General features: G+C 70.6%; 51 protein-coding genes, 1 tRNA gene and 2 pseudogenes (2 of these 54 only partly in view). 35 read left to right on the forward strand and 19 right to left on the reverse strand.

Annotation, left to right across the window (positions count from 1 at the left end; all coding sequences use genetic code 11):
• Both SMA5143A_RS20190 and SMA5143A_RS20195 read left to right on the forward strand, forming a co-directional pair.
• On the forward strand, positions 1-935 hold the 3' portion of the coding sequence (locus SMA5143A_RS20190) for an ABC transporter ATP-binding protein (RefSeq protein ID WP_055711468.1). 58 nt of this gene lie to the left of the window's left edge; the window shows 935 of its 993 coding nt (coding positions 59-993); its start codon lies beyond the left edge, outside the window; its stop codon occupies positions 933-935.
• A 33-nt stretch (positions 936-968) separates the two neighbouring features.
• Positions 969-1,688 carry a DUF1707 SHOCT-like domain-containing protein gene (locus SMA5143A_RS20195; RefSeq protein ID WP_107464297.1) on the forward strand — a complete coding sequence of 240 codons (720 nt, stop codon included), beginning with the start codon at positions 969-971 and terminating at the stop codon, positions 1,686-1,688.
• 40 nt (positions 1,689-1,728) lie between these two features.
• Here SMA5143A_RS20195 and SMA5143A_RS20200 read toward each other — a convergent pair whose 3' ends face one another.
• The gene (locus tag SMA5143A_RS20200) at positions 1,729-3,084 is read right to left on the reverse strand and encodes an SGNH/GDSL hydrolase family protein (RefSeq protein WP_107464298.1); all 1,356 of its coding nucleotides are present in this window, start codon (positions 3,082-3,084) and stop codon (positions 1,729-1,731) included.
• A 219-nt stretch (positions 3,085-3,303) separates the two neighbouring features.
• Here SMA5143A_RS20200 and SMA5143A_RS20205 point away from each other — a divergent pair, with 219 nt between their 5' ends.
• Complete coding sequence (locus SMA5143A_RS20205) at positions 3,304-4,719, forward strand: DUF445 domain-containing protein (protein WP_107464299.1); 1,416 nt, start codon at positions 3,304-3,306, stop codon at positions 4,717-4,719.
• A 57-nt stretch (positions 4,720-4,776) separates the two neighbouring features.
• Positions 4,777-6,240 carry an MFS transporter gene (locus tag SMA5143A_RS20210; RefSeq protein ID WP_107464300.1) on the forward strand — a complete coding sequence of 488 codons (1,464 nt, stop codon included), beginning with the start codon at positions 4,777-4,779 and terminating at the stop codon, positions 6,238-6,240.
• Positions 6,241-6,504: 264 nt separating this feature from the next.
• On the opposite strand, the gene SMA5143A_RS20215 is transcribed toward SMA5143A_RS20210, so the two are convergent.
• Both SMA5143A_RS20215 and SMA5143A_RS20220 read right to left on the reverse strand, forming a co-directional pair.
• Positions 6,505-7,005 (reverse strand): levansucrase, encoded by a 501-nt coding sequence (locus SMA5143A_RS20215; protein ID WP_107464301.1) that lies wholly within the window; start codon positions 7,003-7,005, stop codon positions 6,505-6,507.
• A 59-nt stretch (positions 7,006-7,064) separates the two neighbouring features.
• A complete protein-coding gene (locus SMA5143A_RS20220) occupies positions 7,065-7,574 on the reverse strand; it encodes a protease (RefSeq protein WP_107464302.1) in 510 nt (169 codons plus the stop codon).
• Positions 7,575-7,717: 143 nt separating this feature from the next.
• On the opposite strand from SMA5143A_RS20220, the gene SMA5143A_RS20225 reads away from it, so the two are divergent.
• Positions 7,718-8,674: a GlxA family transcriptional regulator gene (locus SMA5143A_RS20225; RefSeq protein WP_107464303.1), complete on the forward strand. Its 957-nt coding sequence runs from the start codon at positions 7,718-7,720 to the stop codon at positions 8,672-8,674.
• 34 nt (positions 8,675-8,708) lie between these two features.
• Here SMA5143A_RS20225 and SMA5143A_RS20230 read toward each other — a convergent pair whose 3' ends face one another.
• Positions 8,709-9,011 carry a hypothetical protein gene (locus tag SMA5143A_RS20230; protein ID WP_099964775.1) on the reverse strand — a complete coding sequence of 101 codons (303 nt, stop codon included), beginning with the start codon at positions 9,009-9,011 and terminating at the stop codon, positions 8,709-8,711.
• Positions 9,012-9,209: 198 nt separating this feature from the next.
• Here SMA5143A_RS20230 and SMA5143A_RS20235 point away from each other — a divergent pair, with 198 nt between their 5' ends.
• Positions 9,210-9,632 (forward strand): Hsp20/alpha crystallin family protein, encoded by a 423-nt coding sequence (locus tag SMA5143A_RS20235; RefSeq protein WP_107464304.1) that lies wholly within the window; start codon positions 9,210-9,212, stop codon positions 9,630-9,632.
• Positions 9,633-9,759: 127 nt separating this feature from the next.
• On the opposite strand, the gene SMA5143A_RS43070 is transcribed toward SMA5143A_RS20235, so the two are convergent.
• The 3 genes from SMA5143A_RS43070 to SMA5143A_RS20250 all read right to left on the reverse strand — a co-directional run bounded on the left by SMA5143A_RS43070 (position 9,760) and on the right by SMA5143A_RS20250 (position 11,914).
• Positions 9,760-10,830, reverse strand: a complete 1,071-nt coding sequence (locus SMA5143A_RS43070) for a hypothetical protein (RefSeq protein WP_181361942.1) — start codon at positions 10,828-10,830, stop codon at positions 9,760-9,762.
• Positions 10,827-11,201: a peptidase inhibitor family I36 protein gene (locus SMA5143A_RS20245; RefSeq protein ID WP_107464305.1), complete on the reverse strand. Its 375-nt coding sequence runs from the start codon at positions 11,199-11,201 to the stop codon at positions 10,827-10,829. The genes SMA5143A_RS43070 and SMA5143A_RS20245 overlap by 4 nt, the downstream gene beginning before the upstream one ends.
• 206 nt (positions 11,202-11,407) lie before the next feature.
• Complete coding sequence (locus tag SMA5143A_RS20250) at positions 11,408-11,914, reverse strand: helix-turn-helix domain-containing protein (RefSeq protein WP_107464306.1); 507 nt, start codon at positions 11,912-11,914, stop codon at positions 11,408-11,410.
• A gap of 322 nt (positions 11,915-12,236) precedes the next feature.
• On the opposite strand from SMA5143A_RS20250, the gene SMA5143A_RS20255 reads away from it, so the two are divergent.
• The gene (locus tag SMA5143A_RS20255; protein ID WP_107464307.1) at positions 12,237-13,886 is read left to right on the forward strand and encodes a hypothetical protein; all 1,650 of its coding nucleotides are present in this window, start codon (positions 12,237-12,239) and stop codon (positions 13,884-13,886) included.
• Between the two features lie 301 nt (positions 13,887-14,187).
• On the forward strand, positions 14,188-14,832 hold the full coding sequence (locus SMA5143A_RS20260; RefSeq protein WP_107464308.1) for a hypothetical protein: 645 nt from the start codon (positions 14,188-14,190) through the stop codon (positions 14,830-14,832).
• A 3-nt stretch (positions 14,833-14,835) separates the two neighbouring features.
• Here SMA5143A_RS20260 and SMA5143A_RS20265 read toward each other — a convergent pair whose 3' ends face one another.
• Together SMA5143A_RS20265 and SMA5143A_RS20270 are read right to left on the reverse strand one after the other, a co-directional pair.
• Complete coding sequence (locus tag SMA5143A_RS20265; RefSeq protein WP_181361950.1) at positions 14,836-15,363, reverse strand: ASCH domain-containing protein; 528 nt, start codon at positions 15,361-15,363, stop codon at positions 14,836-14,838.
• A 24-nt stretch (positions 15,364-15,387) separates the two neighbouring features.
• Positions 15,388-15,762: pseudogene (locus tag SMA5143A_RS20270) on the reverse strand (VOC family protein); the annotation flags it as partial.
• Positions 15,763-15,969: 207 nt separating this feature from the next.
• On the opposite strand from SMA5143A_RS20270, the gene SMA5143A_RS20275 reads away from it, so the two are divergent.
• The 7 genes and pseudogenes from SMA5143A_RS20275 to SMA5143A_RS20305 form a co-directional block, all read left to right on the forward strand.
• Complete coding sequence (locus SMA5143A_RS20275) at positions 15,970-16,632, forward strand: lysophospholipid acyltransferase family protein (protein ID WP_107464309.1); 663 nt, start codon at positions 15,970-15,972, stop codon at positions 16,630-16,632.
• A 412-nt stretch (positions 16,633-17,044) separates the two neighbouring features.
• Positions 17,045-18,256: a hypothetical protein gene (locus SMA5143A_RS20280; RefSeq protein WP_258193634.1), complete on the forward strand. Its 1,212-nt coding sequence runs from the start codon at positions 17,045-17,047 to the stop codon at positions 18,254-18,256.
• Between the two features lie 167 nt (positions 18,257-18,423).
• Positions 18,424-19,692: a DUF4145 domain-containing protein gene (locus SMA5143A_RS20285; protein ID WP_107464311.1), complete on the forward strand. Its 1,269-nt coding sequence runs from the start codon at positions 18,424-18,426 to the stop codon at positions 19,690-19,692.
• Positions 19,689-20,546 carry a carbohydrate kinase family protein gene (locus tag SMA5143A_RS20290; RefSeq protein ID WP_107464312.1) on the forward strand — a complete coding sequence of 286 codons (858 nt, stop codon included), beginning with the start codon at positions 19,689-19,691 and terminating at the stop codon, positions 20,544-20,546. The genes SMA5143A_RS20285 and SMA5143A_RS20290 overlap by 4 nt, the downstream gene beginning before the upstream one ends.
• Positions 20,543-21,178: a 2'-5' RNA ligase family protein gene (locus SMA5143A_RS20295; protein ID WP_107464313.1), complete on the forward strand. Its 636-nt coding sequence runs from the start codon at positions 20,543-20,545 to the stop codon at positions 21,176-21,178. The genes SMA5143A_RS20290 and SMA5143A_RS20295 overlap by 4 nt, the downstream gene beginning before the upstream one ends.
• A gap of 5 nt (positions 21,179-21,183) precedes the next feature.
• Positions 21,184-21,972, forward strand: coding sequence for an inositol monophosphatase family protein (locus SMA5143A_RS20300; protein ID WP_258193635.1), 789 nt, complete (start codon positions 21,184-21,186; stop codon positions 21,970-21,972).
• An 85-nt stretch (positions 21,973-22,057) separates the two neighbouring features.
• Positions 22,058-22,279 (forward strand): annotated as a pseudogene (locus SMA5143A_RS20305) (hypothetical protein); the annotation flags it as partial.
• Positions 22,280-22,306: 27 nt separating this feature from the next.
• On the opposite strand, the gene SMA5143A_RS20310 reads toward SMA5143A_RS20305, so the two are convergent.
• Both SMA5143A_RS20310 and SMA5143A_RS20315 read right to left on the reverse strand, forming a co-directional pair.
• Positions 22,307-22,501 (reverse strand): DUF397 domain-containing protein, encoded by a 195-nt coding sequence (locus tag SMA5143A_RS20310; RefSeq protein ID WP_107464314.1) that lies wholly within the window; start codon positions 22,499-22,501, stop codon positions 22,307-22,309.
• Positions 22,501-23,346 (reverse strand): helix-turn-helix domain-containing protein, encoded by an 846-nt coding sequence (locus SMA5143A_RS20315; protein ID WP_107464315.1) that lies wholly within the window; start codon positions 23,344-23,346, stop codon positions 22,501-22,503. The genes SMA5143A_RS20310 and SMA5143A_RS20315 overlap by 1 nt, the downstream gene beginning before the upstream one ends.
• A 204-nt stretch (positions 23,347-23,550) precedes the next feature.
• Between SMA5143A_RS20315 and SMA5143A_RS20320 the strand changes: the two genes are divergently transcribed.
• Positions 23,551-24,207 carry an ATP-binding protein gene (locus SMA5143A_RS20320; RefSeq protein ID WP_107464316.1) on the forward strand — a complete coding sequence of 219 codons (657 nt, stop codon included), beginning with the start codon at positions 23,551-23,553 and terminating at the stop codon, positions 24,205-24,207.
• A gap of 86 nt (positions 24,208-24,293) precedes the next feature.
• On the opposite strand, the gene SMA5143A_RS20325 is transcribed toward SMA5143A_RS20320, so the two are convergent.
• Positions 24,294-27,374 (reverse strand): DUF3427 domain-containing protein, encoded by a 3,081-nt coding sequence (locus tag SMA5143A_RS20325; protein WP_181361951.1) that lies wholly within the window; start codon positions 27,372-27,374, stop codon positions 24,294-24,296.
• Positions 27,375-27,750: 376 nt separating this feature from the next.
• Between SMA5143A_RS20325 and SMA5143A_RS20330 the strand changes: the two genes are divergently transcribed.
• Positions 27,751-29,013, forward strand: coding sequence for an HNH endonuclease (locus SMA5143A_RS20330; protein WP_181361943.1), 1,263 nt, complete (start codon positions 27,751-27,753; stop codon positions 29,011-29,013).
• 134 nt (positions 29,014-29,147) lie between these two features.
• Here SMA5143A_RS20330 and SMA5143A_RS20335 read toward each other — a convergent pair whose 3' ends face one another.
• Positions 29,148-30,164, reverse strand: a complete 1,017-nt coding sequence (locus SMA5143A_RS20335; protein WP_107464318.1) for an SEC-C domain-containing protein — start codon at positions 30,162-30,164, stop codon at positions 29,148-29,150.
• A 130-nt stretch (positions 30,165-30,294) separates the two neighbouring features.
• Entirely contained in the window at positions 30,295-31,770 is a 1,476-nt protein-coding gene (locus SMA5143A_RS20340) for a beta-1,6-galactanase (RefSeq protein WP_107464433.1), read from the reverse strand.
• Positions 31,771-32,215: 445 nt separating this feature from the next.
• Between SMA5143A_RS20340 and SMA5143A_RS20345 the strand changes: the two genes are divergently transcribed.
• The 6 genes from SMA5143A_RS20345 (at position 32,216) to SMA5143A_RS20370 (ending at position 37,206) form a co-directional block, all read left to right on the forward strand.
• Positions 32,216-33,028 carry a class E sortase gene (locus tag SMA5143A_RS20345; RefSeq protein WP_107464319.1) on the forward strand — a complete coding sequence of 271 codons (813 nt, stop codon included), beginning with the start codon at positions 32,216-32,218 and terminating at the stop codon, positions 33,026-33,028.
• Between the two features lie 275 nt (positions 33,029-33,303).
• A complete protein-coding gene (locus tag SMA5143A_RS20350) occupies positions 33,304-34,623 on the forward strand; it encodes a S8 family peptidase (protein ID WP_258193636.1) in 1,320 nt (439 codons plus the stop codon).
• Positions 34,620-34,868, forward strand: a complete 249-nt coding sequence (locus SMA5143A_RS20355) for a hypothetical protein (protein WP_107464321.1) — start codon at positions 34,620-34,622, stop codon at positions 34,866-34,868. The genes SMA5143A_RS20350 and SMA5143A_RS20355 overlap by 4 nt, the downstream gene beginning before the upstream one ends.
• A 110-nt stretch (positions 34,869-34,978) precedes the next feature.
• Positions 34,979-35,290 carry a DUF6412 domain-containing protein gene (locus tag SMA5143A_RS20360; protein ID WP_107464322.1) on the forward strand — a complete coding sequence of 104 codons (312 nt, stop codon included), beginning with the start codon at positions 34,979-34,981 and terminating at the stop codon, positions 35,288-35,290.
• 140 nt (positions 35,291-35,430) lie between these two features.
• Positions 35,431-36,195 carry a YidC/Oxa1 family membrane protein insertase gene (locus tag SMA5143A_RS20365; protein ID WP_107464323.1) on the forward strand — a complete coding sequence of 255 codons (765 nt, stop codon included), beginning with the start codon at positions 35,431-35,433 and terminating at the stop codon, positions 36,193-36,195.
• Positions 36,196-36,348: 153 nt separating this feature from the next.
• A complete protein-coding gene (locus SMA5143A_RS20370; RefSeq protein ID WP_107464324.1) occupies positions 36,349-37,206 on the forward strand; it encodes a fumarylacetoacetate hydrolase family protein in 858 nt (285 codons plus the stop codon).
• 105 nt (positions 37,207-37,311) lie between these two features.
• On the opposite strand, the gene SMA5143A_RS20375 is transcribed toward SMA5143A_RS20370, so the two are convergent.
• Together SMA5143A_RS20375 and SMA5143A_RS20380 are read right to left on the reverse strand one after the other, a co-directional pair.
• Positions 37,312-37,854, reverse strand: coding sequence for a heme-degrading domain-containing protein (locus tag SMA5143A_RS20375; RefSeq protein WP_258193637.1), 543 nt, complete (start codon positions 37,852-37,854; stop codon positions 37,312-37,314).
• A complete protein-coding gene (locus SMA5143A_RS20380; RefSeq protein WP_258193638.1) occupies positions 37,851-38,996 on the reverse strand; it encodes a Gfo/Idh/MocA family oxidoreductase in 1,146 nt (381 codons plus the stop codon). Before SMA5143A_RS20380 ends, SMA5143A_RS20375 begins: the two co-directional genes overlap by 4 nt.
• A 55-nt stretch (positions 38,997-39,051) precedes the next feature.
• Here SMA5143A_RS20380 and SMA5143A_RS20385 point away from each other — a divergent pair, with 55 nt between their 5' ends.
• The 6 genes from SMA5143A_RS20385 (at position 39,052) to SMA5143A_RS20410 (ending at position 44,848) form a co-directional block, all read left to right on the forward strand.
• Positions 39,052-40,182, forward strand: coding sequence for an ROK family transcriptional regulator (locus SMA5143A_RS20385; protein ID WP_258193639.1), 1,131 nt, complete (start codon positions 39,052-39,054; stop codon positions 40,180-40,182).
• 206 nt (positions 40,183-40,388) lie between these two features.
• Positions 40,389-41,237 (forward strand): cell wall protein, encoded by an 849-nt coding sequence (locus tag SMA5143A_RS20390; RefSeq protein WP_107464437.1) that lies wholly within the window; start codon positions 40,389-40,391, stop codon positions 41,235-41,237.
• A 99-nt stretch (positions 41,238-41,336) separates the two neighbouring features.
• Complete coding sequence (locus tag SMA5143A_RS20395) at positions 41,337-42,116, forward strand: HAD-IIA family hydrolase (RefSeq protein ID WP_107464325.1); 780 nt, start codon at positions 41,337-41,339, stop codon at positions 42,114-42,116.
• Between the two features lie 135 nt (positions 42,117-42,251).
• Positions 42,252-42,947, forward strand: a complete 696-nt coding sequence (locus tag SMA5143A_RS20400; protein ID WP_107464326.1) for a hypothetical protein — start codon at positions 42,252-42,254, stop codon at positions 42,945-42,947.
• A gap of 9 nt (positions 42,948-42,956) precedes the next feature.
• Entirely contained in the window at positions 42,957-43,646 is a 690-nt protein-coding gene (locus SMA5143A_RS20405; protein WP_107464327.1) for a class F sortase, read from the forward strand.
• Positions 43,647-43,828: 182 nt separating this feature from the next.
• Complete coding sequence (locus SMA5143A_RS20410; protein WP_181361944.1) at positions 43,829-44,848, forward strand: glycoside hydrolase family 6 protein; 1,020 nt, start codon at positions 43,829-43,831, stop codon at positions 44,846-44,848.
• A gap of 241 nt (positions 44,849-45,089) precedes the next feature.
• Here the strand turns inward: SMA5143A_RS20410 and SMA5143A_RS20415 are convergent, their stop codons facing one another.
• The 3 genes from SMA5143A_RS20415 to SMA5143A_RS20425 form a co-directional block, all read right to left on the reverse strand.
• Positions 45,090-47,027, reverse strand: a complete 1,938-nt coding sequence (locus SMA5143A_RS20415; protein WP_107464328.1) for a kelch motif-containing protein — start codon at positions 47,025-47,027, stop codon at positions 45,090-45,092.
• Positions 47,024-49,015: a glycosyltransferase family 2 protein gene (locus SMA5143A_RS20420; protein ID WP_107464329.1), complete on the reverse strand. Its 1,992-nt coding sequence runs from the start codon at positions 49,013-49,015 to the stop codon at positions 47,024-47,026. Before SMA5143A_RS20420 ends, SMA5143A_RS20415 begins: the two co-directional genes overlap by 4 nt.
• A gap of 447 nt (positions 49,016-49,462) precedes the next feature.
• Positions 49,463-49,539, reverse strand: a tRNA-Lys gene (locus SMA5143A_RS20425).
• A 287-nt stretch (positions 49,540-49,826) separates the two neighbouring features.
• Between SMA5143A_RS20425 and SMA5143A_RS20430 the strand changes: the two genes are divergently transcribed.
• The 6 genes from SMA5143A_RS20430 to SMA5143A_RS20455 all read left to right on the forward strand — a co-directional run.
• Complete coding sequence (locus tag SMA5143A_RS20430) at positions 49,827-51,296, forward strand: peptidoglycan-binding protein (RefSeq protein WP_107464330.1); 1,470 nt, start codon at positions 49,827-49,829, stop codon at positions 51,294-51,296.
• Between the two features lie 313 nt (positions 51,297-51,609).
• A complete protein-coding gene (locus SMA5143A_RS20435) occupies positions 51,610-52,752 on the forward strand; it encodes an SPFH domain-containing protein (RefSeq protein WP_107464331.1) in 1,143 nt (380 codons plus the stop codon).
• Between the two features lie 111 nt (positions 52,753-52,863).
• The gene (locus SMA5143A_RS20440) at positions 52,864-53,487 is read left to right on the forward strand and encodes a lytic polysaccharide monooxygenase auxiliary activity family 9 protein (protein WP_107464332.1); all 624 of its coding nucleotides are present in this window, start codon (positions 52,864-52,866) and stop codon (positions 53,485-53,487) included.
• 117 nt (positions 53,488-53,604) lie between these two features.
• Entirely contained in the window at positions 53,605-54,072 is a 468-nt protein-coding gene (locus SMA5143A_RS20445; RefSeq protein ID WP_107464333.1) for a DUF3592 domain-containing protein, read from the forward strand.
• 49 nt (positions 54,073-54,121) lie between these two features.
• The gene (locus SMA5143A_RS20450; protein WP_107464334.1) at positions 54,122-55,768 is read left to right on the forward strand and encodes a long-chain-fatty-acid--CoA ligase; all 1,647 of its coding nucleotides are present in this window, start codon (positions 54,122-54,124) and stop codon (positions 55,766-55,768) included.
• 125 nt (positions 55,769-55,893) lie between these two features.
• Positions 55,894-56,478: the 5' end (the start) of a sensor histidine kinase gene (locus SMA5143A_RS20455; RefSeq protein WP_107464335.1), read on the forward strand. The gene runs 645 nt beyond the window's last position; the window shows 585 of its 1,230 coding nt (coding positions 1-585); it begins with the start codon at positions 55,894-55,896; its stop codon lies beyond the right edge, outside the window.

Genomic DNA, 56,478 nt, shown 5'->3' on the forward strand with positions numbered 1-56,478 from the left:
AGACCGGGTTCCTGCGGCGGGAGCGGCGCGAGGTGCGGGCCGTGGACTCGATCTCCTTCACCGTGCCGCGGGGCGAGATGGTCGGCTACATCGGCCCGAACGGCGCGGGGAAGTCCACCACCATCAAGATGCTGACGGGCATCCTGACGCCGAGCGGCGGCCGGGTGCGGGTCGCGGGCATCGACCCGTCCCGTGAACGGACCCGGCTGGCCCGCCGGATCGGTGTCGTCTTCGGGCAGCGGACCACCCTGTGGTGGGATCTGCCGCTCATCGACTCGTACCGGCTGATGCACCGCATGTACCGCATCCCCGACGCCCGGTACCGCGAGAACCTGGACCGCTGCGTCGAACTCCTCGAACTCGGTGACCTGTTGGACGTGCCCGTGCGGCAGCTCTCCCTCGGGCAGCGCATGCGCGGCGACATCGCGGCCGCGCTGCTGCACGACCCCGAGGTGCTGTACCTGGACGAGCCGACGATCGGGCTGGACGTCATCAGCAAGGCGAAGGTCCGCGCGTTCCTGAAGGACCTCAACACCGAGCGCGGCACGACCGTGCTGCTCACCACGCACGACCTCCAGGACATCGAGCAGCTGTGCCGGCGGGTGATGGTCATCGACCACGGCCGGTTGATGTACGACGGTCCGCTGACGGGGCTGCACGAGGTGGGGGAGAGCGAGCGGACCCTCGTCGTCGACCTGGAGCGCGAGTTGCCCCCGATCGAGGCGGCGCCCGCCCGGGTCGTACGGGTGGAGGGGCCCCGGCAGTGGCTGGCGTTCCCGGCGTCGGAGTCGGCGGCCCCGCTGGTGGCGCGGATCGCGTCGGAGTATCCGCTGGTGGACCTGTCGGTGCGGGAGCCGGACATCGAGGCGGTGATCGCCCAGATGTACGCGCAGCAGGCGGAGCGGGTGGGGGAGTCGGGGCAGTCGGTCTCGTAGCCGGGGGCCGGGGTTCCTCGTAGGCTGAGCCGTATGACGGACGATCTCCCGGACCTGCCGGCCGCCGCGGACCTCCGTGCCTCCGACGCCGACCGTGAACGGGTGGCCGAGCAGTTGCGGGACGCCCTCGCGGAGGGGCGGCTCGACATGGAGGAGTTCGGGGAGCGGCTGGACGCCACCTACCAGGCGCGTACCTATGGTGAGTTGGCGCCGATCACCCGTGATCTGCCGGGTGCCCGGGCGGTGGCGCCGCCGTCCGTCTCCCTGGTGAAGGGGCCTGCGGAGAGGGGGGGTTGGGCGGAGCGGATCGTCGGCGGGCAGGGCTCGTCGACGTGGGGTGTGGCGGTGATGTCCGGCTTCGAGCGCAAGGGCCGCTGGACGGTGCCCGAGCGGTTCGACTGCTTCGCGTTCTGGGGCGGCGGTGAACTGGACCTGAGGGACGCGTACTTCGCGGAGCGCGAGGTCACCATCAACTGTGTGGCCGTCATGGGCGGGATCAATGTGATCGTGCCGCCCGGCGTCGAGGTCGTCGTGCGCGGCATCGGTGTCATGGGCGGCTTCGACCAGCGTGAGGAGGGCGAACCGGGCGAGCCCGGCGCCCCTCGTGTGGTCATCACCGGGTTCGCCTTCTGGGGCGGCGTCGGCGTCGAGCGCAAGCTCCCCAAGGCCGAGCGGCAGCGGCTGAAGGAGGCCCGGCGGCAGGAGCGACTGGAGCGCCGCCGGGCCCGCCGCGAACTGGGCCGGGGCCACTGAGGCGGTCCGTCCGCCCCGTGGCCCTCGCGGTCCGTCCGCCCTACAGGTCCGCCGGGACCGCGCCCTTCAGCGCCTTCAGGTCGAAGACCTGACCCATCCGCTCGTAGCCCTTGTCACTCGGGTGGAGGTGGTCGCCCGAGTCGTAGTCGGAGCGCAGCCGGCCGGGGGCGTAGGGGTCGCGGAGCGCCTTGTCGAAGTCGACGACCGCGTCGAAGACCTTGCCGGAGCGGATGCGGGCGTTGATCGCCTGGCGTACGGACTCGCGCTGGTCGGTGTAGCCGCGGTGGCCGCTGAACGGCATCAGGGTGGCGCCGACGACCCGCAGACCGCGCGCGTGCGCCTGGTCGACGAGTCCGCGCAGGCCGGCGACGATCGTCTCGGGGTCGGCCTGGCCGGGGTTCTTCAGGATGTCGTTGACGCCGAGGTCGATGACGACGGCCTTGACGCCGGTCCGGCCGAGCACGTCGCGCGGGAAGCGGGACAGGCCGCTGGGGTTGTCGGCGGGTCGGCCCCGGCCGCCTGCGAGGACCTGGTTGCCGCTGATGCCCTGGTTGACGACGGTGTAGCGGGGCACGTCGGAGGAGCCTGCGGCGGCCCGCAGCCGGTCGGAGAGGACGTCCGTCCAGCGGCGGTTCTCACCGACGGTCGAGGTGATGCCGTCGGTGAGCGAGTCGCCGAGGACCACGACGGTGCCCGCGGACTCCCTGCTCAGCACGTCCAGCGCGGTGACGTACCGCCAGTGCATGCTCTGCGTGGTGTACGGCGTCCCGGTGACGTCCGCCGCCTGGTCGCCCTCGGCGGTGTACGAGATCTGCCGGGCGTGCGCGTGGAAGGTCGTGGGCCCGGACGGGGTGGGTGAGTAGGTGGTGATCAGTACGTCGCTGTCGTGCGGGATCGCGATCCGTACGACGTCGCTGACCACCTGCTGACCTGCGGCGATGACCACGGTCGTGCGTCCGCCGAAGGTGAGCCGGCGCATGGTGTCGGCCGCTGCCGCCGGGCTGTTCACCGTGGCGGCGACCGCGAGCGAGGTGTGGGTGACGGTCAGCGGCTGCTGGCCGTAGAGATTGGACAGCGTGACGCGGGCACTCGTACCCGCGGCGGAGCTGTGGACGACGTTGCGCACGGAGCGGCCGGCGAGGCCGTTGGTCTCGGTGCCCGGCTCGGCTCCGCTCGGCGACGCCGACCAGGCGCCCACCCAGTTCCCGGTGGAGGCGGGGGCGGCGGGATTGCGCGGCGCGCTGGCGAAGGTCTCCTGACGCCGGCTGCCGTCGTCGATGCCGACTCCGACGTATATGGCCGCCGAGACGGCGACGATCAGGGCAATCATGGCCGCCAGCAGTGCGCCGTGCCTTGTGGGGGAATCCCCCACACCCCCGGCGTGACGCTTGGTCATGCGGTGTGTGGCTCCTCGAACAATGGAGCCCCGAGGCTCCGTAGTGATCACCCCATGATGCGGCATGGGATGGGGGCGGTCGGTGAGAACCCCCATCGGTTCCCCCGTCCGGACAGACGCGGGGAACTCCTGTCGCGTTCCAGGAGTACGTCATGCAGTAGGTCACCAAGGGACCGAGAAGGGGACAATGTGTACGGGGGACAGGAACGGGTGGAGTGAATGAACCGTACGAAACCGGAAGAGAACGGCGCCCCGGGACAGCGTTCCCTTCCCGGTGGCCCCGACAGCGAGGTGACGGACACCACGCCGGGAGCGCGGGCCACGGCGGACGCGCCCGGCGGATCCGGTGAGCCACGTGTGTCGCATCGCACGATGACCGCGTTCAGCGCGGCCGACGAGGAGAAGCAGCGGGGCGTCCGGCAGATGAAGCTGACCGCCGCGGGGCTGCTGCTGTTCGTGGCGGTGGTGTACGTCCTGGCGACGTGGGCCTCCCACGAGGGCGCCGGAGCCTGGGCGGGCTATGTCGCGGCGGCCGCGGAGGCGGGCATGGTGGGTGCGCTGGCGGACTGGTTCGCCGTGACCGCCCTGTTCCGGCACCCTCTCGGCCTGCCCATTCCGCACACCGCGATCATCCCCCGCAAGAAGGACCAACTGGGCGTCACGCTGGGTGAGTTCGTCGGGGAGAACTTCCTCTCCGAGGATGTGGTCCGGCAGCGGCTGCGCGCCGTCGGCATCGGCAGCCGGCTCGGCGCGTGGCTCGCCGAGCCGCAGAACGCCGACCGGGTGACCGAGGAGTTGGCGACCGCGATGCGCGGCGCCCTCACCGTGCTGCGCGACGCCGATGTGCAGGCCGTGGTCGGGGAGGCCGTCACCCGGCGGGCGGGCAGCCAGGAGATCGGGCCCGGCATAGGGAAGATGCTGGAGCGGATCGTCAACGACGGCGGCCACCGGCGGGCCGTGGACCTGATCTGCGCCCGCGCCCAGAACTGGTTGATCCTCCACGACGACCAGGTCATGGACGCGGTCGAGGGCGGCGCCCCCGGCTGGACCCCGCGCTTCGTCGACAAGCGGATCGGCGAGCGCGTCTACAAGGAACTGCTCCGGTTCGTCTCCGAGATGCGGGACTCGCCCACGCACCCGGCGCGCGGCGCCCTGGACCGCTTCCTCACGGACTTCGCCCGGGACCTCCAGTCCGACACCGACACCCGTGCGCGGGTGGAGCGACTGAAGGGCGAGGTGCTCGACCGGGGCGAGGTCCAGGACCTCATCGCCTCCGCCTGGACCGCCGTACGCTCCATGGTCGTGTCCGCGGCCGAGGACGAGCGCAGCGAACTGCGGCTGCGGGTGCGGGCGTCACTGCTGTCCCTGGGCACGCGGATGGCCACCGAGCCGTCGGCGCAGGCCAAGGTCGACAAGTGGGTCGAGGGCGCCGCCGTCCACGTCGTCACCACCTACCGCAAGGAGATCACCTCTCTCATCACCGACACGGTCGCGGCGTGGGACCCCGAGCACACGACGAGGAAGATCGAGGCCAACATCGGCCGTGACCTCCAGTTCATCCGCATCAACGGCACGGTGGTGGGTTCACTGGCCGGGCTGCTGATCTACACGGTGTCGAGGGCGTTGGGGGCGTAGTCCTCCCTCCTCCGGGCACTCGGACGCGGTTCGCTCGAGGAGGAGGGAGCCGCACAGATGGCCGTAACCGAACGGAAGTCGTCGCAGGGGGGCGGTACGGTCACCACCGCCGTACCCGCGCGCCTGGACCGTCTGCCCTGGTCGCGCTGGCACTGGATGGTGGTGATCGGACTCGGCACGGTGTGGATCCTCGACGGCCTGGAGGTCACCGTCGTCGGGAACATCGCCGGGCGGCTCTCCGAGCAGGGCAGCGGTCTGCCGATCAGCTCCGCGCAGGTCACGGGCACCGCGGCGGCCCTGTACGTGGCGGGCGCCTGCGCGGGCGCCCTCTTCTTCGGCCGTCTCACCGACCGCTTCGGACGCAAGAAGCTGTTCATGGTGACGCTGGCGGTCTATCTCGGCGCCACCGCGCTGACGGCCGTCTCCTTCTCCTCCTGGTGGTTCTTCCTCTTCCGCTTCCTCACCGGCTTCGGCATCGGCGGTGAGTACGCGGCCATCAACTCCGCGATCGACGAGCTGATCCCGTCCAAGTACCGGGGCCGCGTCGACATCGTCATCAACGGCAGCTTCTGGCTCGGCGCGATCGGGGGCTCCCTGCTGTCGATCGTCGCCCTGAACACGGACCTCTTCGCGGCGAACGTCGGCTGGCGGCTGACGTTCGCGCTCGGTGTGGTGCTCGGCCTGGTGATCCTGCTGGTCCGCCGCAACGTCCCGGAGAGCCCCCGCTGGCTGCTGATCCACGGCAGGGAGCAGGAGGCGGAACAGCTGGTGGCGGACATCGAGGGGCAGGTCGAGGCCGAGAAGGGCCGCCGACTGCCCCCGGCGACCGAGGAGATGACGATCCACCAGCGCAAGAGCATCGGCTTCGGCACCATCGCCCGTACCGTCTTCTCCCGCTACCGCCGCCGCGCCGTCCTCGGCTTCTCCCTCTTCATCGGGCAGGCGTTCCTCTACAACGCCATCACCTTCGGCTTCGGCGCGATCCTCACCACGTTCTACGACGTCCCCACCTCCGACACCGGCTACTACTTCGCGTTCATCGCCGCCGGCAACTTCCTCGGCCCGCTGCTCCTCGGCAAGCTGTTCGACACGGTCGGCCGCCGGGTGATGATCTCGTCGACGTATCTGCTGTCGGGTGTGCTTCTCTTCGGCACGGCCTGGCTGTTCGACCGGGGCGCGCTGGACGCGGTCACGCTCACGGTGTGCTGGTGCGTGGTGCTGTTCTTCGCGTCGGCCGGGGCGAGCAGCGCGTACCTCACGGTCTCCGAGGTCTTCCCCATGGAGACCCGGGCCATGGCCATCGCGTTCTTCTACGCGATCGGCACGGCGGCGGGCGGCATCAGCGGACCGCTGGTCTTCGCGGACCTGACGGAGTCCGGCGCCGTCGGCGACACGGTACTGGCGTTCCAGATCGGCGCGGGGCTGATGTGCGCGGCGGGGCTGGTCGCGGCGTTCCTCGCGGTGCGGGCGGAGCGGAGGTCGTTGGAGGAGGTCGCGAGGCCGCTGTCCGCGGCGGGGTGAGGGGGCCGGGGGCGCCTAAGAGCTCGGGGGTGCGGGTGCGTTGGTGGCTGCGGGCAGGTGGGGGTTGTTCGCGCCCACGCGGCGGAGCCGCATGTGTTCACCGCCCCGCGCCCCTGAAAAGCGACCGGGGCTGCGCCCCGTGCTTCTTGAAGGGCGGGCCGCAGGCCCGTTCCCTTCAGGGGCGCGGGGAACTGCGCGAACAACCCCCACTCATCCGCGCCCGCCAACGAACCGCGCACCCCCGAGCTACAAGGCGCCCCCCGCTCACCCGTAGAAGTACCGCGCGGCCTTGCGCTCGAAGTACGACGAGTACACCAGTCCGATCGCCGGCGTCCCCCGATACGTACCGACGTACTGCTGCGCACTGTCCACCACGACCGGCCGCGCCATGCACGCCCACTTGTTGCGCTGCTCGGCCTCCGCCCACCGCACGGCCGCCGGATCGACCCGGTCGCTGACCAGCAGGGGAAAGGCCGCGACCCCGTTCTGCAGCCCGGCCGGCAACCCACCCTTCGTCTTCTTCGCGTACGCCAGGACCTGATCCGTGAAGGTCGCGATGGTCGGGATGGTTATCTCCGGGACGGCCGCCGCCACCGTGAACAGGTGGAGCTTCGTCCCCATCCAGCGCCACTTGAAGTCGGCCCGCCGCCCGACGAGTACGGGCACTCCGGCCCAGTCCTCCCACCAGGTACGGCATTCGTCGGCGGCGAGACGGGCTCCCAGGGAGGCGAGGTAGGACTGCGAGGCGGACTGCTGTGGATGCATGGCCGGATCATGCCCCGCCCTGGCCGGATCGCGAAAGGCGGGGTGAGGCCAAGGCTTTGCTAAGCCCCGGTCGTGGACCCGGGCCGCACGATCATCAGCACCGTCACGGTCGCCCACAGCAGGTTGAACACACCGGTGAACATGGCGAGTCGCGCCGTGGTCCTCACACTCACCGCCGACCCGACGGTGACGGCACCCTCGCCCTTGTCGCCGGTCGCGGGCCCGGCCGCAGCCACCCCCTCCAGGATCTCCTCCTGCCGCGGCAGCACCAGCGCCAGCAGCACCATCGCCGCGAGTGCCGTCAGCAGCATCGACGCGATGAGCCAGGCGTCGCCGAGCACCCCCATGCTCATCGCCGTGACGAAACCGAGCGCGGGCACCGCGATACCGACACCGCCGTACACCCGGCAGATCCGGTGCAGCAGCCGCAGCGACGACACGGCCCGCTCGCTGCCGGGCTCGGCCAGCGCCTTGCGGGCGCTCGGCGGGAACATACTGGCCGCGACGGTGATCGGCCCCACGGCGACGATCGCGGCGAGGACGTGGAGGGAGAGCAGCAACTTGGTCACGCCGGGACGCTAAGGCGCGCGACGGGCCGGTGGGAGTGGCGGGATTGCCAGTCCCCAACGGATTCTCGCCAGCAGGGGTCCGTGATGAACGGGGCAGTGAGCCTCTGCTTGGCGAGAATCCGGCGGAGCCCTACCCTCCCGCCATGCACACCGTGGCCGTACTGGCGCTCGACCAGGTCATCCCGTTCGATCTCTCCGCCCCGATCGACACCTTCGGCTGGGCCCGGCTGCCGGACGGCCGGGAGGCGTACCGGGTGCGGGTGTGCTCGCCGACGGGGGACGCGGAGGTGCCTGCGGGGCCGTTCACCGTGCGGGCGCCGTATGGGCTGGAAGCGCTGGCGGAGGCCGACACGATCATCCTGCCGGGGACGGCGGACCCGACCGGCCCGCTCCCGCCGGGCGTGGCGGAGGCGCTGCGCGCGGCGGCGGCCGACGGGACGCGTATCGCCTCGGTGTGCGTCGGCGCGTTCCTCTTCGCGGCGACGGGCCTGCTGGACGGGCTGCGCGCCACGACCCACTGGATCGCGGCCCCGGACCTGGCCGCCCGGCACCCGAGGGTGACCGTCGACCCGAACGTCCTCTACGTCGACAACGGCCAGTTCCTGACCTCGGCGGGCGCCGCCGCGGCGCTGGACATGTGTCTGCACATGATCAGGAAGGACTACGGTTCGGCGGTCGCCGCGTTCACCGCGCGGATGTGCGTCATGCCGTTGGAACGCGAGGGCGGCCAGGCCCAGTTCATCGTCCAGGACCAGCCCGCGGCCCCGGCCGGCGCGACCCTGGAGCCCCTGCTGCGCTGGCTGGAGGCGAACGTGGAGCGGGACCTCACGCTGGACGACATCGCCGCCCACGCCGGCACCAGCGCCCGTACGCTGAACCGCCGCTTCCGGGAGCAGACGGGCACGACACCGTCGCAGTGGCTGCACCGGGCGCGGGTCCGCCGGGCCCAGTACCTCCTGGAGTCCACCGACCACACGGTCGACCGCATCGCCGGCCAGGCGGGCTTCGGCTCCCCGACGGCCTTCCGCGAGCGGTTCAAGAAGGTGGTCGGTACCAGCCCGTACGCGTACCGGCGCGCGTTCCGGGGGGAGCGGCCGTAGCGGGTGGGCGCGTCAGGGGCCCGGACGCTCCGCGTCACGCCCGGCGGTCGGCCACCACCCAGGACGCCAGGGCCACCGCTCCCGCCACGCCGAACACCGCCGGCCAGGCGCCCACCTTCTTCGCCAGGGGATGCGACCCGGCGAACGCGGCGACGTACCCGGCGGTCAGGGCGCCCGCGGCCCTGCCTCCGGCCGCGCGCTGCCACTGCTGGGCCGCGGCGGCGCCCGCGACGGCCAGCACGGCCCCGCCCAGCTGCCGCTTCTTCGTCCAGCGGGCCACCCCGTACCCGCCGATGAGCCCGCTCGCGGCCACCGCCGCCGCAGGAACCTTCGCCATCGTCCGCCTCCTGGTCGTCGCAGCGCCGACCGTGTGCTGTCGCTTGTCGCGCGCTGTCGCCCCGAGGCTAACCCTTCTAGCACCCCACTCGCCGAAGCTGAGTCGGGGCTTGTCAACTTTCCTCCTCGGAGTTATATAAGAAGGCGTAGGAAATCACCGGGCATCGCATCCAGTGCCTGATGAGAGGAGTGACCCGTGATGCTCATGCGTACCGACCCGTTCCGTGAGTTCGACCGGCTCGCGCAGCAGGTGTTCGGCACCGAGAACCGGCCGGCCGTCATGCCGCTGGACGCCTACCGGGCCGGCGACGACTTCATCGTCCACTTCGACCTGCCGGGCGTGGACCCGGAGACCATCGACCTGGACATCGAGCGCAACGTCCTGAACGTCCGCGCCGAGCGCCGCTCCCCGGCCCCCGAGGGGACCGAACTGGTCGCCGCCGAGCGCCCGACGGGTACGTTCACCCGTCAGCTCTTCCTCGGCGACACCCTGGACGCCGAGCGCGTCGACGCCTCCTACGAGGCGGGCGTCCTCACGCTGCGCATCCCGGTCGCCGAGAAGGCCAAGCCGCGCAAGATCCAGATCAGCGGCGGCAGCGAACGGCGCCAGATCGACCGCTGACCGGCCCGGACGACCGCGAGGGGGCACCGGTTCGCGCCGTCGGACGGCGGCGTGATCGTCCGGTGCCCCAGGCTTCCCATCGGCGAGCCGGCGTCGTCCCCTACGGGCCGCCGTCCGGCTCGCCGGCTCATGATCGCCCGCGGGACACGCCGATGGCCGCCTTCCCGTCGGCCGTACCGGTGCCCGCCTTTCCGTCGGCCGTACCGGCGCCCGCCTTCCCCAGCGCCGCGCGCTTCGCCGCGAGATGGCGCTCGATCACCTCGCGGTCGTCGGCCCCCAGGACCCGTTCCTCCACCGTGCGCTGCACGTCGCCGACGGTCTTCGCGAGCTTCGTCTCCGCCTGGCACCGCGCGTCCGCCTCCGCCGTACGGATCTCCTCGCGGGCGAGCGCCCTCAGGGCGGAGGGGTCGCCGGAGACCTTCGGCAGCCGGTCGTTCAAGCGCTTGCGAACCGCCTGGAGACCGGCCACGCGATACCCGGCCTCAGCCATGCAGGAGGACCAACGCCGCATGGCCGCACGGTAGCCGGGATCCTTCTCCACAGCGGTCAGTACGCGTGCCGACAGCGCGGCGACCACCGGCTCCGTCCGGTTCCAGTCGGCGCCGTAGACCTCGACGCGGGCCGCGTTGACGCAGCCGTCCGTCGAGTACTCCAGCCGGGAGCCGTCCGGGAGCGCCACCGCCACCTTGTGCTCGGCGGTCCCGAGAAGGGCCCGTTGCCAGGCGGGGTCACGCGGCTCGTCGTCCCGCGGTGGCGGCGAGGACCGCAGATGCAGGAACTCCCCGACGATGCCGTACCCGTCGGTGCTCGCCCGCCGGGCGCCCAGCAGCCCGTACGGGTTGGTCTCCTCGCCGCGGGAGGACGCCGTCCGGGGCCGCGACGAGTACCGCAGGCCGCGCTCCGCCATGCACCGCACGATCGCCTTCTCCTGGAGGTCGTGCAGGCGTACGGCCTCGCTGTGAGGGAAGGACGCGGCTCCCGCCAGCGGCCGCACATCGGGCGGCTCCGGCGCACGCGCCGGCGCATGGCCGGCCGCCCCCGGGAGGGAGCAGCCGGCCACGGTCAGCGCCGCGCACACCGCCGCGCACACCGCAGCGAACACAGGGGCGTGCGCGAATCCCGTGGCCCGTACGGTGCTCGTGCCGCGGAGTCCGCGGAGTCCGCGGCGCTCGCGGGGCGCGTCGGCGTCGTGGTTCACACGCACCAGTCGTTGGAGGCGACGTTGTGCCACCAGACGGTGTTGGCGAGGGTCGGGTTCGTCCAGCCGCGGTCGAGGACGTAGCTGGAGCCCGTCTTGTTGAGGCCGGAGAAGATGCGGACGTTGCAGTTGTTGCCGTGGTTGTAGAGCGACTCGGCGTTGTTGAACTTGTTGTACTGGAGCAGGTTGTTGTTGTCCCCGTACACGGTGCCGGGATCCCCCGCGCCGTTGGTGCCGAGGTAGGCGCACAGCGCCCCGGCGGGACAGTCCGACCACGCCGCGTTCGCGGGGCCGGCCGTGGCCAGCGTGCCGACGGCGGCCATCGCCAGACCACCGAGGGCGATGCCGCCCCGGACGAGCATCCGATGCATTCCGAGTTCCTCCACTCTGCGAAGCACTGCTGCGACTCGTTGCGCGCCGCCGCGCCGAACTCGTCGCGGCGGCTCCACGCCAGCACCGCCCGGTGACCACCGGGCCCGTGGCGCTCATGCGGCAGCAGCCTCACGCAGGGACCAGGCGTCCCGTCAGGGGAGAGGAAGGGGACAGGACGTCGTGGGACACGGCGACCCCGCCCGCCTCACCCGTCGTACGCGCCGTCCCACCAGTTCGGGACGCCGGGGACGGCACGCGGGACACCGTGGGACACGACGGGGGGAACGCCCGCCGCGTCGGCGGCACATGGGCAACGCCCGAACGACCCGCGGGCCCCGCCCGTACGCTCCGCCCACCACCCGGCCGCCGCCACGGCCAACGCCCCCACGGCCATCCCCGCGGCGAACCACTCCGCCGGTGACAGCCGGCGGGAGGACGGCCACCGCTCCCACCGCGCGTCGGCCTGCGCCCCGGCCGGTCTCGCCTCGGCGGCGACGGACTCCTCGGATCCCTCCAACAACAGCAGGGCCCCCGCCCCGTCCCCCATCACGGAGGCGAACTGCTCGACGGCGTCCCTGGGTACCGGCTTCTTGCCGTTGAGGAACCGCTCCCAGGACGACCGGCTGTAGTGCGTCCGAGCCGCCAGCTTGGCGAAGCTCAGTCCCGACTGTTTCTTCAGCCTGCGCATCTCCCCGGCTATCAGCTCGCTCATGCGTCCCCCTGCGTCCCCTTGGTCGTGTGGGCTCACCGTTCAGGAAACAGGGCGGTGAGGAGCGGAGGACAGACGTTTCACGGCCGATTTCGAGGCATCCGGCAGGGTGCGGGCCACCCTGTACGGCGAGTGTGACTCACGTCACGGTATGGAGCCGCCGGAAGTGGATCGCGGCGTCGGTCAGTGCTGGCATGCTCATGCTTAGCTACTGGACGGTAACCGTCGGTCATCTGCCGCCGCCGTGTCGTGCGCGCGGCCCTGCCGTCATGCCGCCCCCCCGTGTAAGCGAAACCCCCCACCACACCGATCCCGAGGATCACGCGTGCACAAGCTCAGACGACATGCCCTGCTCTCGGCCCTCTCGGCGATCACCGTCGCCACCCTGGTGGCCACCGGCTGCTCCCACGACTCGTCCTCCACCGCCGACAAGGCGCGCGCGGCGGCGGCCGAGACCCCCAAGGCCGCGGCGGCGGAGGAGCAACTCGCCGTCGTCTCCGCCCCGACCGACGAGGCCACCCCCGCGGCCGTGGCCGACGGGAACGCCGTCGACCAGGGCAAGGCGAAGAAGTCCACGCTCAAGGTCGCGTCGTACGACAGGAAGACCGGCCGCGCGGTCATCGCGGCACCGCCCGCGCGGGACACGGAGCCGACGCCGGACCCGTCGGCGTCGAAGCCGGCCGCCACGGGGCCGGGGGCGGGATCTGACGCCGAGTCGGGCGAGGAGTCGGACGCCGAGTCGGGCGCGGCGGCGGAGCAGGGCCCGGATGCGGAGCGGGACTCGGGGTCCGGGAGTGGCTCGGGGTCCCGGAGTGACTCGGGGTCTGCGGATGAGGGCTCCGGGGCGGAGCGGGGCTCCGCGCCGGGTTCGGCCCCCGCGTCCACCCCGGCGGCCGGCTCGCGCCCCGTCGCCGTCGGCGATGTCATCGCCAGCGCCCCCGCCCCCGGCGCCCCCGACGGCCTGCTCGCCAAGGTGACGGACATCGTCGGCACGACGCAGGACGGCAGCGGTACGACCGTCCAGACCGAGCCGGCCGAACTCAACTCCGTCCTCGGTGAGAGCAAGGCGGACGGCACGGTCCCCGTCGACCCCTCCACCATGGACGTCGACCCGCTCGTCCAGGGAGTGAAGGTCTCCTGGGCGAAGACCGGTGACCTCACCTTCGGCCCGCAGGGCGCGAAACTCCCGCTCGGCAGCCTCCGGATCGACGTGGGTGCCGCCGTGGAGACCGCGCCCGGCGCCCCCGCCTCGGCCGCCGCGTCCGTCCACGGCTTCGTCCAGCTCGCCCCCGAGGTCGCCTTCTCGTACGACGGCTCCGGAGCCGGTACGGGGGCCGCGCCCGGCGGAGCGTTCCTGGGACTGACCGGTGACTGGGCGTCGAAGTGGTCGCTCAAGGGCCGCGCGGCCGGCACGACCGACGGCAAGCCGGTCCGCGTCCCGTTCGCCGAACTCCACGCCGACCCCGTCATTCAGGTCGGCCCGGTCCCGATCGTCGTCAACCTGGACCTCGTCTGCTACTTCCAGGTGGACGCCGACGGCCGCGTCACCGTCGACGTCGAACAGGACCTGAAGGGCGACTTCCGCGTCGGCGGCAACTTCACCTGGGCCAAGGGCTGGACGGGTGTGAGCGAGTCCGACATGACCGGCGAGCCCCTGAAGGCGACCGTCACCGCCACCGGCAAGGTCAAGGCCGCCCTGGGCGCCGAGGCCACCATCGGCCTCTACGGCACGGTGGGCGTCACCGCCGACCTCGCCCCGTACCTGCGCGCCGAGGCAGACGCCACGGCCGAGGGCTCCGCGAACGGCACCGGCTCGGCGAAGGGTGCCTGGGCCCTCTACGGCGGTGTGGACCTCACCGGCACGCTGAACATCCAGCTCTCCATATTCGGCACCCCGATCTTCCAGAAGAAGATCCCGCTGGGAGCCCTCCAGAAGGAGTGGCTGCTGACGAAGGGCGAGGCGGCGACGGCGTGACCCGTCGCCCCACCGTCTGAGAAGGGGGCTCTCGGCCGAGGCGATGCCGCCCCCGTGCGCCGACCGGATGGTGGGGGACATTCGGACGGGCGCCGGCCAAGAGCCCCCGCGCGCTGCCGACTTCGGGCCGGCGGTGGAGTGGGGCTCGTCCACGCGCACACCGACTCTCGCGGCCCACGGGCCCGGCCCGCCTCCCCCCTAAGACCGACCCGGCCCGGAGGGACCGCCCCAAAGCGGGCGAACCGATGGGCCTTTCGGCCTACTGTGAGGCCATGCGCCAGCACGCCAGCCGGACGAAACGGTGACCCGACCCACCCCCGAGACGGTGGAGGACCAGGCCTCCACGGTCCGCACCCTCCTTCACCACCTTCACCTCCCCCTCGGTCCCCAGCACTACGTACGAGGAATCCTCCCCGCCCCCGAAGGCCGCCCCGCGCTCCGCTTCGCGACGGGCCGCCGCAAGGCCGCGCCCCCCGACTTCCGCCTCTACGAGATCCCGCTGACGCGGGCCGGGGAGTCCATCACCCCGCACCACCTGCTCGCGCTCCTCCGGGCCGCCCACCGAGGCACCCGCCTCTACTCGTCGAGCCGCGTCGAGGAGACGATGGGCATGACGGTGATCCACCTGGACCCGTCGGAAGACCCGACGGCGAAGGAACCCGCCGCCCACCGCCGGCTCTCGCTCCTCACGGCCCTGACCTGCCCCGCGACGGACGACCTCCCCTCCCTGCCCCTGGTCGGCTTTCTCCCCACAACCCCCGGCACGGTCCGCCTCTACCTGGCCCCGCCCTCGGCGCCGGGCATCGTGGCAGCGGACGTACGCCTCTCCGGCCCCCTGACGGCGATCGAGGCGGTGCTCCCTTCCGTGCTCCGTGAGAAGGAACGCCGGCGGAAGGACAAGGGGGACCCGCACTGTTGGCGTCGGGTGGACCTGAGGGACTGGTAGGGGTCAAAGACGGTCGGCACGAAGGCGGTCGGGACGAAGGTCGGCGACGAGCCGGAACCGTTCCAGGACGGCCGACGTCGTGTCGTCCACGGTGAAGCCGGGATCCCCCAACGCGGCACGCATCTCCTCGCTGTGCCAGAACCGCTCGTGCCCCTCCCGCCACTCGGCCACACTGGTGTGCCCCTCCCCTTCGTCCACCACATGGGCGAGGTCCACGTCCGCCAGCGGGGCGACACGCACACCGGTCACCTCGATGACGGCGACGGGCCGCTCGTCGGAGTCCACGACGACGGAACGGTCCCCGACGGCCGGCAGAGCCTCCCCCTCGTGCTCGTAGTCGACGACGAGCCCGGTGGTGGAGGTCTTGGCCCCGTCGAGAATGGCGGCGACGAGCCGATCCCGCAACGGACCGGGAAAGGCGAACTCGGCGGTGGGCAACGAACCGAACTCCGCGAGCGCCTCGTGTCCCGGACGAGCGACCGACGCCTCTCCCGTGACCGACGCCCCTTCCTCTTCCTCCACGGAACCCATTGCAGTCCCCGAACCGGCCCCGCTCATCGCGGCGCGCTCGGCCGCACTACGAAGGACACAGAACTCATTGCCTTCGGGATCGGCGAGGACGGCCCAGCCGGCCCCGTCCGGCTGCCGTCGATCGGCGACGAACGTGGCGCCGAGCCCCAACAGCCGCTCGACCTCCGCTTCCCGCGAGGTCGTGGGCCGCAGGCACAGATGGAGCCGGTTCTTGACGGTCTTGGGCTCCGGCACCTGGTTGAAGTAGAGGACCGGCCCGTCGGACAGCATCACTTGAGTCTCGTGGTCGCCGGGCCGTGCGTCGGGATGCACGGGGCTACCGGTCACCGCGCTCCAGAACCGAGCCAACCCGTAGGCGTCCGCACAGTCGATCGCCACGTTCTCCAGTACCGAGGTCATGCGGGTGAGCCTGGCGGAGCGGAGACGCGCCCCGCCACCGAATTCAGGTGGGCCGTCCCGCAGTCGACCGGATGGGTACCGCACGCCCGACAACTGAGTAGGAGCACTCAGGCCCGCGGAGGCGGACCGCACCGACGATGGGGATCACCCTTCACATCACTCATCTCACTCATCTCACTCATCGAAGTGCAAGTCCGGGAGACCCGCATGCTCAGCCGCCTCGCCGACGTCCTGGTACCGACCGTTGGACGCCTCACGGTGACCGCCGACGCGGACGCCGTGCTGGCACCGGGCAGCATCATCGCCGCGAACCACACGTCGCTCGCGGACCCGGCCATAGTCCTGGCCGCGCTGCACCGCCTGGACGTCCACCCGGTGGTGATGGCGGCGGCGGGCCTGTGGCGCATCCCGCTGCTGGGCCGCGCCCTCACCCGCGAGGGGCACATACCGGTCCACCGCAACGACCCCCGCGCCGCGCGGGCCCTGGACCATGCCGCAGCCGCGCTGCGGGAGGGCCGCCTGATCCTCATCTACGCCGAGGGCGGCATCCCCACCCGCAAGGACGCGTCCGAAGCGCCCCCGGCCCCCTTCCGCACGGGCCTCTCCCGCCTGGCCCAACGCACCGGCGCCCCGGTCATCCCGGTAGGCCAGGCAGGAGCCCGCCGCGTCACCTCGGGCAACCCGGCCAAACAACTGGCGGGCCTGGCGACGGCCCCCCTCCGCCGCCCCGACCTCCACGTCCACGTGGGTGCCCCGCTGAACCTGACCGCCGACCCCGCGGTGAGCACGAAGCAGGCGCACGGCGCGGTGACGGCGGCTTGGCGGACGGCGGCGGGGCGGTTGGGGGAGGCGGCGGCGCTTGCGGCGTAGGGCGTTTCGGGGGCGTATCCGTGGTGGAGCCGACGCGGGAATGAGGCCCGCGTTCAACTTCGGACCGATAGGGACGCCCGGCCACGCCCGCCCGCCCGGCGGAGCACGGTCGCCATCGACCCGAAGCACCCCGTGCCCTTGACCTGAGGGGGAACTGCCGTCCGGGCGTCAGCCACTTCTCCGGCAAGTGCCCCCCCTGCCTTCCGGAGGCCACCCTGCCGCTCGCCCACGTGCTCGTCATGGGTGCTTCGACTCCGTCGGACCGCAATTGCTTCGCCCCGGGGCACGCGAGATTCGTATCCTGAAGCGCGTCCGCAGAGAGCAGACCGGTCCGTATCGGAGGCGTCCCCCGTTGACCACGGATCTCAGTTCCGTCACCGGCGTCCGTCAGAGCCTCGCAGTCATCCTGCCCGTGCGACTCACTGTCCCACCCACGTGGCCGACCGGGCCGATCCCCTTCGATCTGGGCAGCCGTCGTACCGATGTCTCCACACGGCAGACGTACTTCAACGCGGCTGCCGCCCGCGCCCTCTACGGCACCACCGAACGGCCGTGCCGCTGGCACCGGTTCATGGACATACGGCACGAGGCGCTGTGGCTGCGTGGGATCGAGCTACTGCTCACCGCCACCGCGCGACACCCGCACCAGGCACTCGCCGTGCTGCACTTCGACGTCGAGGGGCCCGCACTCCTGGAGGCGCTGCGCGCCATCACCAACCGTCGGCCCGCAGACCCGAACCCTCTCGAAGGCCCGCTGTCCCCGGCAGTGCTACTCGACGGCGTTGCGGAGACGCGCGTCGTCACGGCGCCGTTCGCCCTCGCCCACCCCTACACGGTCGCCTTCCTCACCCCGGACGCGCACCATACGCCCGCGCTTCGCAGTGCCGACCGCCTCCCCGAGACCGCCGACCGGTGGCTGTGGTCCCTCGCATCCCGCTCCACAGAGACCGATTTCCCGGTACCGCTGGAGGCATGGCCGGACCGGACGGCTCAGACGCTTCGACTCTCCGCCGACTGGAGCGCCCTGGTACTGCGCCACGGAGCCGCCTTCCTCGGCCATCGCGCCGATTCCGGGGACGGCGACTTCTATGCCTTCGCGGAACTGCACTGCCGTACGGTGTACCTCGACGCCCTGCTGCTCGGCACCATCCAGCGTGACCACATCGACGAGCTGACGGACAGTCTGTCCGGCATCTTCGACGGCCCGAAACTCGCTCACCGGGTCTCCGCTCTGGAACGGCACATCGCGGGCTTCCGCAGTACGTACTGGCGTCAGCACCTCACGGCTCACGGCCCGGCCAACGACCTGTTGCTGTCGTTTCAGGCGCAGTACCGTCTGTCGGCCCGATTCGGCGAGATCCTCGCGGAGGCGGCCGAGTACGCCCGTCTGGTGCAGACGCAGGAGAGCCAGCAGATCGCGGCAGCTCTGGGCGTTCTGACCATCCTGGGTCTTCCCTTGGGCACTGCGCTGAGCATTCTCCAAGTACTCGACATGAAGGGCTTCACCGCCCTAGTCGTGGCGCTCGTCGCCGCCCTGGCGACCACAGCCCTGGCTCTCACCACCCGCTACGGCCGCCTGGTCGTGTCCTCGCTGCGGGGCAGAAGCCCCGGCGACGTCCGCTGACAGTACGACGGACGCTACGGCCGGTCCGTCAGGTGCCTCCACACTTCGAGTACCCCGGGAGCGCTGTTCGCGTACAAGATCGACTGGATACCGTCTGTACCCTCCGCTCAGCAGCCTGTTACTTTCCGACCTGCGGACCAGGGAGAGAAGAGGATGCGGGCAACGGGGTGACGGACAACGAGGGTGAGCCGCTCCGGCTGTACAGAAAAGCTCTGAGGTACGCGGAATCGGACCCCGAGGTCTTCCTCGGCACTGCGAGGAGAGCAGCGGAGTCGATCCTCTTGGACATTGCCCTTCGCGAGGCCGTCGGATCCAAGCCGACGCTCGAGGCCCTTCTGACGGTGCTCACGGCCAAGGGGCTGGTACCTCCCAAGGTGGTTCCGGCCGTTCGTACGATCCAGAACTACGGCAACTACGGCAGTCACGCCCAGGATTCCCCGGCCGAGGAGATCTCCGCCGAAGACGTCCGACCGTGCCTCGACGCCCTGACACAGCTGGCCGTGTGGTACGGGCAGACCAGCAGCTCCCTGGCGGAGGAAGCGGCCAGGCACAGGCTCGCGGATCGCCGACGCGGTACCGGAACGACTCGTCTCGCTGACTCGACCCTGATCGTGATCAAGGCAGTGCTGTTGGGCTGCGGTCTTGAGAAGGCGGTGGCCCGGCGCAACCATCGAGTGCTGCCGGTCCAACTCCCTTGGTCGGACAACCTTGTACGGGACGTGTCCACTCGCCTGCTCGACGTCGCGGTCTACAACGAGCAGCGGTCGCTCCGTCTGCTCGAATCGGACCAGGAGATCAGCGACCGGGTGGTGACAGTGGGGCGGGTCGGCTACTCGATGGGTGGCCGCAACTTCTATCTCCTCGCGGCCCGCGACGGGCGCTGGGGCGGAGTGACGGCCGAGGAGTTCCTGGAGCATCCCGCCGGTGCTCAGATCGCGGTGCCCAAGCACAGCGACATGTTCGACAACCTGCTGTCGGCGCTGTCGACGGACGAGGCGGGCCTGGCTGACATGGGAGTGAGCATTCTCGATGTTCCTCATCACCTCGGCCTCGAACTGTTCCACCTGAACCGCGACGTTCTCGCGGTGGGCGGGCAGAATCTGCGGATGCACGCGCACGACGACGACGCGTATTTCGAGCTGCTCAACTCCGAGATGCTTCCGGCCTCTACACAGGTGCGTTTGCGTTCCGCGGCTGCCAATGTGCTCGTCGCGAACCGGACGTGGCTGGAAGAGCTGAATCTGCGCCCCGTGGAGCTGCACAGGCAACTGATGCGGTCCTTTCACGACATCGGATCGGACGACGAGAGCTACGAGCGCCTGGTCCGCGACCTGGTCACGCACGCTTCGTTCCCACCGGAGAGCCCGCTCGACAACCGCGAACGGCTGGTACGCCATGTGCTGTTCGAGAGTTATCGCTGGGGTCGGCCGTCATGACCGCCGTGAGGCGTGTACTGGTCGTCGGAGGAACGAACTTCGACATCATCGCCCAGTCGGACCGGGTCCCCGCCGAGCACGAGAAGCTGCGCGGCAACGCGTGCACCACACTGCCGGGGGGTGCCGCGGCGAACACCGCTGTGGGGCTGGTGCATCAGGGATGCTCGGTCCGGCTGGTGTCCGCCGTAGGCGACGACACCGCAGGCGCGATGTGTCTGGAGGTGTTGCGGGCGCGTGGCGTCGACACCTCGCTGGTGCGGGTGCAGGCCGGAGCCCGGACGAGCATGGCGATCGTGATCGCGTCGCCCGACAGCAAGAGGATGCTGACCTTCCAGGGCGCGGACCGGGACCTTGCCTTCAGCGCCGTCACGGAAGAGGACGTCCGCGGCTCGGATCACGTCCATGTGGTCGGTGACCCCACTCCGGCCCTCCAGCGCGTCGTCGGTCTCGCACAGCAGGCCGGGTGCGGCGTCTCCGTCGAGTGGAACGGCAGAGACATGAGCACGCTGGCGCCGAAACGATCACTGAACTTCATGAACGCCGACGAAGCCGCCCGCCTTCCACTGGCTCACGGCCCCGACGTCACCTCCACCGCACGGCGCTACGCCGAGCTCGTTTCGGGAGACGTGATAGTGACCTTGGGCGCCGAGGGCGCCCTGTGGGCCACGGCAGACGGAAAACTGTTCCACCAACCAACCGTTCCGGTGGAACCGGTCGACAGGACGGGGGGCGGTGACGCGTTCGACGCCGGAGTCATCGCGGCCCGACTCAAAGGGGAGCCGGTCGCGGCCTGTTTGCGACGAGGTCTCGACGCGGCACTTCAAGTGATCACGAAAGTAGGAGCTCACCCGTGACGAGATGGCTTGGTGTTGCACTGCTTCCGCGTGCGGACCATCTGCGTGCGGCCGTACGACTGCAGAAGGACGTCGGCGGTGACGTGGCCCTTGAGCCCCCACTGCATCCGGACGGCAACCTGCCCCATGTCACGGTCTTCCAAGGACCCTTCACCGACTCACTCGACGCGGCTGAGGCCCTGGAGAGCATCGGTACGTCGGCGGCGGGCGCCGGCCTGCGGGGCGAGGTCGCCCTGTGCAGCGAAGGAGTGGTGTACCAGCCCACAGGCTGGCTGTTCCTCGCCCTCGAACGCCCGCCGCTGATCGAAGACCTGCAGAAGACCGCACTCACCACGCTGGCACCTCATCTCGACCGCGCGGCCTTCGACGGAACCAAGGACCTCTCCCGCTTCACGGCCGACGAGCGTGCCAGTTTCAAGAAATACGGTTACCGCTACACGGGAGACGCCTACGCGCCGCACATGACGTTGGGCCGGGCCTCGGAGGACGTCGCCCTGGACCTGGTCCGCACCGCGTCACAGCGGGTCGCCCTGCCCAAGGACTGGGTCTTCGACCGGCTCAGCCTCTACGTCATGGGCCAGCACGGCGCCCATGCCGAGACGTTGTTCGACAGGCCACTGGACGCGAGGTGACCAAGGTGCCTGAGCCTCACCGGCGGCGGGGACTGCCCGCACTACACGAGTTGCTCGCGGTCGCCGAAGAGGCCGTCGACGAGGCCGTCCGGTGGTTGTCGTCCGCCGGGGAGGAATGGTCCGCGACGCGGCTCAAAGCCTCCGGCGAGGAGGTGACGGACGCCGACGTCGAGGTGGAGGCACGGGTGACGCGGGTACTTCAGGCGCGTACACCGGAGATCCCGGTCGTCGGCGAGGAGTCGGCGACGGTGCCCGATGCCCCGCTGCCGCCGTGCTGCTGGTTGCTGGACCCGATCGACGGCACGATGAACTACACGCGCGGCGCACCGATGTACGCGATCTCCCTGGCCTACGTGGAGGAAGGTGTCCCTCTGCTGGGGCTGGTGCACGCCCCGTCCCTGGGCCGACGCTGGTCGACCGGGCCGACTGCCCCCGGCTCGGTGACCAAGGGCGCTGCGGACGGCCAGTTGCGGCGCGCAGTCGTCGCTGTCTCGGGCACCGGCTCGGGCAGCGCGCACACCCGACGGTTCCTCAGCCGCGTCCAGGACGAGGCATACCGACTCCGCATGCAGGGCTCCATGGCCCTGGACCTGGTCGGCGTCGCAGAGGGCTGGCTCGACGCCTGCGTATGCATCGCACCCAAACCCTGGGACGTCGCGGCCGGGGTGGCCCTCTGCCTCGAACGGGGATACGCGGTTCTCGGGGCGGAGGGGCGGGCGTTCTCCTTCGACTCACCGGTACTCGTGGCGGGGGACCCCGCGCTCGCGCTGGCCGATCTGTGGGGAGGGCGCTGACGAGCCGCGGCGCCACGCGCCGCGCAGCGGCGCGCATGGGGGACGGCGCGGGAGACGAGCAGCAGTGCCACGCGTGCTCGGCGCACTGGACTCCGCCTCCCTGTGGGCGAGCTCCCTTGCCATCCCGGTTCTCGCAGATCGCGTACGACACGAGCGCCGGTCCGACTTCGATAGCCGGGACGGCAAGCTGATGACGCTGTTCGCCTGCTCGAAGATGCTCAGGCCGTACGCGCACCTGGAGGACCCACGGCAGGAACCGGCACGGCGCATGGCCGAGCAGGTCGTCAAGGAGCTTCAGGCAGGCTGAGGCGAGAGTGGTCTCGAAGGAGCACCTTCAGAGCCCGGCATCCCGTACGGCCCCCACGAAGTCGGCCCAGGCCTCGGAGCTGAAGGACAGCCGCGGGCCGGAAGGGTCCTTGCTGTCTCGTACGACGCACCCGTTCCGCACGAAGGCGGCCTCCACACACTCGGTCCCGCTGCCCCCGCTGTATGAGGACTTGAACCACTGGTGCTCGGACCGTATCGGCATTACGACTCCTTGCTCATGCGGTGGATCAGTTGGGCTGAGGACTCGAGGTCGAGGGCCTGAGCTTTGAGGTACTGGAACGCCAACCTATATCGCTCCAGTTCCTGGGGCTTCTCCATGAAGAGGCCACCGCCGATGAGGTCTACGTACACGACATCGAGGTCGGGTTTCTGGCCGGCCAGAACGAGGAAGCTGCCAACGGCGGCCGCGTGAGCACCTGTTGTAAACGGGAGCACCTGGATGGTGATGTGGGGGAGCTCCGCCATGGTCAGCAGGTGGCGAAGTTGAGAGGCCATGACCTCGGGGCCACCGACGGTTCGTCGGATGGCGGCCTCGTCGATGACGCACCAGACGTGCGGCGGGTCTTTCCGCTGGAGGAGTTCCTGCCGCTTCATGCGGATGTCGACCATGTGCTGCACTTCCCGCTCAGGGCACTGTCTTTCGGAAGACCGGTGGACGGCCTCGGCGTAGTCGCGGGTCTGGAGGAGGCCCGGGATGAACATGCAGGCGTAGTGGTCCTCCCGTACCACCTCGTCCTCCAACGTGAGCATGAGGTTCATGGAGTCGGGGATGGGGTCGGCGAGCGATCGCCACCAGCCTTGGATCTTGGCGGCTTTGGCGAGTTCGACAAGGGCCAGCCGTTCCTCTTCCGGCGCGTCGTACTCGCGGCACAGCGCATCCACGGTGGGCCACTTGACCGAGCCCTCTTTGGTCTCGTAGCGGCTCAAGGTCGCTTTGGAGACGCCGACCCGGGCGCCGGCCTCTTCGAGAGTGAGCCCCTTGAGCTCTCGGAGACGGCGTAGATCGGCGCCCAACTGGCGCCTGCGGGTGGTGGGGCCTACTGCCATGCTTCGGGCCTTTCAAGTCGAACCGTCAGATCCTGGGGCTTCCTCGACTGCGTTCGCAACGTGGTGCGCGCCGGGGGCGTGCGGGCCAGGAGCGTGCTCCTACCGGCTCTAGATGAGAGTTCCATTTTGAGAGTTCCAATGCAACTCTCTGTGTGCAATCAAGCGCGGATCGCAACAGTAGTTGCGGGGCAGAGGAGTTGGACGATGGACTGCATCGCGGGCGTGCCGAGGAAACCCTGGAACCTTCCCTTCGTGGCCGAGCCGGAGGGGGTGGCGTCCCTCCGGCGGATCGTGCGCCTTCATCTGGGTCTGTGGGGCCTCCACGAGGTCATCGACGCTGCCCAGCTCTGTGTCAGCGAGCTCGTCTCCAACGTCATCAACCACGTAGGAGTCGGAACCCCCACCACACTGGCCGTCTCCATGAACGGCACCTGTCTACGCCTCGAGGTGCACGATCCCGACCCTCGATCCATGCCGACCCTCGTCGAGGCCTCGGACCTCGACATCGAGGGTGAGTCCGGCAGAGGGATGGCGCTGATCGGCGCCGTCGCTGACCGTTGGGGCGTCCAGCCCCACGCCGATCACAAAGTGACGTGGTGTGAACTCGCGACAGGGCTGACCTCAGACAGCGGTCACGCCGGTGGTGTGCCCGTTGCCCGAGCTGAGGCGATCCTCGCGTTGTACGGGACGGCGAGGCTTCCGCAGGCAGCCAGGCCCAGTGCGCTCACCGGGGCTGTTGCCGAAGAAGCGGTGAGCGCTCTGATCGCCGACCTGTTGCACTGGGTGAGAGCCCATGGACGGGACGCCGGCGACATCCTCGATCGGGCCCAGAGCCGCTTCGAGGCGGAGGCGTCCGCATAGGACGCTCCGCCTTCGGCGGTAAGTCTGCTGAGCAGGCTCACCGTTTGCCCGGGGCTTGTAGGCGATCACCGGTGGGCAGCGGGCCGCTATCCGCTGGTGATCGCCGAGTACGTCCAGACATCGGCCGGAAGCCTGTGCGTCAGGCGCCAGGTGATCGCCATCGGCTTGCTGCCGGTGTGCTCCACGTACGTCGCGGGACCGAGGAGCATCCAAGGGTGCGCCTTGCCGATGTCGGTGTCCTTGTATCGACGCATGAACAGTAGAACGTGACTACCTTCCTGTGCGTGGCGCTGATACCGCAGTCCTGTGGGGGAGTTCTCGGCGGTGGCGTTCTGGGATTCCCAGTGGAAGAGCGTGGGACTCAAGGCATAGTCCTTGTAGCGGACCGTGGGGGAGAAGTCCTTTTCGTTCTTATCCAGAGTGATCAGCAAGGTGTCGGTCTTGTTTTCCTCCACCCACTGCACGCCTTGCGCGAAGGACCTGGGCATCTGGCCGCCGAAGCGAGCCACCCCAAGCGCAGCCAGTATCTCGGAACGGTTGTAGGCGCTGTGGACCTTCAGCGGGAGGTTGCTGTGAGGGCCTGAGAGGGGGATCGGGAAATGGTCGTATTGTTCCATGACGTAGGACAGCACTTGCCGTAGCTCGTCGCGGAACACCGGCTGGGAACGCAGGGATTCAAGCCCCTGCTCGAAGCTGGTAAAGCCGCCTGCGTTGTCCCAAAGATTGAAGAACAGCATGCGGGCATACGCCTGATCATTCGGCGGCAGTTCCTCGTACGACGGGGCGTCATCGGAAAGGAGGCGGAGATAGGCCCGCGCGCGGTCGTGATCGTCTACGTGTAGGAACGCGTGGACGCGCTTGAGGAGTGCCGGTTCTCCAGGCGGCGCCGGTTCGGTGATGTCGCCGCTCTTCCGGAGAACGGTGGTCCAGGAGTTGTCACTCTTGTAGAGCTCCTTGATTTCACGGCGACTCTCGCGGAGATAGTCCGCGAGGCGGGGAGTGCGGTAATCCTTGACCTCCTTCACCAACGTTTTGACGGTTGCGCCGATCTGGGTGCGGATGTTGTCGAGCACCAGATCCTTGGACTTACCTTCCAAAATGATCTGACAGCCCGAGGGAAGCTGTGGGAAGTCGTGCTCGATGTGGTCGACCAGCCGGTTCCGGGACAGGTTCGTCAAGGCTCGGAACTGCTCTTCAAAGCGGAACTCCGCCCGGTGCTGACCGATGAAGTCGAGAACGGTGAGGACGGGTTTCGTCTCCGTGCGCCGCAGGCCTCGCCCCAACTGCTGGAGGAAGACCGTCGCGCTGCTGGTGGGGCGGAGGAGCAGCAAGGTGTCGACATCGGGGATGTCGAGGCCCTCGTTGAACAAGTCGACCGAGAAGATCACCTGAAGATTGCCGTCCCGTAGGTCGGCCAGAGCCTGCGCCCGATCCACGGCGCTTGAATCGCTGTCGAGCGCTACGGCTCGGAAGCCGGCCTGTCGGAAGAAGTCCGCCATGAAGTGCGCATGCAGCTTGGTCACACAGAAGCCAAGAGCCCGCATGGCTCCCGGATTGGAAACTTTGTCGCGGATCTGCTTGATGACGATGCGGGCGCGGGCATGGTTGCCCGTATAGATGTTCTCGAGGTCGCGATCAGTGTACGAGCCCTTCTGCCAACTGAGGTTGGTCAGGTCGGTCCCATCAGGAATCCCGAAGTAGTGGAAGGGGCACAGGAGATCGTTTTCCAAGGCCTCCCACAGCCGCATCTCAGCTGCGATACGACCGCCGAAGAACTCGTCTTGCACATTGCGCCCGTCCATCCGCTCAGGCGTCGCGGTGAGGCCCAGGAGCTCCTTCGGCTTGAAGTACTCAATGACTCGACGGTACGTGCTTGCCGTAGCGTGATGGAACTCGTCGATCACGATGACATCGAAATGATCGGCAGCGAGTTGCTCAAGCCGCTGGAGGTTGAGCGACTGGACGCTGGCGAAGACGTGATTCCACTCGCGCGGATCCTGGCCGCTATAGAGGAGCTCGCCGAACGATGCGTCGTCGAGCACCTCGCGGTACGTACGCAAGGACTGCTTGAGGATCTCCTTGCGGTGCGCTACGAACAGCAACCTCGGATTCCCGTTTCCTAGAGTCGTTTTCAGGTTTCGGTAGTCCAGGGCTGCCATGACCGTCTTGCCGGTCCCGGTTGCTGCCACCAGGAGATTGCGGTTCCGGCCACGGATTTCCCGCTCAACACGTAGGCGTTCCAGCATGTCCTGCTGATGCGGGAAGGGGCGGACCTCAAGCCCTGACAGGCTGATCTTGAGATCGGTCGTGGAGCCTGACCCGCTGGCCTGAGACAGTGCCCGGTCGAGGCGCTCACCGTCGACGTCCGGGTCATACAGTTCGAAGGCGCTGTCGTTCCAGTACGCGTCGAAGGTCGCCTCGAACTTGTTGAGCACTGCGGGAGTGGCAACCGATGACAGGCGTACGTTCCACTCCAGCCCGTCGAGCAGGGCCGCCTTTGAAAGGTTGGAGCTCCCGACGTACGCCGTGTCGAAACCGCTGTTGCGTCGGAACAGCCATGCCTTCGCATGCAACCGCGTGGAACGAATCTCGTAGTTGACCTTCACCTCCGCGCCGAAGTCACGGACTAGACGGTCGAGTGCGTGGCGGTCTGTGGCGCCGATGTAGGTGGTCGTGATGACACGGATCGGGACGCCACGTTCCTTTGCCGCGCGGAGCGGATCTTCGAGTACGCGCAGGCCGTACCACTTCACGAAGGCGCAGAGCAGATCGATCCGGTCTGCTGTGGCCAGTTCGGCGCGCAACTCACTGCCGAGGCTGGGGTCCTCAGGGGAGTTGGTGATGAGTGCGGTCTCGGAGAGTGGGGTGAGGGGGCGGATTGCGTAGACGCCGGGGGCCTCTTGCTCGGCCAGCGCCAAGAGCTGGCGAGGGCCGTCGGCGATGAGCTCGACAGCGTCACCGGCGTCTTGCTCAGGTGCCTCGGATGCGAGTGCCCCAATGATCTGGTTGGCCAACGCGACGCGCTTGTTGTGTGGCAGCTGGCTGAGCTTGCGCCCTATGGCCTGGCCGATGTGCCGGGCAAGCACATGCGGGGACGATTCCTCACTGACGTCTGCGTCGATCGCCTTCCAACCAGCCGTGCCCCACTGCTCCATCTGCGCCTGCATGCCCCGCGTGACGAGCTCCTCGTACACACCCGCGACGGGCTGTGACAGATCCCCCGGCTCCAACACACTGGCTCCCTTGATCGCTCAGTTGGCTGGGTCCAGTTGTAACAGGAGGTCGTGCAAGGCGGAGGTGCGTTGCCGCCGGCCCGTGGCAGTGTCAGTGCCCTCTGGTCAGATAGTCCTACTAATTGGACTGAGGGGCTGGAGTGGCGCAGTGGTCGACGAACGAGACGTGATCAAGCGAATAGGCGGGTTACGGCCGGCCCACCGTCCCACGGGGCAGCACCTTCACCGGCCCCTACTGCTGTTATGGGCCGTAGCTCAAGCCGTGCACGGCCGCCCGCGCGAGCAGCCCTGGTCGGTAGTCCGGGAGGCTGTGGCACCGCTGCTCAAGGCGTTTGCTGGCGCGTCAGGCAGCGGCCAGGACGTGCTGCATCCCTTCTGGGTGCTACAGAAGGACAATTTATGGGAAGTCGCGAGCGCTGCCGAGCTCGCCGCGACGAGTCAAGGGCGCCTCCCGGAGCTGTCTGCCGTACAAAAAGCGAACCCTCTTGCTGGGCTGCCGAAGCAGGACTACGACCGCCTGTCTGAGGACATGGAGTTGGCGGCTTGGGTAGTCAGTACCTTGCTCATACGCTTCTTCACTCCTATGCCTCCCTTGCTACTGGAAGGATTGGGGCTCAAGGAACTCGTGGCAGGGCAAGCCGCCACCGGATTACGCCCAGTCCCTGGAGAGCCCTACCGTTATCGCGTCGCAATCGCCGAGGTCTATGGCGGCAACCGCGTGCTGGGCATCACTCCGCTCGCGGACGGAATTCTCTCCGTTTACTCGGACGATAAGGGGCCGTATGCGGACCAGCGCCTCCCGGAGATGGACTGGATCGCGTACACCGGCGACGGGCTGAGCGGCGACCAGACCTTGAAGGCTGGCAATCGCAACATGGCGGAGTACCAGGAGCAGGAGAAGGCTCTGCGCTATTGGCACAAGCCCTACAAAGGTCACTGGACCTTCGAGACTTGGGTCGTCATCGTACAGCGCCGCAAACGCTGGGGGCGCGGACAGGACGGTCTACTGCGCCGAGAGTTCGTTTGGGTCCTTGCGCCTGTGCCCTCGCCCATCCGCGAGACCTGGCCCTCGGAGGTCATCGAAGCCCTCAGCGAGGATGACAAGCAACTGCATGACGACACGGTCGACGTCATCCCCGTTGAAGTGCACTCAGCGGCGCAGCCGAAGCCGATCAGTCCCCGAGAAAAGTACAAGCAGCTGACGGCAGCCGCGCGCCGCACGGCGGCTGGCCGAACCCACCAGTCCAAGCTCACTCGAGTGGAGCGCTACCTGCGCTCACCTGCCGCTCGTGAAGCCGTGATACTTCGCAGCGAAGGCCGTTGCGAAAATCCGTCCTGTTTGGGGCATCCCCTCGAACGCACGGATGCGGGCGCGCCCATTCTCGACGTCGATCACGTCAAAGATCTGGCACGGGGAGGCCCGGACGTTCCTGAGGCGATGATCGCTCTGTGCCCGAACTGCCATGCCCTCAAGACCCGTGGCAAAGACCGAGGCGAACTACAGAAGAAGCTGCTGGCCGTGGCCCGCACTCGACACAGGGGGTTCATGCAAGAAGCCATGAGGTCCGAGTAGGCCTCCCACCTTGCAGCATCAGGCCGTCTTTGGTCTCGCTCTCTATGGAGCTGCCGTAGGGCCGCCCGGAAGGTGGGTGGCCCATCGCGGCTGAGGGGAGGTCGGCTGGGTGGTGGGCCGGGGAGCCCGTTAGGTCAGTTCGAAGCCCCGTGGCACTCCTCATACGCCCGCCCCGACCCGCACCAGCACGCGCCGCCCCTCTGCGGTGGCCACTCCACCGCCAGCCCCCGCGCCGCCAGTGTCGTCGCGTACTGGGGGAGGAGAGTCGGGTCGTCCGGGGTCGTGCCCTCCGAGGCTGCGAAGGCCTCGTAGGAGGGGACCGTGCCGGTCACGATGCCCAGGTTCGGGGTGCCCGACGAGGCCAGTTCGCGCAGGGAGGACTCTATGGTCGCCAGGTGGTCCTCGTGCGACGGGTACTCCGCGAGGAGGCCCGGGTACGCCGTCACCAGTTCCGAGAGTTCCGTGGTCGGCCAGTGGAGCACCGCCACCGGGAACGGGCGGGACAGGGCCTCCCTGTACGTGCCCAACTCCGCGCGCAGGCGGGAGATCTCCGCCTGGAGTTCCGCCGGGTTGTCCGAGCCGAGGGACCAGACCCGTTTCGGGTCGTGCAGCTCGTCCAGGGAGACCGACGACGAGTGGAGGGTGTCCGCCAGCGCGTCCCAGTCGTCGTGCGGCGCGCCCAGCATGCGGCGCACCCGGTGGCGGCCGAAGAGGAGGGGGCGGGTCGCGTACGGGGGCTCCGCCACGTCCGTCAGCAGGAGCAGCGCGGCCGCCGTGAACGTGTCCTGGGCCGCCTCCAGCTCGTCGTGGGCCTCCAGCGCCTCCGCCACGATCACCCAGGGCGCCGGGTCCCGGGGAGCGGCCGCCCGGATGCCGTCGATGATCGCCCTCGCCTCGGCCTCGTGGCCGTACTCCCAGAGGTTCGACGCCTTCAGGGCCCGTACGAGGTGGGGGTTCTCCAAGGGGGTGGTGGAGGCGAGCAGGCGGTCGTAGAGGGCGGTCGCCGTGGGGCGGTCGCCGGCGAGTTCGCGGTGGGCGGCGGCCTGGATGAGGAGGTGTTCCGCGTCCTCCGGGTAGAGGTCCGCGGTCCGCTCCAGGCGGGCCGCCTCGGCGGGGTGGTCGACGTTCTCGGCAGGCGTGTCGGGGCGCATGGACGACACCGTACTGCCCAGGGAAGGCCCACGGGGTGGTGGTGCGCGGTGCTTCCGGCCGTTGTGGGTGGGGTGCGGGCCGGGGCGCGACGTTCACGGGTCGCGCTCCGGCTCGCACCACCCCGCTCCGCTAGATCGTCACCCCGTCGATCTGCAGCGTCTGTACCGCGCCCGCCGCGAACGGGACCGCCACCGACTTGCCGTTCAGGCGGGTGTCGGAGTAGGCGCGGTAGCGGTCCGTGCCGCCCGAGGTGTGGGTGTTCCAGCGGGGGACCAGGCCGTTCGTGCCGCCCGTGACCGTCGTGAAGCGGGAGAGGTCGAACGTCAGGGTCTGGGCGGACGAGGCGGTGTTGATCGCCACGATCACCAGGCGGCGGGCCGCCGCGTCGTACGCCGCCGCCGTGTAGCTGGAGCCCGCGTCCAGGATCGTCATCCCCGGGCGGATGTGGCGGCTGAACTGCGCCATCACGTAGTACTTCGTCTCGATCGCGCCCGGCTGGAGCGTGTTCGCGTCGTACTTGATCAGGCCCCAGCCCGCCGTCGGGTCCATCACCTGCCAGTAGACCCAGGCCGTCGGGTGCAGCCAGCGGAAGTCGTAACAGAGGTTGCGGGCGAGGGTCCAGCCCGTGCCGTCGCTGTCGCCCGTCTCCGAGTTCCACAGCTTCTTGCCCGCGGTCGTCACGACGTCCGTGTAGAGGAGGTCGCGGCGGCCGTTCGCGCCCTGGTAGCCGTGCACGTTCACCTGGCTGACCAGGCCCTTCGTCGTGGCGTTGAAGGAGTTCCAGGTCGAGCGGGCCGTGTCGTAGTTCGTCTCGTCGGACGCGGAGATACGGATCGACTGAAGGCCCCGCTTGTCCAACTCGCTGCGCATGTAGGGGAGTACGGCGGCCTGGACGGCCGGGTCCATGTGGCAGCCCTCCTGGGTGCCGGTGGCTGTCCACCAGGTCGACGCCGGCTCGTTGAAGGGGTCGACCGTCGCGAAGTTCACGCCCCAGTTGTTCTTCGCGCGCAGGGCCACCGCCGCCAGATGGGAGGCGTGCTGGCGGTAGTTCCAGGTCTGGAGGTTGTTGCCGCCGCCCGACGCGCCCGACGGGTTGTGGTTGCTACACATCCACCACATCGGCGAGTTCGCGAACAGCTCGGTCGTCGCGCCGCGGGCCACGGCCTTGGTGAGCGCCGCCCGCTGGTTGGGGTCGGCCGTCCAGTCCCAGGCCGAGGACGCCGGGTCCTCGTTGTTCCAGTCCTGCCAGTAGCCCTCGATCTGTTTGAACGCGGGGATGTTCGGCGAGACGACCATCGACTCGCCGTTCACCGAGTTCGTGCTGCACGCGCCCAGGTTGTAGCGGGCGATGTTCATGCCGAGGCCCGGCAGCGCCGTGCCGTTGTACGTCGTCGTCTTCGTCGTGAACCACAGGTCGGCGAAGTCGTCCCGCGCGCCGAACACGTTCGCCCACCAGGCGAGCGAGGTGCCCCAGCCCTCCCAGGTGCCGTACTTCGTCGCCGGGGTGATCGCGATGGTCGCGTCCGCGTGGGCGGTGCCGGTGGCGAGGGCGGTGCCCACGACCGCGCCGCCGGCCGCGGCCAGCAGGGCTCTGCGGCCCAGCACCGGGGAGGCGGAGGCGCGTGGTTCGGGGCGGTGGGCGTTCCTGGGGTTCTGCGGTGCGGGTGAGGAAGCGGTCATGTCAACTCCGGGTTGCGGGTGCCGGGGTGGGGAGACCCCGGGGGAGGTGGAGAGACGCAGAAGGGAGGCGGAGATACGCAGGAGGGAGATGGGGAGACGCAGGAGGGGGATAGCGAGACGCAGGAGGGAGATAGGGAGACGCAGGAGGGCCATCGGAAGAGTCAGGGGTGAACCCTGAGGTTGTCGAGAGGTCTGACAGCGCTTTCTTCGATTTCTTTCAACGGTTGTGAGAAGGGCAGATAAAAGCCTCGCCGTCAGTGATCATCCGGTTGCGGGGAGGGAGTCCACCTGCTGGGAGAAGGTGCGCGCAGGATCTGGGTGGGTGGCGGCGCCCTGGTCACTTCGCGGGAGCCGCCCTATCGTTCCGGCCGTGAGGACACCCAGGGTCGTCCACCACCGCGGCCGGCGCCGACGGGCCGCGTACGCCCGCGCGCTCTGGACCGCCGCCGAACTCGCCGTCACCCTCGGCCTGGTCCTCCTCCTCTTCGTCGTCCACCAGCTGTGGTGGACCAACCGGCAGGCCCAGGACGGCGCGCGGCGCCAGGTCGAGGCGTTGGAGCGGGAGTGGGCCACCGGGCACGGTGACGGGTCGGCGCCGCTCGCCGGCACCACGGCACCGGGGCCCGACGCGGCACCCGCACGCCCCTCCGCCCCCTCCGCCCCCTCCGCCCCCTCCGCCCCCTCCGCGTCCTCTGCTCCCACGGGCGCCCCGGACTCCGCCCGGCCCCGTCCCGCCCAGGTCTACGCCGTGCTCGCCATCCCCCGCCTCGGGCTGCGCGTCCCCGTCGCCGAGGGGATCGGGCGGGCCGACGTCCTCGACCGCGGGTACGTCGGTCACTACCCGCGGACCGCGCAGCCCGGGCGGCCCGGGAACGTCGCGCTCGCCGGGCACCGCAACACCCATGGCGAGCCCTTCCGGCACCTCGACCGCCTGGACCGCGGCGACGAGATACGGATCGAGACCCGCGACGCCGTCCACACGTACGTCGTCGACCGGACGCTCCCCCGCACCACGCCCGGCGACGGCGGCGTCCTGCGTCCCGTGCCGCGCAGCGGGGTGCTGCCGTCGTACGGGTACGACAGGCCCGGGCACTACCTCACGCTCACCACCTGCACCCCCGCGTACACCTCCACATACCGGCTCGTGGTCTGGGGCAAGCTCCGGTCCGTGCGGCTCAGGTGAGAGCCGGAGTGGCCGCGGTCGCTGCCCCGCCCGGCCGCGCTGTGTTGCCGACCTCCGCACCCGGTGCGACGGTGTTCGAGGCGCCACGCGCAGGCACCGGCCCGTCACGGGACCGCTCTGCCGCAGGCGGGGGCGCCGCGCGTCGACGTGCGGCTCGGCCGCACCCACACGACTCTGCGCCCTCTCGGCATGCCGGCGCTCCGTGAACCGACGCGCGTCCACGATCCCTCGGGGGCAGTGCACAGAAAGCGGGAAATTCAATGGCGAACGGCCCCATGGACAGGCGTGGTCACAACGGGCAGCCCCAGCGCATGAACGGCTCCGGCGAGCCCCAGGGCGCGGAGTACACCGGCAGGTACGTCGTCCTGCTCGACCCGGGCAACCAGGAGAGCGGACTGAACGCACTGCGTTCCTCCGCCGAGATCGCCTCCGTCGAACGCGTCCGCGGAAGCGACGTGGGCAACGTCTCCGAACTGCTGGAGCGCCCCGACGTCTCCGTCCACTTCGAGGAGCTCGCGGCCGCCGTCGTCGAGGTGCGGCCCGAACAGCGCCACGCGCTGGTCACCGCGGCCGAGGCCGACCCGGCGATCATCGCCGCCGAGCCCGAGCGCATGGTGTACGCCATGCCGATCACCGCCCCGACGCAGGCGCCGACCGAGTTCTTCCCGGCCTACCGCAGCGACGAGGAGGTCGTCGACCGTCACACGCGGGCCGAGATCGCCGCCGCCCAGGGCCCGGCCGTGGACGAGCAGACCTTCACCTGGGGCCTCCAGGCCATCCGGGCCAACCTGTCCCACCTGACCGGTCGCGGGGTGAAGGTCGCCGTCCTCGACACCGGTGTGGACACCGACCACCCGGACCTGGCCGGCTGCATCGAGGAGACGATGTCGTTCGTGCTCGGCGAGTCGGTCGAGGACGGCAACGGTCACGGCACCCACTGCATCGGCACCGTCGCCGGCCCGGCCAAGCCCCAGCAGGGTCCCCGCTACGGCGTCGCGTGCGACGCCCGGATCCTCGCCGGCAAGGTCCTCAGCAACCGGGGCAGCGGCTCGGACGGCCAGATCCTCGCGGGCATCGCCTGGGCCATCTCCCGCGGTGCCCGGGTGATCTCCATGTCGCTCGGCGCCCCGGTCCGGCCGGGCGAGCTGTTCCCGCAGACGTACGAGATCCTCGCCCGGCGCGCCCTGGAGCGCGGGACGGTGATCGTCGCCGCGGCCGGCAACGAGAGCGAACGGCCCCCGGTCATCCGTCCCGTCGGCCGGCCCGCCAACTGCCCCTCCATCCTCGCCGTCGCCGCCCTCGACCGGGCGCTCACCCCGTCGTTCTTCTCCAACGGCGGTATCAACGGCCAGGGCGGCGAGATCAACATCGCCGCGCCCGGCAGGGACGTACGGTCGGCGGCCCCCGGCGGCGGCTACCAGCCCCTGAGCGGTACGAGCATGGCCACGCCGCATGTCGCGGGCGTCCTCGCCCTGCTGAGCGAGGCGCACCCGAATGTGTCCGCGGCCGACCTCGTGGCCCGCCTCAAGGCCGGCGCGTTCCCGCTGGCGCAGCCCGTCCGGGACGTCGGCCACGGTCTGCTCCAGGCCCCGTGAGCGAGTCCTCCGCTTCCGCGCCGGTCGGGGTCGTCCTCGCGGTCGACCCCGACCGGTTCGCGGAGATCGTCGACGCCCTGCGGCGGGCCGGGCTGACCGTCACGGGAGAACAGCCCGTCGTCGGCACGCTCTCCGGAACCGCCCCGGAGAACCGGATCGCGGCCCTCCAGGCCGTCGACGGCGTCGAGGCCCTCGACCGCGAACGCACTGTCCAGCTGCCCCCGCCCGACTCCCCGGCCCAGTGAGCCCGTGGGACCGGTGCAACGAACCCCACGTCCCGGACCCGGCCTCGGTGTCCGGGACGTCCTGTATAAACGGGAGGGTGTCCGTGTCGCGCCGAAAGGGGGAGTCAGCCGTGTTCCGAGCCTTTGCCTCGCTGCGTCCCCTCGCCGTCGTGCTCCTCGTCCTCTTCGAGCTGTCCGTGCTGGACGCCGGCACCCTCTCCGCCGCCGTGGCCTTCGCGGCCACCGCCGCGGCCGGGTCGGCCTTCGCCGCCTGCGCGGTCATCGCCTCACGCTGCGCCCCGGTCGTCCCGCGTACGCGCGTACGGACGGCGATCAGGGACCGGGAGCGCCGTACGGCGTTCCTCGCCCAACGCGATCCCGACGCCCGCGGCCGTAGGCGGCCCCGGGCGCCCGGACGTGCCCTCCTGACGGTCACCGCGTAGGGCACACCACCACCTCCTCGCACCACCCCGTGCCCCCGCACGCGGGCCGTCGCGCCGAGTTCCCCGTCATCGGACGCCCCGGTCACCGGGCTGTTCCGGACCACTCCTGGCACGACGAGACCCCTGGAGGGCTCCCACCCATGTCCGTTTTCGCCGACCTTGTCGCGCGGCTCGCCGATCTGCTCGACCCGCTGTTCCACGCCTCCGCCACGGCCGCCGCGATCGTCCTGTTCACCGCGTTCGTACGGCTGCTCGTGCACCCCCTGTCCCGGGCGGCGGCACGCGGGCAGCGGGCCCGGGTCGCGTTGCAGCCGAAGATCGCGGAGCTGCGGAAGAAGCACGCGAAGAACCCGGAGAAGCTCCAGAAGGCGGTACTGGAACTGCACGCCGCGGAGAAGGTGTCACCGCTGTCCGGCTGCCTGCCCAGCCTCTGCCAGCTCCCCGCGTTCTTCCTGCTCTACCACCTGTTCTCCAACAAGCAGATCGGCGGCGAGGCCAACGAACTCCTCACCCACCGGCTGTTCGCGGCACCGCTCGGCGACCGCTTCGCCGACGCCCTGGGCGCGGGCGGCCTCCTCGGGCCGCAGGGCCTCGTCTACGTCGGGCTGTTCCTGATCGTCACCGGGGTCGCGGTGTTCAACTTCCGCCGCACGAAGCGGATGATGGCGGCGGGGACGGCCGGGATGCCGGCCGCCGGGGACGACCAGGTGCCCGGGCTGGCGACGAGCATGGGCGCCGTCAGCAAGATCATGCCGTTCATGTCGTTCTTCACCCTCCTCACCGTGGCGGTGGTCCCGCTGGCGGCCGCGCTGTACGTGGTGACCAGCACGACGTGGAGCGCGATCGAGCGGGCGGCCCTCTACCCCGTGACCCCCGCGGCCACCCCGGCGCCCGCCGCCGCGTAGCGGGACCGACCCGGGACCGGGGGCTACCCGCACGTAGGGGTCCAGTCCGTGAACCGGGTCTTGCGGAGTGAATGGTGACCTTGGACGATCGACCAGTCCTCCGATGGCTGCACCCATCGGTCGGGCGGCCGGCGTTCCAGGGAGAGGGTGACCATGAAGCTGCTGCGAGTCGGTACGGCGGGCGCGGAACGGCCCGCGCTGCTCGATGCCGAGGGTGTCCTGCGGGACCTCTCGGCGATCGTGCCGGACATCGACGGCGAGCTGCTCGCGGACGAGGCGGCGCTCGGCCGGATCCGGGAGGCCGCCGAGGCGGGAGACCTGCCGGAGCTGGACGCGACCGGACTACGGGTCGGGCCGCCGCTCGCCCGGATCGGCAAGATCGTCTGCATCGGGCTCAACTACCACGACCACGCCCGCGAGACGGGGGCCGAGCCGCCCGCCGAGCCGGTGATCTTCTTCAAGGCCGCGGACACCGTCGTCGGTCCGTACGACACGGTGCTCGTCCCGCGCGGGTCGAACAAGACGGACTGGGAGGTCGAGCTCGCGGTCGTCATCGGCCGTACGGCGCGCTATGTCGAGTCCCGCGAGGACGCGCTCACCCATGTCGCCGGGTACGCCGTCTCCCACGACGTGTCCGAGCGGGAGTTCCAGCTGGAACGCGGCGGGACCTGGGACAAGGGCAAGAACTGCGAGACGTTCAATCCGCTCGGGCCGTGGCTGGTCACGGCGGACGAGGTGCCCGATCCGCAGAAGCTGGGGCTGCGGCTGTGGGTCAACGGGGAGCTGAAGCAGGACGGCACGACCGCCGAGCAGATCTTCGCGGTCGGTGAGGTCGTGCGGTACGTCAGCCAGTTCATGACGCTCCACCCCGGGGACGTCATCAACACGGGGACGCCCGCGGGGGTGGCCCTGGGGGAGCCCGCTCCCCAGCCATTCCTGAAGGCCGGGGACGTGGTGGAGCTGGAGATCGAGGGGCTCGGGCGGCAGCGGCAGGAGTTCGGGCAGGCGTAGGCGCGACGGGAAGGATGCCGGGCGCCTGAGGGGCGGGGGGCTGCGGTTCGTCGGCGGCCGCGGGTTCGTCGTGGCCGGTCGCGCAGTTCCCCGCGCCCCTTTGGGTCAGCTGCCGCCGGACTCGCGCTTCACGTGCTGTTCCAGCGCTTCCACCACCATTCGGTGATCCTCCAGTTGGGGCAGGCCCGACACCGTCACCGTGCCGATGACGCCCGTGCCCTCGACCGCCAGGGGGAAGGAGCCGCCGTGGGCCGCGTAGCGGTCGGGGTCCAGGCGGGACGACTCCTCGAACGTCGTGCCCTTGGCGCGGAAGCGGGCGCCGACGAGGTAGGAGGAGGCGCCGTAGCGTTCCACCACGCGGCGTTTGCGGTCGATCCAGGCGTCGTTGTCCGGGGTCGAGCCGGGGAGCGCGGCGTGGAACAGTTGCTGCGGGCCGCGGCGGATGTCGATGGCGACGGGAGCCTCGCGCTCCCGGGCCATCTCCACCAGCAGGGAGCCCAGCGCCCACGCGTCGTCGAAGTCGAAGCGGGGCAGGACCAGGCGGCGTTCCTGCGCCTCCAGTTCCTCGATGCCCGGCGTCTCGGTGCTCGTGGTCCCGGCGCCCGGCGACCCGGGGCCCTGGGGCCCGCTGCTCGGGGTGTTCGTCATGCGAGCCTCACCGCCACTCCCTCGGCCGCCGACTTCCGCGCCGCCTCCAGTACGTCCAGCGCGGCGGCCGCCTCGTACGCCGTGACCGGGTTCTCGCCGGTGCCGCGCAGGGCGGCGGCCACGGCCGCGTAGTAGGCGGGGTAGTCGCCGGGGACGGTCGGGACGGGGCTGCCGCCGCCCGTGGCGGGGGACTCGCCGGCGCCGATACGGCCCCACAGCTCCTCGGGCTCCACACCCCAGGCGGCGCCCGGCGTGGGACGCGCGCCGTCGCGGAGGTCGGCCTCCTGCGGGTCGAGGCCGTACTTCACATAACCGGCCTCGGAGCCCAGCACCCGGAAGCGGGGGCCGAGCTGGGGGGTGACGGCCGAGGCGTAGAAGTGGGAGCGGACGCCGCTCGCGTGGGTGACCGCGATGAACGTGTCGTCGTCCGCCTCGGCGCCGGGGCGACGCAGATCGGACTCGGCGTAGACGAGGGTGGCGGGGCCGAAGAGGGTGAGGGCCTGGTCGACGACATGGCTGCCCAGGTCGTAGAGGAGACCTCCGATCTCTGCGGGGTCGCCGGACTCGCGCCAGCCGCCCTTGAGTTGGGGTCGCCAGCGTTCGAAGCGGGACTCGAAGCGCCGGACCTCACCCAGTTCGCCGTCGGCGAGGAGCTTGCGGAGGGTCAGGAAGTCGTTGTCCCAGCGGCGGTTCTGGAAGACCGACAGCAGCACGCCGCGGGCGTCGGCCAGGGCGGCCAGTCCACGCGCCTCGGCCGCCGTGCCCGCGATCGGCTTGTCGACGACGACCGCGAGGCCCGCCTCCAGCGCGGCGGTCGCCAGTGGGACGTGCGTCCTGTTGGGGGAGGCGACGACGACCAGGTCCAGTTCGTCCGCCCGTGCCCACAACTCGTCCGCGGTCGCCGCGAGTCGTACGCCGGGGAACTCGGCGCGGGCCTGCGCCTGCCGCTCCGGGTTCGAGGTGACGACCGTGTCGAGGGTGAGTCCCTGCGTCGCGGCGATCAGCGGGGCGTGGAAGACGGAGCCGGCGAGGCCGTAGCCGACCAGGGCCACGCGCAGGGGAGCGGCCGGGGCCGCACCGGGCGCGTCCGGTGCGGAGGGGGCCGTACCGGTGGAGTCCGTGCCGTTCGTGGTGCCAGTCATACACCCACTTAAGCAACGCTGTTGCCAAAGTGCAAGCACGGGGGACAATGGAGGGGTGAACGGCAATGGGAACGGCACCGGCAACGGCAACGGGCGCGCCGCGGGGGCGTCGGGAGTGAACCTCCTGGCGCTGCGCAGCCACAACGGCGCGCTGGTGCTGGACCTGCTGCGGACCGCGGGGGCGGCCGGGATAAGCCGCCTCGAACTGGCCGACCGGACGGGGCTCACCCCGCAGGCCGTCAGCAAGATCATCGCCCGGCTCCGCACCGACGGGCTCGTGACGGAGGCGGGCTACCGCGCCTCCACCGGCGGCAAGCCGCGCACCGTCCTGCGGCTCGTCCCCGACGCCGGCCACGCGGTCGGGCTCCATCTGGACCGCGACGCGCTGACCGCCGTGGTCTGCGACCTCACCGGCACCGTGGTCGGCGAGCGGCGCGCCCCGCTGTACCTGGGCGCCGGGGCGGACGCCGTCGTCGAGAGCGCGGCACGCGAGGTGGAGGGGCTGCTCGCCGAGGAGGACGCCCCCCTCCTCGGCGTCGGTGTCGCCCTGCCCGGGCCCCTCGACCATCTGCACGGCGTGCTCCACCGGGTCACCGGGTTCCCGGAGTGGGAGGGGTTCCCGCTGCGGGCCGCGCTCGCCCGGCGGCTGCGGACCCCCGTGGTCGTCGACAAGGACACCAACGCGGCGGCGCTGCGGCTGGCCGTGGCCCTCGGGACGCACGGCTCCTTCGCGTACATCCACCTCGGCACGGGCCTCGGCGCCGGGCTCGTGTTCCAAGGGGCCGTCCACCGGGGCGCGCGGACCCGCGCCGGGGAGTTCGGGCACCAGATCGTCCAGCTGGACGGACCCCCGTGCAGCTGCGGGAACCGCGGGTGCATCGAGGCGCTGTGCCTCGCGGCCGTCGCCCGGGGGGACGTGGACGAGGCCGCGCGCGTCCTGGGGGCCGGGGCCGCGAACCTCGTCGGGCTGCTCGACATCGAGCTGGTGCTGCTCGGGGGACGCACGGTCGAGGAGCGACCCGACGTGTTCGTCAGGGGGGTGGGGGCCATGCTCGACGAGTGGGCCAGGATCCAGGGAGAGGAGCCGTACGTGCCGGTACGGGTCGCCTCCGGCGGGTCGCTCGGGGTCGCGGAAGGGGCGGCCCAGCTGCTGCTGGCACCGCTGTTCGGCCGGGCCGACGGGTAGATCCGCCCGCCGTCGCTCGGAGCGCCCACGCGGCGGAGCCGCATGGGGCGCCGCCCCGCGCGCCCCCGAGCTGTCCGCGAGGAGGCACCTTTCCGCCGCCCTCCGGTGCCCTCCCTCCGCTGATCGAGGGGACTTGCGCCGTCTCCCCGGTGGTCCCGGGCGTGGCTCCCCGCTCGTCCCGGCGGCGCTGGCATGGTCATGTGTTCATGCGACTGTGTACTTGTCTGACCCTGGTGTTCGCCGTCGGAGCCGGCCTCGGCGGTGGTCCGGGAGTGGCGGTCGCGGCGGTGGGCGAGGCCGTCGACTGCGCGGGGGCCGACAGCGAGGAGTTCCCGATCCTGACCCGTATCGACGGGGGACCGGCCACCTATGTCGCCGGCGGTGGCTTCCGGACCTGGGCGGTGGAGCTCACCAACACCACCGACCGGACCTGCGCGGACGTCCACCCGGTGATCGTGCTGGTCGACGACGGGCGGGCCCTGAAGCGGTCGCAGCCGCAGCTGGAGTACTTCGAGGACGCGAAGGGCACCACCTCCCGGCCGGTCGCCTTCGAGGAGACCGACTCGGACGAACTGGTCGGCGTGCTCGACGAGGACGGCGACGGTTTCACCGTGCCCGCCGGCGGCACCCTCACCGTGAAGGTCCGTCTCTCCGTGACCTCCGACGCGGCCGTGCCCAACGACGTGGTGGCCAACGCGGCCGTCGTCCAGCGGCGCGGCGACGACAGCGAATGGGTGGGGGAGTCCGACGACTACCGCTTCCGGATCACCGACGAGGACGAGGACGAGCACGAGCACGAAAGGGAGAGCGAGAAGCGGGACCAGGACGCGGACGGGCGGCGCGACGCGGGCCCGTCACCGTCGGCGGGGAAGAGCGAGCGGCCCGCCGGAGACCGGGTCAGCGCGGAACCCGTCCCGGCGCCGGACGCGGGACCGTACCCCGGGGAACTGGCCGCGAGCGGCACCGGACACGTCCTGCTGCCGTACGCCGTCGGGGTGTTGGCCCTCGCCGTCGGAGGGGTACTGGCGGCAGGGGTGCGCAGACGTCGGGGGTGAACGGGCGGGACGGTCTCAGCGGCCAAGATCGCCCTCCTCATTTCAGCCACGCCACCCTAGGGTTGGGAGCCGATCCGCACGTACGGCAGGAGATCGCACATGGCAGAGCGCAAGCCCATCGAGTCGTGGCTCACCGACATGGACGGGGTGCTCATCCACGAGGGTGTGCCGATCCCCGGCGCCGACGCCTTCATCAAGAAGCTGCGGGACTCCGGCCGGCCCTTCCTCGTGCTCACCAACAACTCGATCTACACCCCGCGCGATCTGCACGCCCGGCTCGCCCGCATGGGCCTGGACGTCCCCGTCGACCACATCTGGACCTCGGCCCTCGCCACCGCCCAGTTCCTGGACGACCAGCGGCCCGGCGGCACGGCGTACGTCATCGGTGAGGCCGGGCTGACCACCGCCCTGCACGACATCGGGTACGTCCTCACCGACCACGACCCCGACTACGTGGTCCTCGGCGAGACCCGCACCTACTCCTTCGAGGCCATGACCAAGGCGGTACGGCTGATCAACGCCGGTGCACGCTTCATCGCCACCAACCCGGACGAGACCGGCCCCTCCACCGAGGGCCCGCTGCCCGCGACCGGCGCCGTGGCCGCGCTGATCACCAAGGCGACCGGGCAGCGGCCGTACTTCGCCGGCAAGCCGAACCCGCTGATGATGCGCACCGGCCTCAACGCGATCGGCGCCCACTCCGAGACCAGCGCCATGATCGGCGACCGTATGGACACCGACGTCCTCGCCGGTATGGAGGCCGGGATGCAGACCTTCCTGGTGCTCACCGGTCTGACCACCCCCGACCAGGTGGAGAAGTTCCCCTACCGGCCCTCGAAGATCGTGGACTCCATCGCGGACCTCGTCGACCGCGTCTGACCCTTCCCTCCATGCCCCCAAGCGGGCGGCGCCCCGGGCGGTAAACCCACGGGCACCCGTACGGAGCAGTCGAGGGCCCTCCCCGGATGCGGCCCCGGTCCCGGCGGGGGAGTCTCAGGAGTCTGGAGGTTCACCATGGGCTCACTGCGACTCACTCTCTGTTCGGGGGCGGTGGCCGCCGCCGCGCTGACCGCGCCGGCACCCACGGTCCACGCGGCCGACGCGGGGAACGTCTCGGTGGTGCCGGCCGCGCCGGCGCCCGGCACCGACATCCAGGTGCGGGTCAAGGGTTGCGGGGGCAAGTCGGGCACCGCCGCCTCGACGGCGTTCGTCGCGGACGCGCAGCTGACCGTGGTCGGCGGCAAGCGGGCCGGCATCCTGTCCGGCGAGACCCGTGTCCGGTCCTCGCTGAAACCCGGCACCTACGGCGTGCGGGTCTCCTGCGACGGCACGGAGGACAAGCTCAAGGGCACGATCGAGGTGGGCGACGGCAAGCAGCCCCCCGCCCGGCCCTCAGCCTCGACCCGGCCCTCAGCCTCGACTCGGCCCTCCGCCCGGCCGTCCGCCTCCGCCCGGCCCACCGGGCGGCGCTCGGCGCCCGCCTCCCCGGTCGCCCCCGTCCGCGCGGGCGGCGGCGGAGCGGCCGCGCTGCTCGCGGCGCACCCGGTGGCCTCCGCGGACGCCGCCGCCTCGGCGGACGGCGTCAACTCCATGGACACCCGCAACACCGGGCCCGGCGCCCGGCACGCGGTGATCGGTCTGGTCCTCGCCGGTGTCGCGGCCGCGGTCGTCGTGGTGCGCGGCGCCCGCCGGGGCCGGAGCACCAAGTAAGGGGTCGCCGTGTCAGGTCAGGACTACTCCGACATCGGCGAGAGCGGCGGCGGTACGAGCGTCGGCCGGTTCACCACCGGTGTCCTCTGGGCCGTACTGCTGCTCGGCCTGTGGCTCTGGGGCCGCGAGGCCACCGACGTACGGCAGGGCACAGCGGCGCCGACCACCGGTGACGTGGCCGCCGTCGGCAGGCCGGCGCAGCCCGAACTCCCGCCCGCCGCCCACCCGTTGAAGGGGGCGCGCCCGCAGCGGCTCGACATCCCCGCCATGGGGGTGCAGGCCCCGGTCGTGGCACGCGGCCTCGACGCCGACGGGGCGATCGACCCGCCCTCCTACGACCAGCCGGGCGTCGTCGGCTGGTACGCCGCCGGAACCCGGCCCGGCGCCACCGGGACCGCGCTGTTCGTCGGGCACGTCGACACCGAGACCCGCCCCGCCGTCTTCTACAAGCTCAGTGCCCTCCGGCTCGGCGAGCTGATCCGCGTGGCCCGCGACGACGGCACCGTCGCCGAGTTCACCGTGGACGACGTGCGGGTCCTTCGCCGTGACGACTTCGACGCCGGACAGGCCTACGGCGTACGGCAGTCGGGCCGCGCCGAACTCCGCCTGGTCACCTGCGGCGGCACCTTCGACAAGAAGAGCCGCACCTACACGGCGAACGTGGTGGTCTCCGCGTACCTCAGCGGCACCCGCCCCTGAACCACCGGCACACGGTCCCGCGCATGGTCGTCCGAGCAGCCCGTGCCCCTCTTCGCAGGCGGTTTCCGTCCGACGTGATCAGGAGACAACAGCTCTCGGTCAGGCGACGGCATCCGCGTGGGCGAGGCAGGAAATATGCCAGGATTGGCCCTTACGACACGGTGCACCCAAGGGGGAGTTGGATGTACGCCAGCAGGGGGGCCGGAGTCCGGGCGTCCGTGGCGGTGGTGGGGGCCACGCTGCTGCTCGCAGGCTGTTTCGGGGGAGACGGCGAAGGCGAGGACGACAAGACCACGGGCTCCGGGATCACCCAACAGCCGAACGGGACGGACCCGTTCTGGGTCAACCCGGACGGGAACGCGGCGGCCCAAGTCGCCGCCTACGAAAAGGCGGGCAAGGACAAGAACGCCGAGCTGATCCGCAGGATCGCCGAACAGCCCACGGGCGAGTGGATCGGCCCCGAGAACCCGGAGCGGGAGGCCAAGGGCTTCACCGAGGCGGCGAAGAAGGCCGACCGGGACGCCCTCCTCGTCCTCTACAACATCCCGCACCGCGACTGCGGCCAGTACTCGGGCGGCGGCGCGGCCGACGGCGACGCGTACCGGGCATGGATCGACGGCGTCGCCCGGGGCATCGGGGACCGCCCGGCCACGGTCGTCCTCGAACCCGACGCGGTCCTCCACGTGGTGGACGGCTGCACGCCGGGCGAGTTCCACGGGGAGCGGTACGACCTGCTCAAGGGCGCGATCGAGAGGCTCGGCGCGCTGAAGAACACGAAGGTGTATCTGGACGCCGGGAACGCGGGGTGGAGCGAGGCCGACAAGATCGCCGAGCCGCTGAAGTGGGCCGGCGTCGACAAGGCCGACGGGTTCGCCGTCAACGTCTCGAACTTCTACACGACGGAGGACTCCGTCCGGTACGGCAAGCAGCTGTCCGCGAAGGTCGGCGGCAAGCCGTTCGTCATCGACACCAGCCGCAACGGCAACGGGCCCTACACCGGGGGCGACAAGGACGAACAGTGGTGCAACCCGCCGGGGCGGGCGCTGGGGGAGACGCCGACGACGAAGACGGGGGATCCGCTGGTGGACGCGTATCTGTGGGTCAAGCGGCCGGGGGAGTCGGACGGGGAGTGCAAGGGGGGGCCGAAGGCGGGGGAGTGGTGGCCGGAGTACGCGCTGGCGTTGGCCAAGGCGTCTGACTGAACGCCGGGCGCCTTATAGCTCGGGGGTGCGGGTTCGTCGGCGGATGCGGGTGGTGTGTGGTTCCTCGCGCAGTTCCCCGCGCCCCTGAAGGGAACGGGCCTGCGGCCCGCCCCTTCATGAAAGCACGGGGCGCAGCCCCGGTCGCTTTTCAGGGGCGCGGGGCGTTGACATATGCGGCTCCGCCGCGTGGGCGCGACCAGCCCCCCACGCACCCGCACCCGAACTACAACCCGGCGGAGCCCTACGGAACCTTCACCCACCGCGCCTTGCTCGGTGTTCCCGCCGTGTCCGTCACGAACAGCATGTACCAGCCGGACTGCACGAGATTCCGGTTCTTCGGCACTGTCACCGTGACGCTGTCGCCGGACGTCGTGAAGTCCACCGCGATGGACTTCTGGTCGACGTCGGTGACATGCGTCGACGCACTCGGCCGGATCAGCCGGGCCGACTTGATGGACGAGGCGTGCCGCGTCCCGAACGTCGCCTTCCCGCCGCGCGCGACCGTCTTCGGTCCGCCCGACAGCGTCGGCCGCCCGTCGCGGTACAGATACGGCGGTGTGTAGATCTCGACGCGCTGCTCGAACTCCCCCGGCTTGGTGTTGGCCTTGTCGGCGTACAGGGAGTCCGATCCGAAGAAGACGACCCGTCCGTCGGGCAGCAGGATCGACCCGGAGTGGTAGTTGCGGCCGACCAGCGGATCGGCGACCCGGCGCATCCTCCCGGTGCGCGCGTCGTAGATGCGTGACTGGAGGATGTTGGAGTCGCCGCGACCCCGGTAGTCCTGCGAGCCGCCGGAGATGAGGACCGTGTCGTCGGGCAGGATCGAGGACTGCGGATACCGGGTGCCCTTGTCGAGGCGCGGTCCGTCCACGAAGCGGGGGCGGTCGTCCAGCAGGTCGACGATCCGGGTCCGCCGGCTGGACCGCTCCGACTCACCGACCCCGCCGCCGCCGATCACCATGTACTTCTCCTTCTGCGCCGGCGGCAGCAGCACCGTCCCCGCGGTCTCCAGCAGCTTGCCGTCGCTCATGCCGGGGATCTTGGTGAACTCGTTCGTCCTCAGGTCCCACACGCCCGGCTGCCGGCCCACGTCGTCCGGGCCGTACCCGGCGTTCGCGCCCGAGTAGAACAGCTTGCCGTTCTGCATCAGGGAGATCGCCGGATACGTCGGGAACTGCCTGACGCCCTTGGTGTACGTCCACTTCCGGGTCGCGGGGTCGTAGACCTCGTTCTTTCCGGGGACCAGCTGGCCGATCTCGTCCAGCCCGGAGAGGCTGAGGACCGTGCCGTCGGTGAGCGTCGTCAGCGTCGGGTACCAGCGGGCCTCGTTCATCGGGTCGACCTTGATGTACCGCTCGGCGACCGGGTCGAACTCATAGGCGTCCCTGATGCCCTGGAAGTCCTTCTTGTCGAGGGCGAGCTTCTGCGCGATGCCGTAGGTGTTGCGGGCGTCGGCGCCCTTCAGGCCCACGATCCGGTAGTTGTCCTCGGTGCCCGTCTCGTACCGCTTGCCGCTGCGCTCGGCCTCGACGTAGGCGCGTGCGAGGCCCGGCTTGTTGCCGGTGAACTTCCCGGTGTCCGGGTCGAAGGTCTTGGTGGCCTTCTTGATCTCGACGTCGTCCTTCAGGACGAACGTCCTGCCGTTCTCCTTGCCGACGAACCGTGTCCCCGGCTTCAGCTCCACCTCCTTGTCGGGGTTCTCGTTGTGGATGATCATCAGGCCGCCGGCCTTGGTGACGTCGCCCTTGAGCTTCTCGTAGCGCTTGGTGCCGCCCGCGATCAGCAGCCGCCCGTTGGACAGCTGGGTGTGCCCGGTGCAGAACAGGTCGGCCGGGGTCGGCACCCGCTTGATCGTCTGCTTGACCGGGTCCCAGACGCGGGTGTCGAACTTCCTGTCGTCGAAGTTGTCCTGGTCGTTGCCCGACCCCGCGATCAACAGGACCTTGCCGGTGTGCAGGAGCGCGGCGTGGATCGTGTTCTGCCGGTACTTCTTCGGGAACTCCACGATCTGCCAGTGCCCGTTGGCGGCCTTGTACTCAGGTCGGTTGATCTTGTACTGGTGGTACTGCTCGGTGCCGAAGCGGTACAGCCACGGCCCGTTCATCCCGGCCAGCGCGAGGACCACCGCCCCGCCGATCGCGAGGCGACGGGCGCGGCGGTGGCCTGCACGGTCCTTCATTCCTTACGTCCCCCAAGTCCGCCCAGGGCGATCTGCATGGTCTGGTCGCTACCCCCGCCGCCCGATCCGGACGCGGCCCAGCTCGGCTTGTGCTGGGGAGCGTGCGGCGCGGGTGGGGCGTGCGGTGCGTGGGGCGGCGCGTGCGGCGTGGGAGCCGCCTCGGGCGGAGCCACCATCGACCCTTGCAGTTCGGCCGCGGCGGCGGCCTTCTTCCTGTCCTGGCGCAGCATGTGGCGCCAGACGAGGATCGGCAGCGCGGTGATCAGCAGGGCGAACGTGGCCCAGATGATCATCGCCGGGTGCGCGTGCCCGTAGACGAGGCCGGCGGCGATCGAGCCGCCGAAGATCGCGATGAAGTACCAGTGGTACCGGAAGGTGCCGAACCACCGGTCGGGGCTGGCCGAGTCGCCCTTGGGCGTGACCACGAACTTGCTCTTGCGGCGCAGCGCCGAGTCGATCAGCGCCTTCGCGTACAGCGGCGCGGACAGCGCGGACATCACCATGCCGGCCACACCGCCGGAGCCCTCGGGCTCGTGCGGGGAGACGTTGTGCCTGCGGTTCCAGACGTACAGGCCTATCTGGAGCGCCGAGGCGTTCCCGTAGAGCATCAGCCACACCGTCGGGTCGATGTTCACGCCCGACGCGCCGAGGCCCAGGAAGAGGGCGCAACTCAGCGCGGCGAGGATCCAGTTGAGGGCGGACATCGGGTAGAAGATGATCATCATGGTGTAGTTGAAGAGCTTGGTCGGCGGCAGCGAGTACCAGCCCTTCCAGTACTGCTTGAGGATCGTCTCGTACGTCCCGCGCGACCAGCGCATCTGCTGGGTGAAGAAGTCCGTCCAGGCGCTGGGCCCCTCGCCCACCGCGAGCACGTCCGGGGTGTACACCGAGCGCCACTTGCGGCCCGTCACCGGGTTCTTGTGGCGGTGGATCTCGAAGCCGGTCGCCATGTCCTCGGTGATCGAGTCGTAGAGCCCGCCGATCTGCTTGAGGGCCTTGATGCGCACGGCGTTCGACGTACCCACGAACATGGGGGCGCCGTAGCGGTTGCCGGCGCGCTGGATCAGCGCGTGGAAGAGGAACTGCTGCGACTCGGCGGCCTTGGTGACGAAGTTGTCGTAGTTGCCGTACACCTGGGGGCCGATGACGAAGCCGATGTCGGGGTCGCGGAAGAAGCCGAGCATCCGCTCCAGGTAGTTGGGCAGCGGGATGTGGTCGGTGTCGACGGAGGCGAAGTAGTCGTAGTCGTCACCGTGGGCGTCGAGCCAGGCGTTGTAGTTGCCGTGCTTGGTCTTGGCGCGGTGCGGGCCCTTGGGCTGGTTCCACTTGGCGATGCCCTTGCGGGAGAAGTGGTGCACGCCGAGGCGCGCGCAGACCGCCTTCACCTCCGGGTCGTCGCCCTCGTCGAGGAGCCACACGTGCAGCAGTCCGCGGTGGCGGAGCCTGACGGCGGCCTCCAGGGTCTTCGTCACCATCTCCAGCGGCTCCTTGCCGGGCACGAAGGAGGTGAGGAAGGCGACCCTGGTGCCGACCTCGGGGACCACGGGGACGGGGTCCCGGGCGACCAGCGTGGCGTGCGCGTTGGACAGCACGTTCATGCAGCGGAAGAACTCGATCAGGCCGATCGAGACCAGCATGACCATGTCGAGGGCGGGCAGGAACTCGTACTCGACGTAGTCGCGCTTGGTCCAGTGCTCCGGCTGGAGCAGCCAGGTGAGCAGGACCAGGGAGAGCAGCGGGGCGGCGGCCAGCATCAGGGCGACCCTCAGGCGGTGCGGCTCCTGGGAGATCAGGGAGCGGTACTGCACCGTGTAGGGCTTGCCCGGATCGGGCTGGGTGAGGGGCCCCGCGAGTCGGCTGTAGTGCTCGTAGTCGTATCTCGGAAGTGTCTTCCTCAGCTTTCGGAAGGTGCCGGTCCGGTGCGACGGGACCTTCAGTCGTGTCGTGTCGGACGGGTCGGAGTTATGCCGGGCGCCCGTCGGCGTCATGAGTCATTCCCCCCGCACACACGTTCGTGTGTGTTAGTCGGTCTTCCGCCCGCTTCGGTCCCCCTCGACCGTTACGGACGCATCGGTGGCGGATCGTCGCCGCCACCATGTGATCTACACCATGGAGACACGGGGCGGCGAACCTTCCGGTTCCTTCGACGCCCCCCAGGCATTCGTTCGAGAGTTCGCGCGTCGCGGTGTCGCCGGGCGGCTATGATCCGCATCCCCGGCGGGCATCGCTCGCGGCCCCTCAACTGCCGTGTATCCGCAGCCCCTTGCGGCCCAGGGTTCTATGGCGCTCTTCTTGATCGCAAGACGGAAACGCGGTGTTTACCGGTCATACGCGGTGTTTGGGGCGTCAGTGGGCGATCTGTGAAACCTGGGGCGCTTTGCGGGGGTGCGTGGGTATGCGAAGAGGCCCCTCGCTGCTGCGAGGGGCCTCTTCTGTGGTGCGCCGCCAGGGACTCGAACCCCGGACCCGCTGATTAAGAGTCAGCTGCTCTAACCAACTGAGCTAGCGGCGCGTGCGGTGAAAGTTTACCGGAGGGACGGGGGTGCTTCCGACCATCGTCGGGGCGCCGGGGCCGGGTCGCCGGCGGCCGCGTTGTGTGGGGGGACGTGTGGAAGCGTGCGAGGTTCCGCGCGCCCCCATGGTGCATCGAGAGCCCCCTGTTCTCCGGGGTGCGGGGATCGCGCGAAGATCCGCGCGTACATCATTTGGACCGTCAGCATGCGACAGCACGAGACACTTGGAAAACTTGATGTCGTGCAGAATCGTGGAATTCTCCGCCCCGCCCGCGAGGGGAATCGCATGGACGCTCCGGCATTCGAGGAAATCGATCCGGGGGCCGCCTGCGAATGCCCCGGCTGTGTTCACTGGCGGCGAGTGATGCCGTACTCGACCCTGTACGACCACCCGGGTCATCCCGCCGCCAAAACGGCCAGGCGTGCCCTCGTCGTGGCCACGGCGGCCGGTGCCGCCCTCGGTGCCGGGCATGGCGCGCCGGCGGTCGCGGCGGCCCACGCTCCCACCCTGCCCGGGGGCATTCCCGCAGGTGAGGGGCCCGACACCCCGCAGGGGGAGAAGGCCCCGCTGCACGGCCCGGCGGGGCGGCCGGCCGACGAGGAGAAGCCGTCCGAGAAGGTGAGGACGCCGCCGATCAGCCGGGCGGAGATCATCCGGCGGGCCAGGACCTGGATCACCGCCGAGGTGCCGTACAGCATGACGGAGTACTGGCCGGACGGTTATCGGCAGGACTGTTCCGGATTCGTCTCCATGGCCTGGCATCTGCCCGGGAACGAGTGGACGGGCAGCCTGGACAACTTCGCCGAGCGCATTTCCAAGGAACAGCTGCGACCCGGCGACATGCTTCTCTTCCACAATCCGAGCGACCCGCACAGGGGCTCGCACGTGGTGATCTTCGGCGGCTGGACGGACTCCACGCACAGCGCGTACATCGCCTACGAGTCGACCCGCCCCCACGCCCGCCGCGAGGTCACCCCGTACGGCTACTGGTCCAACCCGACGCACTATGTGCCGTACCGCTACAAGGGCGTGGTCGACGACGGCACGGTGTTCCCGGACGGGGAGACGGACGGCGCCACCGAGGACCCCGACTCCTCCGGGAGCGGCGGTACGAAGGGGTCGGCGAGTCCGTCGAGCGGCAGCCGGTACCCGGGTGCCGCCTACTTCGGGCCCGGCGCCGACAACCGGTACGTCACCCGGCTCGGGCAGATGCTGGTGGAGCGCGGCGGGGCCCGCTTCTACACCGCCGGGCCGGGGCCGCGCTGGTCGGACGCGGACCGCAGGGCCACCCAGGCGTTCCAGCGGGCGCAGGGCTGGACCGGGGCGGACGCGGACGGGCTGCCGGGCCCGTCGACCTGGTCGTACCTGGTGACCGGGAAGGGCCAGGACATTCCGTCGGCGGGCAGCGCGGGCCCGCGCAGCAGGCCGCCGGTCATGTCCCGACCGCCGGTCACGACCAAGCCGCCGCTCACACCCGGGCCGCCCGGCGGCCCCGGGACGCCCGCGTCGCACGGCGTGCCCGGGTACCCGGGGCGGGGAGCGTTCCGGCCCGGCGCGTACAACGCGCACGTCACGCTGCTGGGCCAGCGGCTGGTCGAGAGGGGCTTCGGCAAGTACTACACCTCGGGTCCGGGGCCGCGCTGGGGCGAGGAGGACCGGCGGAGCGTGGAGGCGTTCCAGCGGTCCCAGGGCTGGCGCGGCGGCGCCGCCGACGGCTACCCGGGCCCGGAGACCTGGCGCCGCCTCTTCTCCTGACCGATCCGCGGACCCATCCGCTCCGCCCCTCCCCGGCCCCGCACCTCGTCCCGGCCACGGGCCGCCACCCCACACCCGCACCCCACCCCGGCCACCGGACCCCGCCCGGTACCCGCCCCGACCACCGCCGCTCGCCCGGCGCTCGACCGCAGACCGGCGGCCCCGATCCCGACGCCGCACCCGCCCGATGCTCACCCACACGCTCGCCCCGTCTCACCCTCACCCTCGCCCCGTTCTCAACCCCCCGCCCGCCCCTCTTCACCCTCATCAGTTCGCACCACGGTTCTTCCTGCGCGGAGGCATGGAGGCACGTATGAGTACGACCACCTCACCCACACCGGAGCCGGAAGGGGTCGCGCGGCCCGCGCGGCTCATCCAGAACGAGACGACCACCGAGATCCCCGTCCATCTGCTGTTCCGGGACGACCCGGCCCCCGTGTCCGTGCCGGTCACCCCCGCCGTCGTGGGCCGCCGGCGCGGCACCGGGGAGCAGCCGCGGGTGCGGCGGGGCCCCGCCTCGGTGAAGCCGCGGCCCACCGTCGAGGTCGACCCCGACCTGGTCGAGCGCCCCGCGCGGGTGCTGCCCGGCATGGTGGGCGTACTGGGCGGGACCTGCGGCGTGGCCGGATGCGTCCTGACGTCGTGGTGGGCCGGCGTGCTGCCCGATCTGGTCGTCAGGGCGCTGGGGCTGCCGACCGGGTACGCGGGGGGACTCGGCCCGGCGCAGTGGGCCGCGTACACCGGGGCCGGGGCCCTGACGCTGTTCGGGTTCGGCGGGCTCGCGCGGGGGCGGACCGGACGGGCCTGGGTGCTGAACCTGTTCGGCCGGTACCGGGGGACCGTCCGCCGCGCCGGGCTGCTGTGGGTGAACCCGCTCGTGCTGCGCCGCCGGGTCGACGTACGGCTGCGGCACTGGCGGAGCGAGCCGATGCCGGCCGTCGACGCGAACGGGGTCGCGCTGCGGGTCGTCGTCCTGGTCGCCTGGCGGATGAAGGACACCGCGCGGGCCGTGCTGGGGATCGAGGACCACGAGCGTTATCTGCGCGAGTGCGTCGAGGCGGCGCTCTCCCGTGTGCTCTCCCAGCTCCCCGCCGACGTACCGCCGAACGCCCTCGTCCGGGACTCCACCCTGCGCAACACGGAGGCGGTCGGCGAGGCGCTGACCCGGCTGCTGGTGGCGGACACGGCGCCGGTCGGCCTGGAGGTGTTCTCCGTGCAGCCCGTCCGGATCGAGTACGCGCCGGAGGTCGCCGCGGTGATGCAGCGTCGGCGGATCGCGGCGCTCGACGCCCAGCACCGCGACACCGTGCTCACCTCGGTCGTCGACTCCGTCGAGGACACGGTGACCCGGCTGACGATGCGTGGCCTCGTCGAACTCGACGACTACGAGCGCAAGGCGCTGGTGAAGGACCTGACGGTGGCGTTCTACACCGGGCGGCGCGAGGCGTCCCCGTGAACACGGGCCCGGCGGGGCCCTGTCGTTGATATGGACACAGCCAACCGTCGCTCCTACTCTGATGCTTGGTCTAGACCTGGAACATCCCCACGTACTCCAGGGAGCGGCAGCATGCGTCCAAGGACCTTCACCCGAAAACGCGCCAAGTGGTACGCCGTCGGCGTCGGTCTCGCCACCATGGGGGCCCTCGTCCTCTCCAGCGGCGGCGCCTCCGGCCACGGCTACACCGATCTCCCCGTCAGCCGGCAGAAGCTCTGTCAGAACGGCACCGTCACGAACTGCGGCGACATCCAGTGGGAGCCGCAGAGCGTGGAGGGCCCGAAGGGCTTCCCGGGCTCAGGGCCGGCTGACGGCCAGATCTGTTCCGCCGGGCACAGCAGGTTCGGGCAGCTCAACTCGCCCACCAGGCCGGGCGGCGGCGCCTGGCCCACGACCAGGGTGACGGGCGGCCAGAACCACACGTTCCGCTGGCAGTTCACCGCCATGCACGCCACCACCGACTTCACGTACTACGTCACCAGGCCGGGCTGGAACCAGAACCACGCGCTGGCCCGCTCCGACCTCAACCTCACCCCGTTCTTCACCGTCCCCTACAACGGTCAGCGACCCCCGTCCACGCTCTCCCACACCGGACGCCTGCCGTCCGGTCTGAGCGGCCACCACGTGATCCTCGCGGTGTGGACGATCGCCGACACCGGCAACGCGTTCTACGCCTGCTCGGACGTCACGTTCTGACCGACAGCGCACCGGCCCCGCGAGTTCTGAGCATCGCTTGAGCTGCGCGGGGCCCCCGCACGGGTAGTTTCCCCACACACCGCCGACCAGGGCGGTCAGCGAACGCGGGGGATCACCATGGATATGTTCCTGTACATCGTTCCCGGTCTGATCATGGCCGGTGTCGCCTTCGCGGCCTACCGCGTACTGCGCCGCTGGGTGCAGATCCAGCGGGCCTGGAACAGCGGGCTGAGGGCGGAGGGCCGCTGCCTGAAGGCGTTCACCACGGTCAGCAAGGCCATGGGGCAGAGCAGCTCCGTGCACACCACGATCCACCATGTGTACGAGTTCACCACCCGGGACGGCCGCCCCATCCGCTTCGAGGAGGAGGACGGCCCGATGACCACCGTCGAGGGCGACTTCGTCACGGTCTACTACACCGAGGGCCCGTCCGTGGTGGCCACGGCCCACCAGCCGGGCCGGGTGAAGCGGGCGGCGGCCAGCTTCGGCATCCTCGCCTTCCTCGGCGCGATCTTCGTCTTCTGTGTCGGCTTCATGGTCACCTTCCACCAGATGTCCGCCGACACCACCTTCCCGAGCCCGTGACCGACATGCGCCTCCCCAACTGACGGTACGTCAACTACCGTGCGCCCGTATGGAGTCCACGAGGCGTACGGTCGCGCAGCTCGTCGCCGACCGGTGGGGCGACCACCGGCCGGGGCTGTGGTTCGAGGACGAGGTGCTCACCCATCACGAGGTCGCCGCCGGTGCCGCCGCCCGCGCGGCCCTCCTCGCCGACCTGCTGCCACCCGGCGCCGAGCCACACCTCGGCGTCCTCCTCGACAACACCCCCGAGTACCCGCTGTGGCTGAGCGCCGCCGCCCTCGCGGGCGCCGCCGTCGCCGGGATCAACCCCACCCGCCGGGGCCCCGAACTGGCCCGCGACATCCTCCACACCGAGTGCCGGGTCCTCGTCACGGAACGCGCCCACCTGCCGCTCCTCGACGGCCTGCACCTGCCCGGTGTGCGGATCCTCGTCACGGACACCGAGGAGTACACCGCCCTCGTCGCCCCCTACGCGGGCGCCGAACCCGACCCTGACGGGGCCACCCCGTCCCATCGGCTCCTGCTCTACTTCACCTCCGGCTCCACCGGCGCCCCCAAGGCCGCGATCTGCTCGCAGGGCCGGCTCGCGGCGGCAGGCCGGGCCCTCGTCGACCGCTTCGGTGTGGCGCGGGACGACGTGCACTACGTCTGCATGCCGATGTTCCACGGCAACGCCGTCATCGCCGACTGGGCACCCGCCCTGGTCGCCGGGGCGGGCGTCGCCCTGCGCCGCAGGTTCTCCGCCTCCGGCTTCCTGGACGACGTACGCGCGTACGGCGCCACGTACTTCACCTATGTCGGCCGGGCCGTGAGCTATGTCCTCGCCACCGAGCCCCGGCCCGACGACCACGACAACCCGCTGCGCACCGGCTTCGGCACGGAGGCGGGGGCCGTGGACGCGGCGGCCTTCGAGCGCCGCTTCGGGGTGCGGCTCGTCGAGGGGTACGGCTCCTCGGAGGGCGGGGCCGCGATCCAGCGGACACCGGGGACCCCGCCGGGCGCGATCGGTCGGGCGGCACTCGGCGACGACCTCGCCGTGGTCGACCCCGAGACCCGCAAGGAGTGCCCGCCGGCCGTCTTCGCCGAGGACGGCCGCCTCCTCAACGGCACCGACGCGATTGGGGAGCTGGTGAACCGGGGCCCCAACCCGTTCGAGGGCTACTGGCGCAACCCCGAGGCGGACGCGGCCCGCCGCCACGACGGCTGGTACTGGACCGGCGACCTCTTCTACCGTGACACGGGCGGCTTCCTCTACTTCGCCGGCCGCACCGACGACCGCCTCCGCGTCGACAGCGAGAACCTCGCCGCCGCCACCATCGAGAACATCCTCGCCCGCTACGAGGGCGCCGACGCCGTCGCCGTCTACGCCGTCCCCGACCCGGTCGCCGGGGACCAGGTCATGGCGACCATCGCGGGCACCTTCGACCCGTACGGCTTCACCGAGTTCCTCTTCGCCCAGCCCGACCTCGGCACCAAGATGACCCCCCGCTTCGTCCGCGTCGTCCCCCGTATGCCCGTCACCGCCACCAACAAGATCCAGCGGGCCGCCCTGCGCCGGGAGGGCTTCCGCTGCCCCGACCCCGTCTGGTGGCGGCCCCCCGGCAAGTGGGCGTACCGCAGGCTCACCGCGGTGGACCTCGCGACCCTGGTCACCGAGTACCGGGCACGGGGCCGGGAGGAACTGCTGACCCGATAGCCGGGCCGGTGGCCGAAGGCGCGCACGGCCACCGGCCGGACCCACCCGGAGGTAGGGCTGGACCCACCCCCGAACACCCCCTGTCCGTATGGTCGTTGCCGGGCGCCGCCGCCTACCGTGAGCCCATGATCCGAACGGTCGTACGGGACACTCCGGGCGCGGTGGCGTACCTGCTGAGCGGGGTGCTGGTGGGCGTGCCCCTGCTTCTGCCGCTCCTCGTCCTGGGCGCCCTCGGCCTCGCCCTGGCCCCCCTCCTCGTGGGCCTGCCGCTGCTGGCCCTGCTCGCCCTGTCCGGTGTCCCCGTCGGGGCCCTGGAGCGCCGACGGCTGCTCGTCACCCGCACACCCCCGCCGCCCGGCCCGCACGCCACCCCCGTCGAACCCGGGCTCGGCGCCTGGGCGCGGCTGCGGTTCACCGAGCGGGCGACCTGGCGGGAGCTGGCGTACACCCTGCTCCTCGGGTTCGTGCTGTGGCCGCTGGACGCGCTGGCGCTGTGCGCGGCGGTGGCCGTGCCCGGCGCGCTGATCGGGGCGCCCGTCCAGCTGGCCCTCTCGGGCGGCGACACCCGCATCGTCAAGCTCTGGCTGATCGACACCCAGGGCCAGGCCCTGCTGTGCGCGGCCGCCGGACTCGCCCTCGTCGCCGCCCTGCTGGGGCCGCTCACCCTGTACGCCCGGGCCCGCGCCGGGGTGGCGCGGTTGCTGCTCGCG

Source organism: Streptomyces sp. MA5143a, from assembly GCF_900290235.1.
In the GTDB taxonomy this organism is placed as follows: Bacteria; Actinomycetota; Actinomycetes; order Streptomycetales; family Streptomycetaceae; genus Streptomyces.

Bases quoted from the DNA above. Each gene is read 5' to 3' on its own strand.
- SMA5143A_RS20195 (WP_107464297.1), top strand. From the start codon at position 969: ATGACGGACGATCTCCCGGACCTGCCGGCCGCCGCGGACCTCCGTGCC.
- SMA5143A_RS20200 (WP_107464298.1), bottom strand. From the start codon at position 3,084: ATGACCAAGCGTCACGCCGGGGGTGTGGGGGATTCCCCCACAAGGCAC.
- SMA5143A_RS20205 (WP_107464299.1), top strand. From the start codon at position 3,304: ATGAACCGTACGAAACCGGAAGAGAACGGCGCCCCGGGACAGCGTTCC.
- SMA5143A_RS20210 (WP_107464300.1), top strand. From the start codon at position 4,777: ATGGCCGTAACCGAACGGAAGTCGTCGCAGGGGGGCGGTACGGTCACC.
- SMA5143A_RS20215 (WP_107464301.1), bottom strand. From the start codon at position 7,005: ATGCATCCACAGCAGTCCGCCTCGCAGTCCTACCTCGCCTCCCTGGGA.
- SMA5143A_RS20225 (WP_107464303.1), top strand. From the start codon at position 7,718: ATGCACACCGTGGCCGTACTGGCGCTCGACCAGGTCATCCCGTTCGAT.
- SMA5143A_RS20230 (WP_099964775.1), bottom strand. From the start codon at position 9,011: ATGGCGAAGGTTCCTGCGGCGGCGGTGGCCGCGAGCGGGCTCATCGGC.
- SMA5143A_RS20235 (WP_107464304.1), top strand. From the start codon at position 9,210: ATGCTCATGCGTACCGACCCGTTCCGTGAGTTCGACCGGCTCGCGCAG.
- SMA5143A_RS20245 (WP_107464305.1), bottom strand. From the start codon at position 11,201: ATGCATCGGATGCTCGTCCGGGGCGGCATCGCCCTCGGTGGTCTGGCG.
- SMA5143A_RS20250 (WP_107464306.1), bottom strand. From the start codon at position 11,914: ATGAGCGAGCTGATAGCCGGGGAGATGCGCAGGCTGAAGAAACAGTCG.
- SMA5143A_RS20265 (WP_181361950.1), bottom strand. From the start codon at position 15,363: ATGGGTTCCGTGGAGGAAGAGGAAGGGGCGTCGGTCACGGGAGAGGCG.
- SMA5143A_RS20275 (WP_107464309.1), top strand. From the start codon at position 15,970: ATGCTCAGCCGCCTCGCCGACGTCCTGGTACCGACCGTTGGACGCCTC.
- SMA5143A_RS20290 (WP_107464312.1), top strand. From the start codon at position 19,689: ATGACCGCCGTGAGGCGTGTACTGGTCGTCGGAGGAACGAACTTCGAC.
- SMA5143A_RS20310 (WP_107464314.1), bottom strand. From the start codon at position 22,501: ATGCCGATACGGTCCGAGCACCAGTGGTTCAAGTCCTCATACAGCGGG.
- SMA5143A_RS20315 (WP_107464315.1), bottom strand. From the start codon at position 23,346: ATGGCAGTAGGCCCCACCACCCGCAGGCGCCAGTTGGGCGCCGATCTA.
- SMA5143A_RS20320 (WP_107464316.1), top strand. From the start codon at position 23,551: ATGGACTGCATCGCGGGCGTGCCGAGGAAACCCTGGAACCTTCCCTTC.
- SMA5143A_RS20325 (WP_181361951.1), bottom strand. From the start codon at position 27,374: ATGCAGGCGCAGATGGAGCAGTGGGGCACGGCTGGTTGGAAGGCGATC.
- SMA5143A_RS20335 (WP_107464318.1), bottom strand. From the start codon at position 30,164: ATGCGCCCCGACACGCCTGCCGAGAACGTCGACCACCCCGCCGAGGCG.
- SMA5143A_RS20350 (WP_258193636.1), top strand. From the start codon at position 33,304: ATGGACAGGCGTGGTCACAACGGGCAGCCCCAGCGCATGAACGGCTCC.
- SMA5143A_RS20365 (WP_107464323.1), top strand. From the start codon at position 35,431: ATGTCCGTTTTCGCCGACCTTGTCGCGCGGCTCGCCGATCTGCTCGAC.
- SMA5143A_RS20370 (WP_107464324.1), top strand. From the start codon at position 36,349: ATGAAGCTGCTGCGAGTCGGTACGGCGGGCGCGGAACGGCCCGCGCTG.
- SMA5143A_RS20375 (WP_258193637.1), bottom strand. From the start codon at position 37,854: ATGACGAACACCCCGAGCAGCGGGCCCCAGGGCCCCGGGTCGCCGGGC.
- SMA5143A_RS20380 (WP_258193638.1), bottom strand. From the start codon at position 38,996: ATGACTGGCACCACGAACGGCACGGACTCCACCGGTACGGCCCCCTCC.
- SMA5143A_RS20390 (WP_107464437.1), top strand. From the start codon at position 40,389: ATGCGACTGTGTACTTGTCTGACCCTGGTGTTCGCCGTCGGAGCCGGC.
- SMA5143A_RS20395 (WP_107464325.1), top strand. From the start codon at position 41,337: ATGGCAGAGCGCAAGCCCATCGAGTCGTGGCTCACCGACATGGACGGG.
- SMA5143A_RS20400 (WP_107464326.1), top strand. From the start codon at position 42,252: ATGGGCTCACTGCGACTCACTCTCTGTTCGGGGGCGGTGGCCGCCGCC.
- SMA5143A_RS20410 (WP_181361944.1), top strand. From the start codon at position 43,829: ATGTACGCCAGCAGGGGGGCCGGAGTCCGGGCGTCCGTGGCGGTGGTG.
- SMA5143A_RS20415 (WP_107464328.1), bottom strand. From the start codon at position 47,027: ATGAAGGACCGTGCAGGCCACCGCCGCGCCCGTCGCCTCGCGATCGGC.
- SMA5143A_RS20420 (WP_107464329.1), bottom strand. From the start codon at position 49,015: ATGACGCCGACGGGCGCCCGGCATAACTCCGACCCGTCCGACACGACA.
- SMA5143A_RS20430 (WP_107464330.1), top strand. From the start codon at position 49,827: ATGGACGCTCCGGCATTCGAGGAAATCGATCCGGGGGCCGCCTGCGAA.
- SMA5143A_RS20435 (WP_107464331.1), top strand. From the start codon at position 51,610: ATGAGTACGACCACCTCACCCACACCGGAGCCGGAAGGGGTCGCGCGG.
- SMA5143A_RS20440 (WP_107464332.1), top strand. From the start codon at position 52,864: ATGCGTCCAAGGACCTTCACCCGAAAACGCGCCAAGTGGTACGCCGTC.
- SMA5143A_RS20445 (WP_107464333.1), top strand. From the start codon at position 53,605: ATGGATATGTTCCTGTACATCGTTCCCGGTCTGATCATGGCCGGTGTC.
- SMA5143A_RS20450 (WP_107464334.1), top strand. From the start codon at position 54,122: ATGGAGTCCACGAGGCGTACGGTCGCGCAGCTCGTCGCCGACCGGTGG.